Source organism: Actinomycetospora sp. CA-084318 (genome assembly GCF_050955885.1).
Lineage (GTDB): Bacteria > Actinomycetota > Actinomycetes > Mycobacteriales > Pseudonocardiaceae > Actinomycetospora.
In genome coordinates this window covers 1,686,581-1,743,419 of sequence record NZ_CP192098.1, presented here as the reverse complement: position 1 = coordinate 1,743,419, position 56,839 = coordinate 1,686,581, and the positions used below count along the sequence as shown (strand labels likewise).

General features: G+C 73.8%; 54 protein-coding genes and 1 riboswitch (2 of these 55 cut by a window edge). Of the genes, 26 read left to right on the top strand and 28 right to left on the bottom strand.

Annotated features, from left to right (window positions below):
• A protein-coding gene (locus ACQPYX_RS08540; protein WP_433802463.1) for an LLM class flavin-dependent oxidoreductase crosses the window boundary here: on the top strand, window positions 1-298 show its 3' portion. The gene continues 833 nt to the left of window position 1, outside the view; only the last 298 of its 1,131 coding nucleotides appear in the window; the start codon falls outside the window, past its left edge; its stop codon occupies window positions 296-298.
• A 151-nt stretch (window positions 299-449) separates the two neighbouring features.
• Here ACQPYX_RS08540 and ACQPYX_RS08535 read toward each other — a convergent pair whose 3' ends face one another.
• Window positions 450-2,009: an APC family permease gene (locus ACQPYX_RS08535; protein WP_433802462.1), complete on the bottom strand. Its 1,560-nt coding sequence runs from the start codon at window positions 2,007-2,009 to the stop codon at window positions 450-452.
• Between the two features lie 49 nt (window positions 2,010-2,058).
• Between ACQPYX_RS08535 and ACQPYX_RS08530 the strand changes: the two genes are divergently transcribed.
• The 6 genes from ACQPYX_RS08530 to ACQPYX_RS08505 all read left to right on the top strand — a co-directional run bounded on the left by ACQPYX_RS08530 (window position 2,059) and on the right by ACQPYX_RS08505 (window position 8,386).
• Window positions 2,059-2,454, top strand: coding sequence for a hypothetical protein (locus ACQPYX_RS08530; RefSeq protein WP_433802461.1), 396 nt, complete (start codon window positions 2,059-2,061; stop codon window positions 2,452-2,454).
• A 168-nt stretch (window positions 2,455-2,622) separates the two neighbouring features.
• Entirely contained in the window at window positions 2,623-3,327 is a 705-nt protein-coding gene (locus ACQPYX_RS08525; protein WP_433802460.1) for a GNAT family N-acetyltransferase, read from the top strand.
• Complete coding sequence (locus tag ACQPYX_RS08520; RefSeq protein ID WP_433802459.1) at window positions 3,324-4,427, top strand: LLM class flavin-dependent oxidoreductase; 1,104 nt, start codon at window positions 3,324-3,326, stop codon at window positions 4,425-4,427. The genes ACQPYX_RS08525 and ACQPYX_RS08520 overlap by 4 nt, the downstream gene beginning before the upstream one ends.
• Window positions 4,424-5,740, top strand: coding sequence for an LLM class flavin-dependent oxidoreductase (locus ACQPYX_RS08515; protein WP_433802458.1), 1,317 nt, complete (start codon window positions 4,424-4,426; stop codon window positions 5,738-5,740). The genes ACQPYX_RS08520 and ACQPYX_RS08515 overlap by 4 nt, the downstream gene beginning before the upstream one ends.
• A complete protein-coding gene (locus tag ACQPYX_RS08510; protein ID WP_433802457.1) occupies window positions 5,737-7,014 on the top strand; it encodes a pyridoxal-phosphate dependent enzyme in 1,278 nt (425 codons plus the stop codon). Before ACQPYX_RS08515 ends, ACQPYX_RS08510 begins: the two co-directional genes overlap by 4 nt.
• A gap of 151 nt (window positions 7,015-7,165) precedes the next feature.
• A complete protein-coding gene (locus ACQPYX_RS08505; protein WP_433802456.1) occupies window positions 7,166-8,386 on the top strand; it encodes a trans-sulfuration enzyme family protein in 1,221 nt (406 codons plus the stop codon).
• A gap of 3 nt (window positions 8,387-8,389) precedes the next feature.
• Here ACQPYX_RS08505 and ACQPYX_RS08500 read toward each other — a convergent pair whose 3' ends face one another.
• A complete protein-coding gene (locus ACQPYX_RS08500; protein WP_433802455.1) occupies window positions 8,390-9,394 on the bottom strand; it encodes an amidohydrolase family protein in 1,005 nt (334 codons plus the stop codon).
• Window positions 9,395-9,579: 185 nt separating this feature from the next.
• Here ACQPYX_RS08500 and ACQPYX_RS08495 point away from each other — a divergent pair, with 185 nt between their 5' ends.
• From ACQPYX_RS08495 to ACQPYX_RS08470, 6 genes are all read left to right on the top strand, one after another.
• Window positions 9,580-11,250, top strand: a complete 1,671-nt coding sequence (locus ACQPYX_RS08495) for a DUF6777 domain-containing protein (RefSeq protein WP_433802454.1) — start codon at window positions 9,580-9,582, stop codon at window positions 11,248-11,250.
• A 295-nt stretch (window positions 11,251-11,545) separates the two neighbouring features.
• On the top strand, window positions 11,546-12,619 hold the full coding sequence (locus ACQPYX_RS08490) for an LLM class flavin-dependent oxidoreductase (protein ID WP_433802453.1): 1,074 nt from the start codon (window positions 11,546-11,548) through the stop codon (window positions 12,617-12,619).
• A gap of 81 nt (window positions 12,620-12,700) precedes the next feature.
• Complete coding sequence (locus tag ACQPYX_RS08485; RefSeq protein WP_433802452.1) at window positions 12,701-13,192, top strand: hypothetical protein; 492 nt, start codon at window positions 12,701-12,703, stop codon at window positions 13,190-13,192.
• A gap of 495 nt (window positions 13,193-13,687) precedes the next feature.
• Window positions 13,688-14,170, top strand: coding sequence for an OsmC family protein (locus ACQPYX_RS08480; RefSeq protein WP_433802451.1), 483 nt, complete (start codon window positions 13,688-13,690; stop codon window positions 14,168-14,170).
• Between the two features lie 85 nt (window positions 14,171-14,255).
• Complete coding sequence (locus ACQPYX_RS08475) at window positions 14,256-15,770, top strand: FAD-dependent oxidoreductase (protein ID WP_433802450.1); 1,515 nt, start codon at window positions 14,256-14,258, stop codon at window positions 15,768-15,770.
• Window positions 15,767-16,111, top strand: a complete 345-nt coding sequence (locus tag ACQPYX_RS08470) for a 4Fe-4S dicluster domain-containing protein (protein WP_433802449.1) — start codon at window positions 15,767-15,769, stop codon at window positions 16,109-16,111. Before ACQPYX_RS08475 ends, ACQPYX_RS08470 begins: the two co-directional genes overlap by 4 nt.
• An 8-nt stretch (window positions 16,112-16,119) precedes the next feature.
• On the opposite strand, the gene ACQPYX_RS08465 is transcribed toward ACQPYX_RS08470, so the two are convergent.
• The 7 genes from ACQPYX_RS08465 to ACQPYX_RS08435 form a co-directional block, all read right to left on the bottom strand.
• On the bottom strand, window positions 16,120-16,557 hold the full coding sequence (locus tag ACQPYX_RS08465; RefSeq protein WP_433802448.1) for an SRPBCC family protein: 438 nt from the start codon (window positions 16,555-16,557) through the stop codon (window positions 16,120-16,122).
• 36 nt (window positions 16,558-16,593) lie between these two features.
• Window positions 16,594-17,526: a hypothetical protein gene (locus ACQPYX_RS08460; RefSeq protein ID WP_433802447.1), complete on the bottom strand. Its 933-nt coding sequence runs from the start codon at window positions 17,524-17,526 to the stop codon at window positions 16,594-16,596.
• Window positions 17,523-18,398, bottom strand: coding sequence for an ABC transporter permease (locus tag ACQPYX_RS08455; RefSeq protein WP_433802446.1), 876 nt, complete (start codon window positions 18,396-18,398; stop codon window positions 17,523-17,525). Before ACQPYX_RS08455 ends, ACQPYX_RS08460 begins: the two co-directional genes overlap by 4 nt.
• Window positions 18,388-19,179, bottom strand: a complete 792-nt coding sequence (locus ACQPYX_RS08450) for an ABC transporter ATP-binding protein (protein ID WP_433802445.1) — start codon at window positions 19,177-19,179, stop codon at window positions 18,388-18,390. The genes ACQPYX_RS08455 and ACQPYX_RS08450 overlap by 11 nt, the downstream gene beginning before the upstream one ends.
• Before the next feature lie 16 nt (window positions 19,180-19,195).
• Window positions 19,196-20,272 carry an ABC transporter substrate-binding protein gene (locus ACQPYX_RS08445; RefSeq protein ID WP_433802444.1) on the bottom strand — a complete coding sequence of 359 codons (1,077 nt, stop codon included), beginning with the start codon at window positions 20,270-20,272 and terminating at the stop codon, window positions 19,196-19,198.
• Between the two features lie 271 nt (window positions 20,273-20,543).
• The gene (locus ACQPYX_RS08440; protein WP_433802443.1) at window positions 20,544-20,744 is read right to left on the bottom strand and encodes a hypothetical protein; all 201 of its coding nucleotides are present in this window, start codon (window positions 20,742-20,744) and stop codon (window positions 20,544-20,546) included.
• Window positions 20,745-20,778: 34 nt separating this feature from the next.
• A complete protein-coding gene (locus ACQPYX_RS08435; RefSeq protein WP_433802442.1) occupies window positions 20,779-21,681 on the bottom strand; it encodes an ABC transporter substrate-binding protein in 903 nt (300 codons plus the stop codon).
• A gap of 318 nt (window positions 21,682-21,999) precedes the next feature.
• On the opposite strand from ACQPYX_RS08435, the gene ACQPYX_RS08430 reads away from it, so the two are divergent.
• On the top strand, window positions 22,000-22,905 hold the full coding sequence (locus ACQPYX_RS08430) for an amino acid ABC transporter permease (RefSeq protein WP_433802441.1): 906 nt from the start codon (window positions 22,000-22,002) through the stop codon (window positions 22,903-22,905).
• Window positions 22,902-23,636: an amino acid ABC transporter ATP-binding protein gene (locus ACQPYX_RS08425; protein WP_433802440.1), complete on the top strand. Its 735-nt coding sequence runs from the start codon at window positions 22,902-22,904 to the stop codon at window positions 23,634-23,636. Before ACQPYX_RS08430 ends, ACQPYX_RS08425 begins: the two co-directional genes overlap by 4 nt.
• Window positions 23,637-24,477: 841 nt before the next feature.
• Here ACQPYX_RS08425 and ACQPYX_RS08420 read toward each other — a convergent pair.
• The gene (locus tag ACQPYX_RS08420; RefSeq protein WP_433802439.1) at window positions 24,478-24,738 is read right to left on the bottom strand and encodes a helix-turn-helix transcriptional regulator; all 261 of its coding nucleotides are present in this window, start codon (window positions 24,736-24,738) and stop codon (window positions 24,478-24,480) included.
• A gap of 109 nt (window positions 24,739-24,847) precedes the next feature.
• On the opposite strand from ACQPYX_RS08420, the gene ACQPYX_RS08415 reads away from it, so the two are divergent.
• Genes ACQPYX_RS08415 through ACQPYX_RS08405 form a run of 3 tightly spaced genes read left to right on the top strand, consistent with a single transcriptional unit; the run spans window position 24,848 to window position 26,915 of the window.
• A complete protein-coding gene (locus ACQPYX_RS08415) occupies window positions 24,848-25,126 on the top strand; it encodes a DUF6343 family protein (RefSeq protein WP_433802438.1) in 279 nt (92 codons plus the stop codon).
• Between the two features lie 7 nt (window positions 25,127-25,133).
• On the top strand, window positions 25,134-25,559 hold the full coding sequence (locus ACQPYX_RS08410; protein ID WP_433802437.1) for a PPOX class F420-dependent oxidoreductase: 426 nt from the start codon (window positions 25,134-25,136) through the stop codon (window positions 25,557-25,559).
• Between the two features lie 39 nt (window positions 25,560-25,598).
• Complete coding sequence (locus ACQPYX_RS08405; RefSeq protein WP_433802436.1) at window positions 25,599-26,915, top strand: MFS transporter; 1,317 nt, start codon at window positions 25,599-25,601, stop codon at window positions 26,913-26,915.
• 3 nt (window positions 26,916-26,918) lie between these two features.
• Here ACQPYX_RS08405 and ACQPYX_RS08400 read toward each other — a convergent pair whose 3' ends face one another.
• The 3 genes from ACQPYX_RS08400 to ACQPYX_RS08390 all read right to left on the bottom strand — a co-directional run bounded on the left by ACQPYX_RS08400 (window position 26,919) and on the right by ACQPYX_RS08390 (window position 30,134).
• Window positions 26,919-28,094 (bottom strand): MFS transporter, encoded by a 1,176-nt coding sequence (locus ACQPYX_RS08400; protein ID WP_433802435.1) that lies wholly within the window; start codon window positions 28,092-28,094, stop codon window positions 26,919-26,921.
• A 77-nt stretch (window positions 28,095-28,171) separates the two neighbouring features.
• On the bottom strand, window positions 28,172-28,939 hold the full coding sequence (locus tag ACQPYX_RS08395; protein ID WP_433802434.1) for an SDR family oxidoreductase: 768 nt from the start codon (window positions 28,937-28,939) through the stop codon (window positions 28,172-28,174).
• 40 nt (window positions 28,940-28,979) lie between these two features.
• Window positions 28,980-30,134: an amidohydrolase family protein gene (locus tag ACQPYX_RS08390; RefSeq protein ID WP_433802433.1), complete on the bottom strand. Its 1,155-nt coding sequence runs from the start codon at window positions 30,132-30,134 to the stop codon at window positions 28,980-28,982.
• A 132-nt stretch (window positions 30,135-30,266) separates the two neighbouring features.
• Between ACQPYX_RS08390 and ACQPYX_RS08385 the strand changes: the two genes are divergently transcribed.
• Window positions 30,267-32,405 (top strand): MFS transporter, encoded by a 2,139-nt coding sequence (locus ACQPYX_RS08385; RefSeq protein WP_433802431.1) that lies wholly within the window; start codon window positions 30,267-30,269, stop codon window positions 32,403-32,405.
• A gap of 173 nt (window positions 32,406-32,578) precedes the next feature.
• Here the strand turns inward: ACQPYX_RS08385 and ACQPYX_RS08380 are convergent, their stop codons facing one another.
• On the bottom strand, window positions 32,579-33,811 hold the full coding sequence (locus ACQPYX_RS08380) for a YeeE/YedE family protein (RefSeq protein WP_433802430.1): 1,233 nt from the start codon (window positions 33,809-33,811) through the stop codon (window positions 32,579-32,581).
• Window positions 33,812-34,161: 350 nt separating this feature from the next.
• Here ACQPYX_RS08380 and ACQPYX_RS08375 point away from each other — a divergent pair, with 350 nt between their 5' ends.
• Together ACQPYX_RS08375 and ACQPYX_RS08370 are read left to right on the top strand one after the other, a co-directional pair.
• Window positions 34,162-34,839 (top strand): LuxR C-terminal-related transcriptional regulator, encoded by a 678-nt coding sequence (locus ACQPYX_RS08375; protein ID WP_433803694.1) that lies wholly within the window; start codon window positions 34,162-34,164, stop codon window positions 34,837-34,839.
• Between the two features lie 101 nt (window positions 34,840-34,940).
• Window positions 34,941-35,729 carry an enoyl-CoA hydratase-related protein gene (locus ACQPYX_RS08370; RefSeq protein WP_433802429.1) on the top strand — a complete coding sequence of 263 codons (789 nt, stop codon included), beginning with the start codon at window positions 34,941-34,943 and terminating at the stop codon, window positions 35,727-35,729.
• A gap of 129 nt (window positions 35,730-35,858) precedes the next feature.
• Here ACQPYX_RS08370 and ACQPYX_RS08365 read toward each other — a convergent pair whose 3' ends face one another.
• Entirely contained in the window at window positions 35,859-36,062 is a 204-nt protein-coding gene (locus tag ACQPYX_RS08365; RefSeq protein ID WP_433802427.1) for a hypothetical protein, read from the bottom strand.
• Between the two features lie 88 nt (window positions 36,063-36,150).
• Here ACQPYX_RS08365 and ACQPYX_RS08360 point away from each other — a divergent pair, with 88 nt between their 5' ends.
• Window positions 36,151-37,116: a zinc-binding dehydrogenase gene (locus ACQPYX_RS08360; RefSeq protein ID WP_433802426.1), complete on the top strand. Its 966-nt coding sequence runs from the start codon at window positions 36,151-36,153 to the stop codon at window positions 37,114-37,116.
• A gap of 200 nt (window positions 37,117-37,316) precedes the next feature.
• Window positions 37,317-38,129: a SigB/SigF/SigG family RNA polymerase sigma factor gene (locus tag ACQPYX_RS08355; protein ID WP_433802425.1), complete on the top strand. Its 813-nt coding sequence runs from the start codon at window positions 37,317-37,319 to the stop codon at window positions 38,127-38,129.
• Here the strand turns inward: ACQPYX_RS08355 and ACQPYX_RS08350 are convergent.
• The 3 genes from ACQPYX_RS08350 to lepA all read right to left on the bottom strand — a co-directional run bounded on the left by ACQPYX_RS08350 (window position 38,096) and on the right by lepA (window position 44,058).
• Window positions 38,096-40,030, bottom strand: a complete 1,935-nt coding sequence (locus ACQPYX_RS08350; RefSeq protein ID WP_433802424.1) for an FAD/NAD(P)-binding protein — start codon at window positions 40,028-40,030, stop codon at window positions 38,096-38,098. The genes ACQPYX_RS08355 and ACQPYX_RS08350 overlap by 34 nt on opposite strands.
• 160 nt (window positions 40,031-40,190) lie before the next feature.
• Window positions 40,191-42,029 (bottom strand): DEAD/DEAH box helicase, encoded by a 1,839-nt coding sequence (locus ACQPYX_RS08345; RefSeq protein ID WP_433802423.1) that lies wholly within the window; start codon window positions 42,027-42,029, stop codon window positions 40,191-40,193.
• Window positions 42,030-42,192: 163 nt separating this feature from the next.
• The gene (lepA, locus tag ACQPYX_RS08340; RefSeq protein WP_433803693.1) at window positions 42,193-44,058 is read right to left on the bottom strand and encodes a translation elongation factor 4; all 1,866 of its coding nucleotides are present in this window, start codon (window positions 44,056-44,058) and stop codon (window positions 42,193-42,195) included.
• A gap of 227 nt (window positions 44,059-44,285) precedes the next feature.
• On the opposite strand from lepA, the gene rpsT reads away from it, so the two are divergent.
• Window positions 44,286-44,579, top strand: coding sequence for a 30S ribosomal protein S20 (gene rpsT, locus ACQPYX_RS08335; RefSeq protein WP_433802422.1), 294 nt, complete (start codon window positions 44,286-44,288; stop codon window positions 44,577-44,579).
• Between the two features lie 224 nt (window positions 44,580-44,803).
• Here the strand turns inward: rpsT and holA are convergent, their stop codons facing one another.
• Entirely contained in the window at window positions 44,804-45,805 is a 1,002-nt protein-coding gene (gene holA, locus ACQPYX_RS08330; RefSeq protein ID WP_433802421.1) for a DNA polymerase III subunit delta, read from the bottom strand.
• Between the two features lie 131 nt (window positions 45,806-45,936).
• Window positions 45,937-46,052: riboswitch (SAM riboswitch) on the top strand.
• Window positions 46,053-46,064: 12 nt separating this feature from the next.
• On the opposite strand from holA, the gene thrC reads away from it, so the two are divergent.
• Entirely contained in the window at window positions 46,065-47,327 is a 1,263-nt protein-coding gene (gene thrC, locus ACQPYX_RS08325) for a threonine synthase (RefSeq protein ID WP_433802420.1), read from the top strand.
• Window positions 47,328-47,335: 8 nt separating this feature from the next.
• On the opposite strand, the gene ACQPYX_RS08320 is transcribed toward thrC, so the two are convergent.
• From ACQPYX_RS08320 to rsfS, 5 genes are read right to left on the bottom strand one after another with little or no spacing between them, the layout of a single operon-like run.
• Window positions 47,336-49,699: a ComEC/Rec2 family competence protein gene (locus tag ACQPYX_RS08320; RefSeq protein WP_433802419.1), complete on the bottom strand. Its 2,364-nt coding sequence runs from the start codon at window positions 49,697-49,699 to the stop codon at window positions 47,336-47,338.
• Entirely contained in the window at window positions 49,696-50,541 is an 846-nt protein-coding gene (locus tag ACQPYX_RS08315; protein WP_433802418.1) for a helix-hairpin-helix domain-containing protein, read from the bottom strand. Before ACQPYX_RS08315 ends, ACQPYX_RS08320 begins: the two co-directional genes overlap by 4 nt.
• A gap of 10 nt (window positions 50,542-50,551) precedes the next feature.
• Window positions 50,552-51,337 (bottom strand): diglucosylglycerate octanoyltransferase, encoded by a 786-nt coding sequence (gene octT / locus ACQPYX_RS08310; RefSeq protein WP_433802417.1) that lies wholly within the window; start codon window positions 51,335-51,337, stop codon window positions 50,552-50,554.
• Window positions 51,334-51,933 carry a histidine phosphatase family protein gene (locus tag ACQPYX_RS08305; RefSeq protein ID WP_433802416.1) on the bottom strand — a complete coding sequence of 200 codons (600 nt, stop codon included), beginning with the start codon at window positions 51,931-51,933 and terminating at the stop codon, window positions 51,334-51,336. The genes octT and ACQPYX_RS08305 overlap by 4 nt, the downstream gene beginning before the upstream one ends.
• 4 nt (window positions 51,934-51,937) lie before the next feature.
• Window positions 51,938-52,321, bottom strand: coding sequence for a ribosome silencing factor (rsfS, locus tag ACQPYX_RS08300; RefSeq protein WP_433802415.1), 384 nt, complete (start codon window positions 52,319-52,321; stop codon window positions 51,938-51,940).
• A gap of 59 nt (window positions 52,322-52,380) precedes the next feature.
• Here rsfS and ACQPYX_RS08295 point away from each other — a divergent pair, with 59 nt between their 5' ends.
• Window positions 52,381-53,589 (top strand): FIST signal transduction protein, encoded by a 1,209-nt coding sequence (locus ACQPYX_RS08295; RefSeq protein WP_433802414.1) that lies wholly within the window; start codon window positions 52,381-52,383, stop codon window positions 53,587-53,589.
• Window positions 53,590-53,633: 44 nt separating this feature from the next.
• Here the strand turns inward: ACQPYX_RS08295 and ACQPYX_RS08290 are convergent, their stop codons facing one another.
• The 4 genes from ACQPYX_RS08290 to ACQPYX_RS08275 all read right to left on the bottom strand — a co-directional run.
• The gene (locus ACQPYX_RS08290) at window positions 53,634-54,245 is read right to left on the bottom strand and encodes a YdeI/OmpD-associated family protein (RefSeq protein WP_433802413.1); all 612 of its coding nucleotides are present in this window, start codon (window positions 54,243-54,245) and stop codon (window positions 53,634-53,636) included.
• 74 nt (window positions 54,246-54,319) lie between these two features.
• On the bottom strand, window positions 54,320-54,937 hold the full coding sequence (gene nadD, locus ACQPYX_RS08285) for a nicotinate-nucleotide adenylyltransferase (RefSeq protein ID WP_433802412.1): 618 nt from the start codon (window positions 54,935-54,937) through the stop codon (window positions 54,320-54,322).
• A gap of 15 nt (window positions 54,938-54,952) precedes the next feature.
• On the bottom strand, window positions 54,953-56,407 hold the full coding sequence (locus ACQPYX_RS08280) for a VWA domain-containing protein (RefSeq protein ID WP_433802411.1): 1,455 nt from the start codon (window positions 56,405-56,407) through the stop codon (window positions 54,953-54,955).
• Window positions 56,407-56,839, bottom strand: the 3' end of a protein-coding gene (locus tag ACQPYX_RS08275) for an AAA family ATPase (protein WP_433802410.1). The gene runs 458 nt beyond the window's last position; 433 of the gene's 891 nt are visible here — the last part of the coding sequence; its start codon lies beyond the right edge, outside the window; its stop codon occupies window positions 56,407-56,409. Before ACQPYX_RS08275 ends, ACQPYX_RS08280 begins: the two co-directional genes overlap by 1 nt.

Sequence of the window (56,839 nt, the reverse complement as noted above, 5' to 3'; positions counted from 1 at the left end):
CCTGCTGGCGGTGGCCGAGCGGGGCGAGCGCTTCGACCGCGCGCTGTGGACCGTCACGGCGAAGGCGACCGGGGGCGGCGGCAACTCGACGGCGCTGGTCGGTACGCCGGAGACGGTCGCCGCAGCGCTGGTCGACTACTGGGATCTCGGCGTCGACATCCTCTCGGCGCGCGGGTACGACCTGCTCGCCGACGCCGAGGAGTTCGGCCGCGAGGTCATCCCGCTGGTCCGCGCCGAGGTCGCTCGCCGTGAGGCCGAGGGCCGTCCGCGCGGCGTGGACACGCTGACCGCAGCCTGATCCGCCGTCACGGTCTGCGACGACGGTCTCCGGACTACGCCGTGGGACCGGTGCCGACGGCACCGGTTCCTCGACCCTCACCGGCGGTCGACCGCGCGCGGGACGCCGTGGTTCCGGGTCGGTCTGCCCGGCGGCCGTGGCGTCGCGGTCCTCACGCGGTCGGCTGTTCCCGCACCCCCGACCGCACGGCCACCGGGAACACCAGGGCCGCCCACACCCCCACGACCACGCTGTCCCACGGCGCCGGGAGCACCCCCAGCCCGTCGAACGACCCGAGGCCGGACAGCAGGGTCAGCACCACCAGGTGCACCACGAGCCACGCGCCGCGGCGCAGTTCCTCCACCAGCGAGCCCGACCGGTCCCGCCGCCAGAGCACCACGAACAGCGCCACGCCGACGAGCGTCAGCGGCAGCGCCAGGCGCAGGTCGGTGAAGCCCGACCAGTAGACGAACAGCGTCGCGAGCACGAACGACACCGGCGTGATGACCCGCAGCCCCGGGACCCACCCGGAGAGCCGTTCGGGCTCCCGGCGCCGGAACACCTCCGCGGCCACGGCAGCGGCCAGGTAGAGCAGCAGATACAGCGTGCCCATCACCGAGACGATCGACTGCCAGCCGCGGAAGGGCAGCAGGTAGACCACGATCACCGCGAGGTTGAGCAGCAACGCCCGTCGCGGGATGCCCGACGACGGGTGCACCGCCATCAGCGCGCGGGGCAGCAGCCGGTTCTTCGCCAGCGCGTAGGTGTGGCGCGCGTCGACCGCCACCCCGACGAAGGCCGACCCGCCCGGCGAGACCACCGCGTCGCCGTAGAGCACGGCGGCGAGGAACCCGAGGTTCAGGGCGACGGCGAGCTGGCCGAACGGCGACTCGAAGTTCACCCCCTGCCAGCCGGCGCCGAGGGCGTCGTCGGGAACGGCCCCGAGGAAGGCGAGCTGCAGACCGAGGTAGAGCAGCAGCGCGAGGCCGATCGACCCGAGGACCGCGAGCGGGACGGTGCGCTGTGGGTTGCGGGCCTCGCCGGAGAAGTCGACGGGCGCCTGGAACCCGTTGAGCGAGTAGACGATCCCGCCGCCGGCCAGGGCGGAGAGCACCGCGCCCCAGCCGTAGGGGGCGAAGCCGCCGTGGTCGGTGAGCCGGGCGGAGTCGAACCCGGAGGCGAGCAGGAGCACGACGGTCAGCAGCGGGACGGCGACCTTCACGACCGTCACCGCCGTGTTGACCCGCCCGAACAGCTTCACGCCGAACCAGTTCAGGGCCGTCAGCACCACCGAGAGGATCACGGCGAACAGCACGCCCGCGCCGGTCAGCGCGTCGTCGGCGTAGAGCCAGGGCAGGTAGTAGCCGGCGTACTGGACGATCGCGGTGAGCTCGGCGGACGTCGCGCCGACCGAGAGCAGCACCGAGAACCCGATGACGGTGCCGGTGAGCCGCCCGCTCGCATAGAGCGGCCAGCGGACGGTGCCACCGCCCTCCGGGCGGGTCGCGCCGAGCTCCACCATCACCAGCGCGACCAGCGTGACGAGCACGCCCGCGATCAGCCACGCCACGAGGGCGGCGGGACCTGCGATCTGCGCGGCGTAGAGCGCGGCGAACAGCCAGCCCGAGCCGACGATGTTGGAGAACCCGATGGCGGAGAGCCCGCCCACGCCCAGGTGGCGGCGCAGGCGGCCCTCCTCCGCGGCGACCTCGTCGCCGACCGTCGTCGACACGGCCGACGGTTACCCCGTGGCGCGTCCGCCGATGTGATTGCCTGGAGCCATGAGGTGGACCTGGCCCCGGCTCGCGGCGATCGCCGCGGGGCTGTTCCTGGCGGCGGGTGCGGTCACCGTCGCGGTCCTCCCGACGACGCCGGGTGCGGCACCCGTGGCGCCCGCGCTCCCCGCGGCAGGAGCCCCGATCGTGCCCGCAGGGGTCGCACCGACGACGACACCCGTCCCCACCCCCGTCGCTGCCGAGGGCCCCGACCCGACCACCGCGCCGCAACGGTCCGCGGCCCCCGCGGACGACGGACCGCGCGAGGCGCCCCGACCCGCCGTCGGGAAGGGCCCGGCGAAGGACGACGACGGGCCGGGACCGCCCGGCCAGGAGAAGAAGGACAAGGGCACGGGGCCGAAGGACGACGGACCGGGGAAGGGCCGCGGGAAGGACCGCTGAGTATTCCCGCCGACGGGGCGGAGTTGCTCACCTGCACGAACCACGCCGTCGTGGTTACGGTGGCCGGGTGATCGTGCTCGTGTCGCGCCGCTGGCTCGACGGCGTCGGGTCCCCGCCCGGGCAGTAGGAGGTCTCCCCGTCGCATCCGTTCCGACAGGGAGGACCCCGGTGGACGCCCCCACCACGACCGCGCTCGACGATCCGCTGCGCGCCGCGCTCGACGGCCCGCAGGCCCACCTCGCGGTGCGCCGCGGCGACGCCGTGCGCTACCACCCCGACGTCGGGCCGTTCCTCGCGCCGCCGCGCTCGGCCGCGGAGTGGGACGACGCCGCGACGCTCGGCGACGTGCTGGTGATCCGCACGGCCGGGCCGCTCGACGTCCCGGACGGCTGGACGCCCGAGCGCGAGATCCCCGGCGTGCAGATGGTGCTCGACGACGCCGTGCCCACGCCGACCGCGCCCGACCCGCAGCTCGTGCTGCTCGACGACACCGACGTCGACGCGATGCTCGCCCTCGTCGGGCGCACCCGGCCGGGCCCGTTCGCCCGCCGCACGCATGAGCTCGGCACCTACCTGGGCATCCGGGACGACATGCTGGGGCTCGTCGCGATGGCCGGGGAGCGCATGCACGTGCCCGGCGCGTGCGAGATCAGCGCCGTGTGCACGGACCCCGCCGTCCGCGGCCAGGGGCTCGCGACCCGGCTCGTCCTCGCGGTCGCCGCCGGGATCCGGGCCCGCGGCGAGACGCCGTTCCTGCACGCCGCCGCCGACAACACCACCGCCATCCGGCTCTACGAGCAGCTCGGGTTCCGCCTCCGCGACCGCCCGTCGTTCGTCGCCGTCCGTGCTCCGTCGAATCCGGAGGACTCATGACCTTCCACCTCGCCGTCGCCCTGAACGACACCGGCTGGCACCCCGCCGCCCCGGCCGGCGACGTGCTCGACCCCGACTTCTGGGTGGCGCAGATCCAGGAGGCCGAGCGCGGCCTCGCCACCCTCGTCACCCTCGAGGACGGCTTCGCCCGCCGCGGCCTGGACCCGGTGCTGATCGCGCTGCGCGCCGGGCCGGCCACCTCGCACGTCGGGCTGGTGCCGACCGTGATCGCCACGCACACCGAGCCGTTCCACGTGTCGACGCAGATCGCGACGCTGGACTGGGTCACCGCCGGGCGCGCCGGCGAGCGGATCAAGGTGTCCGGCGACCCGGCCGAGGCTGCGCTGTTCGGCCGCCGCGACCCGGCGTCGGAGACCCGCGAGACGCTGTTCGACGAGGCGGCCGACCACGTCGAGGTGCAGCGCCGGCTCTGGGACTCGTGGGAGGACGACGCCGAGATCCGCGACGCCGCCACGAACCGCTTCGTCGACCGGGACAAGCTGCACTACATCGACTTCGTCGGCTCGCACTTCGCCGTCCGCGGCCCGTCGATCACGCCACGCCCGCCGCAGGGGCAGCCGATCGTCACCGCGCTCGCGCACGTCGACACCGCCTACCGGCTCGCCGCCCGCTGCGCCGACCTCGTGTTCACCACGCCGGACGGCGTCGGACGGGACGGGCCCACCGGCGACGCGGCGGCGACGCTGCGCGGGGTCCGCTCGGCGGAGGCGGAGATCGGGCGGACGGAACCGGCCCAGGTGCTCGGCGACCTGGTCGTCCTCCTCGACGACGACGCCACCGCGGCCAGCACCCGCTGGACCCGCCTCGACGGCGAGCGGACGCTGCGCTCGGACGCCGACGTCTTCGCCGGGACCGTCGACCAGCTGGCGACGAAGCTCGAGGGCTGGGCCGCCGCCGGCCTCGGCGGGGTGCGCCTGCGACCCGCCGTCACCGAGCACGACCTGCCCCGCATCACCCGCGACCTCGCGCCGGAGCTGGCCCGCCGCGGCCTGACCCGCACCGCCTACGAGGTGGACACCCTGCGCGGGCTGCTCGGCCTGGAGAAGCCCGCCGACCGCTACGCCGGAGCCGTCCGATGACCCAGAAGAAGCAGATCCACCTCGCCGCGCACTTCCCCGGTGTCAACAACACGACGGTCTGGAGCGACCCGGCGTCGGGCAGCCACATCGAGTTCCCGTCGTTCGAGCACTTCGCCCGGTCCGCCGAGCGCGGCCTGTTCGACTTCCTGTTCCTCGCCGAGGGCCTGCGGCTGCGCGAGCAGGGCGGGAAGATCTACGACCTGGACGTCATGGGGCGCCCGGACAACGTGTCGATCCTGCAGGCGATGGCCGCCGTGACCTCCCACATCGGGCTCGCCGGCACCGTGAACTCGACCTTCAACGAGCCGCTCGACGTCGCCCGCAAGCTCGCCTCGCTGGACTTCCTCTCCCGTGGGCGGGCCGCGTGGAACGTCGTCACGAGCTGGGACGAGTTCACCGGCGAGAACTTCCGGCGCGGCGGCTACCTGCCCAAGGAGAAGCGGTACCTGCGGGCGAAGGAGATGCTCGACGTCGCGAAGCAGCTGTGGGACACCGACGGTGGCGACTTCGACATCCACACCGACCAGTTCGACATCACCGGCCGCTTCCCGCTCCCCCGCAGCCCGCAGGGCCACCCCGTGATCATCCAGGCCGGGGACTCCGAGGAGGGCCGGGAGTTCGCCGCCGAGTCCGCGGACGCGATCTTCACCCGGCACGCCGAGAAGCAGGCCGGCATCGAGTTCTACGCCGACGTGAAGGCCCGGCTGGCGAAGTTCGGGCGGCGCGAGGAGGACCTGAAGATCCTGCCCGCCGCGACGTTCGTGCTCGGCGACACCGAGGAGGAGGCCGCCGAGAACGCCCGGCAGGTCCAGTACCAGCAGGTCTCCCCCGCGACGGCGATCGCGTTCGCCGAGCAGGTGTGGAACCGCGACCTCTCCGAGGTCGACCCCGACGGACCGGTCCCGAGCTTCGACCCGGTCACCGAGAACGACGTCGACTCCGGCCAGCACTTCTCCAAGGGCCGCGCGAGCGTGCGGCAGTACCGCGACCCGGTGGCCACCGCGCAGGAGTGGCGCGAGCTCGGCGAGGCGAAGGGCTGGTCGCTGCGCGAGGTGGTGATCGCGAAGAACGGGCGGCACACCTTCGTCGGGACGCCGGGCCGCGTCGCCGAGACGATCGACGACTTCGTGCAGTCGAACGCCTCCGACGGCTTCGTCCTCGTCCCGCACATCACGCCCGGTGGGATGGACCCGTTCGTCGACCAGGTGGTGCCGCTGCTGCAGGAGCGCGGCTCGTTCCGCACCTCCTACGAGGGGACGACGCTGCGCGAGAACCTGGGGCTGTCGCCGGTGCGGGCGCTGTCGCAGTCGTGAAGCTGCTCGATCTCGTCGGCGGCACGCCCCTGGTGACCCTGGGTTCCGGGGTGCACGCGAAGCTCGAGTACCTCAACCCGGGCGGCTCGGTGAAGGACCGCGCGGCGCTGTCGATGGTGCTCGACGCCGAGGCGTCGGGAGCGCTGCGCCCCGGCGGGACGATCGTCGAGGGCACGTCGGGCAACACCGGGCTCGGGCTCGCCCAGGTCGCGGCCGCCCGCGGCTACCGCATGGTGTGCGTGCTGCCGGACAAGACCGCCGTCGAGAAGCTCGACGCCCTGCGGGCCTACGGCGCGAAGGTGGTGCTGACGCCGTCGGCGCTGCCGAAGGAGCACCCGAACCACGTCGTCGCCTACGCCGCGCGGATCGCCCGGGAGACCGACGGCGGGTGGTGGGCCGACCAGTACGGCAACCCGGCCAACCCCGCGGTCCACGTCCGGACGACGGGCCCGGAGATCTGGGAGGCCACCGAGGGCCGCGTGACGCACTTCGTCGCGACGATCGGCACCGGCGGCACGATCTCCGGGACCGGTCGGTTCCTCAAGGAGGCCTCGGACGGGCGCGTGCAGGTGATCGGCGCCGACCCCGTGACCTCGTCCTACAACGGCGGCGACGGCTCGCCGTTCGCCATCGAGGCGGCCGGGCACTACGTGCACCCGCAGACCGTCTCCGACCCGTGGCCGGACTCGTACCACCAGGACGTCGTCGACCGCGTGGTCGCCGTGCCGGACCGGGACTCGATCCATGCCTGCCGGACGCTCGCGCGGACCGAGGGACTGCTGGTCGGCGGCTCGTCCGGAACCGCCTACGCGGTGGCGTCCACGGTGACCGGCGACTGCGTCGTCGTGCTCCTCCCCGACTCCGGGCGCGCGTACCTCTCGAAGTACCACTCCGACACGTGGTGCCGTCGGCAGGGCTTCCTCGACGGCGAGCTCTCGGCGTTCACGTCCGACGTGGTCTCCGTGCCGGTCGGGACGCCGGTGGCGGAGGCGCGGCGGGTGCTCGCGGAGTCGGGTCAGCCGGCACTGCCGGTCGTGCTCGCGGGACGATCCGACCGGTTCCCGCCGGCTACGGGCGAGGTGCTGGCGCTGGTCACCGCGGCTGAGCTGTCGGGTTCCGGGACGGTGGGGCCCGCTGCGTCTCCGCCGATGGGGCTCGGCGTCGGCGAGTCGGTGGCCGATGCCCTGGAGCGCTTTCCCGACGGCGGATGTGCGCACCTCGTGCGGGACGGTCGCCTGGCGGGCGTGGTCACTCGGGAGTCGCTCGTCCGCTGACGGCGTTCATGATCACCAGAACGAGGAGGATTCGGAGCCACTGCGTCCGGATCGTCCTCGTTCCGGTGATCTTGAACTGACGAGGTCGCGGATCCGAGGCGTGAGCGTCCGGATCCGCTACATCTCCGGACAGGCCGTACCTTGGCCTGCCGTGACCGAGCGACCCGACAAGCACCACCCGTCGTCGTGCCGGCTGGAGACCCAGGCGGTGCACGGCGGCAACGCCGTCGACCCGGGCACTCGGGCGATCCGCACGCCGCTGGTGCTGGCGAACTCGTACGCGTTGCCGGAGGACCCATCGTCGCTGTCGTGGTCCGGGTTCGACACGCCGCTGTACACGCGCAACTCCGGGGTCAACCAGATCGCGCTGCAGCGCAAGCTCGCGGCGCTGGAGCACGCCGAGGACGCGGTCGTCCTCGCGTCGGGCGTCGCGGCGCTGCACGCGGTGTTCTTCAGCCTGCTGCGCACCGGCGACCACGCGGTGATCTCCGACGTGACCTACGAGGCCACGTTCCGGCTGTTCCGCGACATCCTGCCCGCGCGGTACGGCGTGGAGGCGACGTTCGTCGACACCTCCGACCCCGAGGCGGTCCGCGCCGCGATCCGGCCGACGACGAGGCTGGTGCACACCGAGGTCGTCGCGAACCCGACGACGCGGGTGTGCGACATCCCGGCCGTGGCCGCGATCGCGCACGAGGCCGGCGCGCTGCTGTCGGTCGACTCGACGTTCACGCCGCCGCCGCTGTACCGGCCGCTCGAGCACGGCGCGGACCTCGTCGTGCACTCGCTGACGAAGTTCGTCAACGGCCACGGCGACGCGATGGGCGGCGCCGTCCTCGGCGCGACGGAGCTGCTCGACCCGATCCGGGCGGACGTCATGATCGACGTCGGCGGGGTCATCTCGCCGTTCAACGCCTGGCTGATCGCGCGCGGGGCGATCACCCTGCCGCTGCGGCTGCGCCAGCACCTGGCGTCGGCCCAGCGGGTGGCCGAGTTCCTGACGATGAGGCCCGAGGTCGCCTACGTGGCCTACCCCGGCCTGCCGTCGCACCCGCAGCACGACCTCGCACGGCGGCTGTTCGACGGCGAGCCGCCCGGCGCGGTCATGGCGTTCGCACTGGACGGCGACGCCGACGCGCAGAACCGGTTCGTCGCCGACCTGCGCGTGATCACGTCGGCGGTGTCGGTGGGGCACGACGAGTCGCTGATCGTGCACGTCGGGCCGGACGGTCCCCGGGCCGCGCACTGGCCCGAGGAGTTCCGGCGCTACGGGCACCTGCGGCTGTCGATCGGCCTCGAGGACCCCGACGACCTGATCGCCGATGTGCGCGGAGCGCTCGTGAGTACTCATCCGTGCCGGGACACGGATTAGTACTCACAGGGCGGAGCCACCTCCGGGGCGGAGGCGCTCCCAGTTGCCGTGCCCGATCGCGTCCTTCTCGGCCTCGGTGAGGTCGGCCTCCTCGAGGAAGCGACGTGCGGCGCCGCCGGAGTTGTCGATGAACGGGTGGTCGACCGCCGTCATGACCCGCTCGACCCCGACCAGCTCGATCGTCCAGCGCAGCATCCGCGGCACCGTCAGCCCGCTGCCGGTGTAGGAGACGTTCTCGCGGAAGTAGTCGGCGACCGGACGGCGCAGGTCGGTGCCGAACCGGCCGGACACCGCACTGATGCGGTCGAGGTAGAACAGCACCACCTCGCCCCAGTGCCCGACGATCAGCTGCAGCTGCGGGTGCCGGTCGAACGCGCCAGCGAGGATGAGGCGCAGCACCTGCATGCCGGTCTCGTAGTGCCAACCGATCGCGGGCCCGGCGAGCGCTGCGTCCGTCGCGGGGTCGAAGCCGCTGTAGTAGACGTCGCGGACCTCGTCGACCGGCTGGTGCGGGTGGACGTAGATCGGGGCGCCGAGCTCGGCGGCGGCCGCCCAGATCGGCTCGTTGCGCGGGTCGTCCAGCCGCACCGGCCCGGTCCGGCCGTGGATCATGGCGCCCGCGAGACCGAGCTCGGAGACGGCGCGGCGCAGCTCGACGGCCGCGGCCTCCGGGTCCGGGGTGGGCAGCGTCGCGAACCCGTCGAAGCGGTCGGGGTGCGCCGCGACGGCGGCCGCGATCGCGTCGTTGGCCCCGCGCGCCAACGGCACCGCCCGCTCGGCCTCCAGGTTCTGCACGCCCGGGGCGGTGAGCGAGAGGACCTGGACGTCGATCCCCTGGTCGTCCATCGCCGCCAGCCGGCCCTCGCCGACGTCGAGCAGGGCCTCCCCGGCCATCGTCATCATCGACGCCACGTCGTCCCGGTCCCGGTCCGTGCCGGGGGCCGTCCGCCACGCCTGCGCGACCTCCGGCGTGGCCAGGTGCTCCTCGAGAGCGATGAGCTTGCGCATGCTCACCATCGTGCTCCCGAGCGCGTGCGGTCGCTGCGTGGGTAGGGCTGTCCCCCTCCCGACGTCGGGTCGTACCCCGGTGGTCCGGGGGTCCGCACGATCGTTGCGCCGCGCCGATCGCGACAGGCTTCTCCCATCACCGAGACGGGGTCACCGCGGCCCCGGGACACACCAGGAGCCCCGCGATGACGACCTACTCCGACCCCCGCGCCGTCCACCACCACGCCGCCCAGCAGCACCGGGGCCCGCAGCAGTTCGGCCCGCAGGGCTTCCCCGGACAGCAGTTCCGGGGCCCCGTCCCGCCGCCGCCCGCCGCGCCGCTGCCCCGCAGGCGCCCGGTCGCCGGGAAGATCGTCGCCGGGCTCGTCGCGGCCGGACTGGTGGTCGGCGGTGCCGGCGCCTGGTTCGCCCTCTCCGGGGCCTCCTCCCCCGCCGTCCAGGCGACGAGCTTCGCCGGGGCGAACCCGACCACCGACCCCTTCGGCACCGACCACGCCGAGGTCGCCACCGTCGCCGCCACCGGCGAGCAGAGCGGCGACACCGCCGGCCTCTACGCCGCCACCACCCCGCCCGCCTGCGACGACGCCGCCTTCCTCGCCCAGCTGCAGGCCGACCCGGCCAAGCTCGCCGCCTGGGGCGGTGTGTTCGGCCTGCAGGCCGCCGACGTCCCCGCGTTCGTGAACTCGCTGTCGCCGGTCGTGCTCCGCGCCGCCACCAGCGTCACCGACCACCCGTTCCGGGAGGGCGCCTTCGTCGAGGAGCCCGTCGTCCTGTCCGCCGGCACGGCGGTGCTGGTCAACTCCTACGGCGAGCCGACCGTCAAGTGCTTCAACGGCAACCCGCTCACCCCCGGCGCCGCCGCCTCCGGGGCGATCACCGTGGTCCCGACCCAGCGGGTCATCACCCAGTACCGCTTCACCAGCATCGACAACAGCCGCGTCGTCGTCATCGCCGGCAAGCCGGACCCGAAGCCCCAGCCCGGTCCGAACAAGCCCGGTGGCGGCACCACGACCACCCCGGCGAAGCCCGACCCGGTGCTCGTCGCGAGGGCCGCGGAGGCGAAGAAGGCCGCCGAGCAGGCCCGCAAGGACGCCACCGACTCCCGCGAGCGCGCCGACAGCCTGGCGATCAACGCCAAGGTGTTCCGCTCCGAGGCCGACCGCCTCGCCGGCCTGCGCACCGCCGCCGAGCAGCGGGCCACCGCCGCGAACACCGCGGCCGTGGCCGCGCAGAACGACCTCGCCGCCGCCCTGCGCGCCTTCCCGCCGAACCCGGCCCGGGTCGCCCAGGCACAGGCCCGGCTCGCCGCCGCGAAGTCCGAGCAGGTCGGCGCCGCCACGGCGCTGATCAAGGCCGGCAACGACGCCCTCACGGCCGACCAGGAGGCCGACACCGCCGAGAGCCAGCTCAAGAACGCCGAGTCGAAGGCCCGCAACGACGAGAACGTCGCCAAGGCCGCCGAGGAGGCCGCGAAGAAGGCGGAGGAGGAGGCCGAGGCCTCGGCGACGAAGCCCGCCACGAAGCCCGCCGACGAGCCGGAGGACCCGAAGGCCCCCGAGGCCCCGGAGGCCCCGAAGGCCCCCGGCGCCGACGAGAAGGCCCAGACCGTCGCCGGCACCGGCACCACCACGAGCACCGCGACCTGCCCGGTCGGCACCACCGCCACCGTCTCGCCGGTGACCGACCCCGCCGCGCAGTGCACCGCGGAGCCCACGAAGCCGGAGCCCGCCACCACGTCCTCGACCGGCTCGACCGGTTCGACCGGCAGCTCCGAGAGCACCGAGGGCGGTTCCCCGGAGTCGAGCTCGTCGGAGAGCGCCTCCGAGACCTCGTCGCAGGAGAGCACCGACAACTGATCACCGACACCGGAGCCCGGCCCCACCCCAGGTGGAGCCGGGCTCTCGTCGTGTTCGACGAGCACCCTCGGTGGTCCCGGGCCCGGCCCGAGCACCGAGGGTGCTCGCTGATCTCCGGCCGCGGGGCGCACCTCTCGGGTTGCAGGACCCCGGCCGGTTCCGCACGATCGCAGACATGCTCCGGGGCTGGTTCCTGACGTGGCGTCGCCACGTGGACCTCATGCGCCTCGACGCGACGACCTGTCGGTAGACCCGCCGACCGTCGTCGCCCCATCACCTGCGCGGAGCGCACACCATGACCATCGTCCCGCACTGGTTCCTGCCGACCTCCGGGGACGCGCGCGGCATCGTCGCGCGTCGCCACGCCGACCGCGGCGACATCGGCGACGCCTCGCGCGGCGCCGACATCGACTACCTCGCCCAGGTCGCGCGGGCCGCCGAGCACCTGGGCTTCGTCGGGGTGCTCACGCCCACCGGGTCGTTCTGCGAGGACGCCTGGATCACGACGGCGGCCCTGCTCCGGGAGACCCGGCGGTTGCGCTACCTCGTCGCCTTCCGGCCCGGCGTCATCTCCCCCACCCTCGCGGCGCAGCAGGCGTCGACCTACCAGCGCATCTCCGACGGCCGGCTGATGCTCAACATCGTCACCGGCGGCGACGCCGTCGAGCAGCAGCGCTTCGGCGACTGGGCCGACCACGACGCCCGCTACGCCCGCACCGACGAGTTCCTGACGGTGCTGCGGGGTGCCTGGGGCGCGGAGCCGTTCGACGTCGACGGTGAGCACTACCGCGTCGTCGGGGCCTCCACCTACGCCCCACCGGACCCGACGCCGCCGATCTACTTCGGCGGGTCCTCGGACGCCGCCCTGCCGGTCGCGGCCCGGCACGCGGACGTGTACCTGACGTGGGGCGAGCCGCCGACGGGCGTCGCCGAGAAGATCGGTCGGGTCCGCAAGCTGGCCGACGAGCTCGGACGGCCGATCCGGTTCGGCATCCGCCTGCACGTGATCACCCGCGACACCGCCGAGGAGGCGTGGGCGCAGGCGCAGCGCATGCTCGACGCCCTCGACCCCGCGGCGATCGAGCGCGCGCAGGCCGCGCTGCGCACCAGCCAGTCGGTCGGGCAGCAGCGGATGCTCGCCCTGCACGGCGGGTCCACCGACTCGTTGGAGATCAGCCCGAACCTGTGGGCCGGGGTCGGGCTGGTCCGCGGCGGGGCGGGGACGGCGCTGGTGGGGAGCCACGAGCAGGTCGCCGAACGCATCGCGGAGTACCACGAGCTGGGGATCGACGAGTTCGTCATGTCCGGCTACCCGCACCTCGAGGAGGCCTATCAGTTCGGCGAGGGCGTGCTCCCGTTGCTGCGCTGACCGAATGTTTCCCCTTCGAGACCTCCACTCCCTCCGAGATCCGGTAGTGAGGATCGTGACACGGAAGAGGGAGGACAGACCGTGGACTCTCTTCTTGTCGCGATCGTCCTGTTCGCGCTCCTCGCAGGCATCGGCTGCTTGTTCGCTCTCATCACCATGCGGATCGGCGATCGATCCCTCGGTTCCGCACGAGTCGACAGGCAACGTGCTCTCGAAGAGACTCTCGCTGCCGAGTGGCTCCGTGTTGGACACCTCATCCGGTCACGACCGGAACTCGCCGTCATCGAGGTCGGACGGACATACCAGCGCGCCCGGCGCGGCTCGAAGGCCTTCGTGCGGTGGATGGACTCCGGAAGTCAGCAGGACACCTGGTTCTGGCACGACTCCTGGCCTGAGGGCGCGTTACTGGTGGTCAGCCCTTCGGTCGGGTGGGGGCCGCACAACCGGAATCCGGAAGTTCTCTACCTGGAGAAGGAGCGGGTGATCCGGAGCGTCGATCGCAGAGCCCCCGCAGCGGCAGCGGCGGTGGAGCGCCGTCGACGTGAGCAGCACCGGGCGGGCGAGGCCGCGTGAGGCCTGCACGCCAGCACGGCGGGCCACATGAGCCGCTACCAGGTGGTGCCTCGCTGACGTACCGGCATGAGCACGTCCAGGGTCAACCGACTGCTGCACTTCCGGCACACGAGTCCGAGACCGCTCGACGACGCGGGAGCGGTCGGCCTTCTCGCGCGGCGACCTGGAGCCTTCGATCGTTGGCGAACGTGTGACATCGGCCGAGGTCCCGGACCGCTATTCGGTGTGACAGACCTGTGTACGGCCTCGACATCGGTTGCGCCCCACTGGTTGACTGAGCGCATGGGTCGGGATCTCGTGCGTCGTCTGCACGTCGACCTGTGCCGTGTGCCGGCGATGGGCTGTCGCCCCGCCGCCGCGCTCGTCTGAGCACGTCACACCCCGGCGGTCGAACCCGCCGTCCCCGCCGCGCGTACGTCCTCCCCGACGCGCGCCGCCAGCACCCCGGTCCGCGTGGGCCGGGATACGTCCGAACCCTCCAGGAGAGACACCAGCATGGCCATCAAGCCCAAGGAGACCGTCGTCCCGTTCGCCGTCCACGGCGAGGGCACCGGCGTCTACCAGACCCTCACCGCCGGCGGCGAGGGCGGCCACGTCTTCCACACCGACGCCTACCCCGCGTTCGGCGGCCAGGACTCCGCCCCGAGCCCGCTGTTCTACGCACTCGGCGCCCTGACCTCGTGCAACCAGGTGACCGGCAGCCTCGTCGCGAAGGACCTGGGCATCACGGTGACGAACTGGACCTTCGACATCGTCGGTGACCTCGACACGGCCGTGCTCGTCGGCGGCGCCGAGGGCAACGCGAACTTCGACCGCGTCGAGGTGCGCGCGACGATCGAGACCGACGCCACGGAGGAGCAGTTCGCCCAGCTCGTGTCCGAGACCGAGCGCCGCTGCCCCGTCACGCAGCTGTTCAAGCGCAGCGGTCTCGAGTTCGAGAACACCTGGACGCGCGTCGAGGCGACCGCGAACGTCTGATCCCGACCCCCACGAACGGGCCGCTCGTCAGGATCGACCGTGACGAGCGGCCCGTTCGCGCCTCGTCGTCGTGAAGGAGATGCCCGTGCTCGAACTCGACGCCGACGTCCTGGTCGCCGGGGGCGGTCCCGCCGGCACGTGGGCGGCGCTGCGGGCCGCCGACGCCGGGGCCGACGTGGTGCTGGTCGACAAGGGCTGGTGCGGGGCAAGCGGCGCGACGGCCGCGTCGGGCACGAGCATCTGGTACGTCGACCCCGACCCGGAGGCCCGCGAGACCGCGATGGCCGCCCGCGAGGGTCTGGGCGGGTACCTGTCGGACCGCGGCTGGATGGCCCGCGTCCTCGACGAGACCCACGCGGGCGTCGACGAGCTCGCCGACCGCGGCCGCTACCCCTTCCCCCGCGACGACGAGGGCCGCGAGATCCGCCGGGGCGTGCAGGGGCCGGAGTACATGCGGCGGATGCGCGCACTGGTCCGCCGCGCCGGGGTCCGCATCCTCGACCACTCCCCCCTCACCGGCCTGCTCACCAGCGCCGACGGCCACGTCGCGGGGGCCGCGGGCACCCGTCGTCAGGAACACGAGGACTACCGCGTACGGGCGGGTGCGGTGGTGCTCGCGACCGGCGGCTGCGCCTTCGGCAGTGGCGCGCTGGGCTGCGACGTCGACACCGGCGACGGCGCGCTCGCGGCGGTCGAGGTCGGCGCGCACCTCTCGGGCATGGAGTTCTCCAACGCCTACGCGATCGCTCCGGTGCACAGCTCGGTGACCAAGACCGCCTACTACAGCTACGCGAGCTTCTACCGCGCCGACGGCACGGTCCTCGAGGGCGCGGGCAGCACCCGCGGCCGGTCGGTGATCGCCCGGACGCTGCTCGACGAGCCGGTCCTCTGCCGCCTCGACCACGCCGGCCCCGCCGAGCAGGCCGCCATGCGACGCGGCCAATCCAACTTCTTCCTGCCCTTCGACCGGGCCGGTCTCGACCCCTTCCGCGACCTGTTCGAGATCACGCTCATCGCCGAGGGCACGGTCCGCGGCACCGGCGGCATCGCGCTCACCTCGCCCGACTGCGCCACCGGCGTCCCCGGTCTCTACGCCGCGGGCGACGTCACCAGCCGCGAGGACATCTGCGGCGGCTTCACCGGCGGCGGCAGCCACAACGCCGCCTGGGCGTTGTCGTCGGGCAGCTGGGCCGGGCGGGCAGCGGCCGCCCACGCCCTCGCCCGCTCCAGGCCCGTCCCGACGACGAGCCATGCTGCGGTCGGGCCCGGACGCACACCGGCGCGCGACGTCGTGGCCGCGGTACAGGCGGAGGTCCTGCCCTATGACAGGAACCTGATCCGCCACGGCGACCGGTTGCGCCCCGCCCTGGAGCGGCTCGACGACGTCTGGGCGACGGTCCGCGAGGGTCTCGACGGCGGGTCGTGGCGCGTGCGCGAGGCCGCCGCGATGACGGCGGTCGCCCGGTGGATGTACACCGCCGCCCTGGCCCGGGACGAGTCGCGCGGGATGCACAAGCGGGAGGACCGCCCGGGCACCGATCCCGGCTGGCAGCGCCGGATCCCGGTCGGCGGCCTCGACGAGGTGTGGGTGGCCGCGTGATCGAGCTGCTGTCCACCACGCGCTGCATCGGGTGCGACCGGTGCGTCGACGTCTGCCCCACCGACGTCTTCGACCGGGTCCCCGGCGCCGTCCCGGTCGTCGCGCGCCAGGGCGACTGCCAGACCTGCTTCCTGTGCGAGGCCTGGTGCCCGGTCGACGCGCTCTGGGTCGCGGCCGAGCGCACGCCGCTGCCGACCCCGCCGGCCGAGGACGAGGTGCCCCTCGGGAGCTACCGCGCCGCCCTGGGGTGGGGTCACGGCCGCACCCCGGGCGCGCGCGTGGCGATCGGACCGCCGCTCATCCACGAGCCCGGCGACCCACCCGGGCCGCCGCTCGTGTGACCCCGCCGTCAGGCGAGCTTGTCGCGCAGCTCCTTGATCCCGGTGGCGAACACGCCGTCGGCGAACGTCCGGTTCAGCTCCTCCTCCTGGGCGGCGTCGGCGTCGTACTCCGCCCACCACTCGACGAAGGTCTCGCCGGTGTCGGTGATCGGGCAGACCCGCACCGTCGACAGGTAACGCCGGACCCCGAACGGGTTCGCGCCGTCGAAGGTGTAGGTGAAGGTGCGGATCGTGTCGTCGAGGGTGACCAGACGCTCGTCGAACGGGTCCCCGCCGGCCGCCATCGTCAGCCGGCGCACCGCCCCGACCTGACCGTCGACGCCCTCGACGAGCTCGCTGCGGCTCAGGGCCGGGTGCCACGACGGCAGGTCGTTGAACGCGCGCAGCTGCGCCCAGACCTTCTCGACGGGGGCGGCGACGACTCCACTGGCGTACGGGCGCGGCACGAGGACTCCTCCTGGTTGGGTGACCGGAGGATCACGCTATAGCTCCGGGGCGCCCGAGGGGATGGTCTCGGTCCGCAGTTCGTGGGAGCCGTCGGACCGGGTCACCTCGTAGTACAGGCGGTACGCGCCCCCGGGCAGCGGCAGCACGTGGACGTAGCGGAGTCCTCGGCCCGGGGCGTCCGGGGATTCCGCCGCGGGGCCGGAGCCCTCGGCCCGGAAGCACCCGAACCGGCCGTCCGCGACGGGGACCGCGACCCCGGTCCGTTCCTCCCAGTTCTCATTCGCCGTGGCGCGGCCGTCGTAGAGGGCGACGAGGTGATCGCCGAGGTCGACGACCGTGCTGATCCGCACCCCGCGCGCGTCCCACTCCCCCGGCCGCGGCGCGAGCGCGGTGCCCTGCCAGGTCCAGGTCAGGCCGTCGGGGCTCGTGGCGTACCGGGTGGTCATCCGGTCGGTGGCGTCCGGGTCGTCGAGCGGGTGGACCGAGGCCCACAGGTGCCACTGCCCGCCGTGCGACTGCACCACGGGGTCCTTGACGGCGAGCTCCTCGGAGCCGGGCAGCACCGTCACCGACGGCGCGTCCGCGAGCCCCTCGGGGGTGTCGGCCTCGAGCAGTTCGACCCACCAGTGCTTCGTCCCCGCCGTCGCGCAGCTGACGTACAGCCGCCAGCGTCCTGCGGGCGTCACGACGAGCGCGGGACGCTCCAGTGACTCCGCCCCGAACCGCTCCTTCTCGACGACCGCGAGCACCTCGAAGCTCACGCCGTCGTCCGAGCGGGCCACGACGACGGCGTAGCCGCGGCCCTCGCCCTCCGGGCGGCGCAGCCGGTAGGCGAGGTACACCGCGCCGTCGTGGCGCAGCGCGCTCGGCGCACCGGCCCACGTTCCGGGGCCGTCGTCGGGCGGGGGCACGACGACGGCGGCCGCGGCGCCGTCGGGCAGCGGAACGCCGGTCGGGTGGAGCCTCACGGGCCCGTCGCGAGGCCGCGGGCCCGCAGGACGCGCAGCTCCGCCGGGCGGAAGAAGATCAGCTCGACCCCGATGCCGACGATCAGGATCAGCAGGATCGCCGCCATCACCGACGGCATGTCCGAGAGCGACTGGCCCTGGTTGAGGTAGGCGCCGAGCCCGAAGCCGAGGCTCGGCGACGTCGCGATGATCTCGGCCGCCATGAGCGAGCGCCAGGCGAACGCCCAGCCCTGCTTGAGACCGCCCAGGAACCCGGGCAGGGCTGCGGGCAGCATGATCAGCCGCGCGGACTGCGACCGGGAGGCCCCCATCGCGAACCCGACCCGCGGCAGCAGCGGCGGCACCTGGTCGATGCCGGACACCAGACCGTTCGCGATCGAGGGCACCGCACCCATGAGGACGACGAAGTAGATGGTCTGGTCGTTCAGGCCGAACCACAGGACCGCGGCCGGCACCCACGCCACCGACGGCAGGCTCTGCAGGCCGGTGAGGATCGGGCCGATCGCCGAGCGGACCAGCGGCACGGTGGCCACGACCAGGCCGATCGGGGTCGCGATCACCACGGCGAGCAGGAAGCCGAGCACCGCGCGACTGATCGACGTCCAGATGATCGACAGCGCCTGACCGTCGGCGAACTGAGCGCCGATCTGGCCGAACACCGCGCCGGGGGCGGGCAGCTTGAACTCCGGCCAGATCGCGGACGCCCACAGGATCTGCCAGACGACGACGAACAGCACCACCGCGACGATCGGCGGGACGACCCCGGTGAGGAAGCGCTTCCACCGGGGCGTCCGCTGCTCGGTGGGCGTGTCGAGGGCGTCCAGCCCCCGCCCGACGTCGACCGAGTCGTCGGCGGTCGTCTCAGCGGGCATGCGCGGAGATCACCTCGCGCAGCTCGCCGGTGATGTCGCCGTGCAGCTCCTCGGCGTCGTCGGATCCGGCGGTGGCCCACTCGCGGACCACGCGGCCGGGCCGCGAGGACAGCAGGACCACACGCTCGGCCAGCCGCACCGACTCGCGCACGTCGTGGGTCACGAACAGCACGGTGGTGCCGGTCGCCTCCCAGACGCGCAGCAGCTCGGCCTGCAGGACGTCGCGGGTGATCGCGTCGAGCGCGCCGAACGGCTCGTCCATGAGCAGGACGCCCGGCTCCCCGACCACGCCGGTGCCGGTGGCCGCCGCGAGGGCGCGGGCGAGGGCGACGCGCTGGCGCATGCCGCCGGAGAGCTCGTGCGGCCGCTTGTCCGCCTGGCCCTCCAGCCGCACGAGGGCGAGCAGCTCCTGCGCGCGCTCCCGTCGCTGCGCCCGCCCGACCCCGGCCAGCCGCAGCGGCAGCTCGACGTTGCGGCCCGCGTCCAGCCACGGCAGCAGGGCTGCCTCCTGGAACATCACGGCGGGCCGGTCCGCAGTGGTCTCGACCGTGCCGCTGGTCGGCCGGTCGAGCCCCGCCGCGAGGTTGAGCAGCGTCGACTTGCCGCAGCCCGAGGCCCCGAGGAGGCACACGAACTCCCCCGGCGCGACCGACAGGTCGACACCGTCCAGGGCGACGACGGCGTCCTGGCCGGTCCCGAAGACCTTGGAGACGCCGCGGACGTCCAGGGCGGGCGGGCCGGTGCGCGGTTCCGGTGCGGGGCGCTCGAGCGTGGCGGTCATGGTGGTCCCTCCGGACTTACTTGGTGTCGAGCCCGGCCGGGTCGACGGTCGGTCGGCCGGCGGCCTGCAGTGCCTCGTTGAGCGGGCCGAGGGCGAAGAGCCCCTGGACGTCGGTGGCCGACTGCGCGGTCCCGGCGGTCACGGCGTTCTGCGCGAGGGTCGGGAACGTCGACGCGAGCGGGTCGGGGTTCAGCGACACGTCACTCCACGCGCGGTCGAGCACGTTCTGCGCGAGCGGCTTGCTGCCCGCGGCCCCGAGTCCCGCGTTGGCGGCCGCCTTCGCCGCGTTCGGGTCGGTCCGCGCCAGGTCCTCGGCGGCGACGAGGCCCTTGAGGAACGCGGCGACGGTGGTCGGGTGCTGCTGCACGTAGTCGGTGCGGGCGATGACGACCGTCGTCGGGAACTGCCCGTTCGGCCACAGCGTCTTCTCGTCGAGCAACGGCGTGGCGCCGCCCTCGAGCACGAAGCGGGATGCGAACGGCTCGGGCAGCCACCCGCCGTCGAGCTGGCCGGTCCGGTAGGCGTCGAGCGCGCGGGCGTTGTCGATGTTGACGACCTCGACGGCGCCGGGACCCGTGCCGGTGGGCAGGTTGTTGTCCTTCAGCCACTTCTTCAGCGCGATGTCCTGCGTGTTCGCGAGCTGCGGGGTGGCGATCTTCTTCCCGAGCAGCTGCTGCGGGCTCGTGATGCCGGGACGCACGACGAGCTGCGCGCCGCCGCTGGTCGCACCGGCGATGATCCGCACGCCCTCGGGGTTCTGCTTGTAGGCGTTGATCGCGGGGCCCGAGCCGATGAAGCCGACGTCGATCGAGTTGCCGAACAGCGCGCTCGTCTCCTCCGGCCCGGCGTTGAACGTCTGCGTCGACAGCTTCGTCGCGCCGAGCTGCTGGGCGAACAGGCCGTTCTGCACGCCGATCAGGGCGGGCGCGTGGGTGATGTTCGGGAAGTACCCGAGACGCAGCTCGGGGGCGGGGCCGGCGTCCGCGGCGGGGGCGCTCGACGACTCCTGGGCCCGGGTGCAGCCGCTGAGGACGAGCAGCGCGGCGGCGAGGGCGACGACGGCGGGCAGCAGCCGTCGATGGTGACGGATCACGGGTGGGGTTCTCCTGGGGTGGCCTCGCGACGGGCGAGGTCGGCGGGCGGGCGGACCGGCGCGCTCGACCCACGTTCGACCCGCCGTCGGGAGACCGACGGCCGGACCGAGCGGGGTGCGTCAGGAGAAGAGACAGGCGCAGCTGTAGACGCGGCCGTAGTCCACGTGGCGGCGGGCCACGAGACGCACGTCGGCAGCTGCGGTCACGAGAGGCAAGCCTGCCATGACCCGTCCGTGGGGGCCACCGACGTGACGTCCGTGACTCACCGGCTCAGTCCGCGAACGCGGTGCGGTGGCGCTGCAGTTCGGTCCGCAGCAGGGCGAGCGAACCGGCCACCTCGGCGGCGATCCGCTCGGCCTCGATCTCCCAGCGTCCGGCGCCGGCGTCGACCGCCGACACCTCGCGCTGGACGACGGCGTCGAGATGGGTCAGGAACGAGGCGACGGCGGCGCCACGAGGGGTGAAGGGCACAGGTGTCTCCTGGTGCTCGAGCTGGAGGAAGAGGTCAGGCCGGTTCGGGCGGGTCGACCTGGGAGGTGCGCAGTGCGGACGGCGACGTGCCCCACTTGGCGAGGATCCGGGCGTAGGTGCCGTCGGCCATGAGCCGGGTGACGGCGGCCTGCATCGCCGGGATCAGCGGGGAGTCCTTCGCCAGGGCGAACCCGACGTCGAGCCGGCGGTACTCGTTGACGAACCGCAGCCGGGGCTGCTGGCCGACGAGATAGCGCAGGCCGTTGATCGTGCTCATCGTGACGTCGGCCCGCCGCTGGGCGAGCGCGAGACCCGACGTCGCGGCGTCGGGGTAGCTGCGGACCTCGACGGCCGGGCGACCCGCCTGCTGACATCGCGGCTGGGCCTTCGCGAGGCTGGACTCGAAGGTCGAGCCGGTGAGCACCGAGACGGTGCGTCCGCAGAGCTGCACGAGGTCGGTGATCGGCGGCTGCGGATCGTCGGCGCGGACGGCGAAGGCCTGCCCGTCGTTGATGTAGGTGACGAAGCTGACCCGCTTCTTGCGGGCCTCGGTGACCGCGAAGTTGCCGGTGCCGACGTCGAACTTCCCGCTGGTCAGGCCGGGCACGATGCCGTCGAAGGTGGACTCGGTGCGCTGCACGCGCAGGCCGAGCGTGCGGGCGACGGCCTCGGTCATGTCGATGTCCTGCCCCGTCGTCGTCATCCCGTCGGCGAGGTGGAACGCGGTCGGGGGCGCGTTCACGCTGGCGCCGACCGAGAGGACGCCCTCCTGCGCGATCGCGGCGGGCAGGAGTCCGCGCGCCGCCGGGTCGACGGTGACCGCGGAGGTGACGTCCTCGCGGGGGACGCCGGCGTCGGCGTCGTCGAGCGGGGACGCGCAGCCCGCGAGCAGCCCGCCGACCAGGGCGAGTGCGGCGAGCAGCACGGCACGGGGCATGGGAGGTCCTGTCGGGAGAGCCGCAGGAGGACCCGACGCAGATCTGCGACGAGGGGTGGGTCCGCTGCGACGGCGGCTGGGCGGAGGCTCAGCGACAGGCGGCGGACCAGCAGCGGCACAGGTCGACGTGCTCACGCGAGACGAGCGTGACGCCGGGTGCCATGCGATGACGGAACCACCCGCACCGGGCGCGGTCAAGCTCGGTGTGACCGTGCGCGCCGGACTCGACGCCGGGTGTGTCGCCGACGTACGGTCCTTCCCGTCTGCGTTGAGGGACGCCGGCATCTCCCGTGATCCTCTCGTGTCCGGAGTGACCCGATGACGTCCCTCGTCGCACCCGAAGCCCCACCCGCCTCCCCGCCGCGGACCGTCGGCTCCCGCCACGTCGGGCGCTGGGTCTGGGCCGCCGTCGTCCTCGTGCTCGTCGTGTGGGCACTGCGCTCGGTCGCGCTGAACCCGGCGTTCGGCTGGGGCACCGTCGCGCAGTACGTCCTCACCCCGTCGGTGCTGCGTGGGTTGGCGACGACGCTGCTGCTCACGTTCGCGACGACCGTCGTCGGCTTCCTGCTGGGGATCGGGCTCGCCGCGATGCGGCTGTCCGGCAACCCGGTGCTGTCCTCGGTCAGCTGGGCCTACGTGTGGCTGTTCCGCTCGACGCCGCTGCTCGTGCAACTGCTGTTCTGGTACAACGTCGGCGCCCTGTACCCGCAGCTCTCGCTGGGGATCCCGTTCGGCCCGACGTTCTTCTCGGTCGAGTCGGTTGACCTGATCAGCGTGCTGGTCGCGGCCCTGCTCGGGCTGATCCTGCACGAGGCCGCGTACGCCGCGGAGATCGTGCGCGGCGGCATCCTCTCGGTCGACGCCGGGCAGTCCGAGGCGGCCGTCTCGCTCGGCATGACCCGCGCCCGCGTCCTGCGCCGGATCGTGCTGCCGCAGGCGATGCGCTCAATCATCCCGGCCACCGGGAACATGGTGATCGGGACGCTGAAGGGCACCTCGATCGTCTCCGTGATCGCGGTGACCGACCTGCTGTACTCGGTGCAGACGATCTACAACCGCACCTACGAGATCATCCCGCTCCTGCTGGTGGCGACGGTCTGGTACGTGGTCCTGACGTCGATCCTGTCGGTCGGCCAGTACTACGTGGAGCGGTACTACGCGCGCGGCGCGGAGCGGACGCTGCCGCCCACGCCCCTGCAGCGACTGCGGAGGTGGAACTCGTGAGCCTGCTGGAGATCCGCGGCCTGACGAAGGCGTTCGCCGGGACGACCGTGCTCGACGGCGTGGACCTGTCGGTCGAGGCAGGATCGGTGACGGTGCTCGTCGGTCCCAGCGGGTCGGGCAAGTCGACCCTGCTGCGCTGCATCAACCACCTCGAGACCCCCGACGCCGGCACGATCTCGGTCGACGGGTCGCTCGTCGCCTACCGGCGCGACGGCGACGTACTGCGCGAGTTGCCCGAACGCACGATCGCCGCGCAGCGTCGGCGCATCGGGATGGTGTTCCAGCAGTTCCAGCTGTTCGGGCACATGACGGCGCTCGGCAACATCGTCGAGGCACCGATCGGGGTGCTCGGGGTACCGCGGCGCGAGGCGGTGGAGCGGGGGCGGGCGCTGCTCGCGCGCGTGGGTCTCGAGGGCCGCGAGGACGCCTACCCGCGGCAGCTCTCGGGCGGCCAGCAGCAGCGGGTGGCGATCGCCCGGGCGCTCGCCATGGAACCGACGCTGATGCTCTTCGACGAGCCGACCTCCGCCCTCGACCCCGCCCTCGTCGGTGAGGTGCTCGAGGTGCTGCGCGACCTCGCCGCGCGCGGCACGACGATGGTCGTGGTCACGCACGAGATCGCCTTCGCCCGCGAGGTGGCCGACACCGTGGTGGTGCTCCGCGACGGCCGGATCGAGCGCTCCGGTCCGCCGTCCGAGGTTCTCGACGACCGGTCGGTGCGGGTGGCGTAGGCGGGCGCCGCCTTGCGCGACGCACACGGTCAGGCCGGGGCGACCCGCTCCAGCACCGCGTTGCGCGACGCACACGGTCAGGCCGGGGCGACCCGCTGCGGCACCGCGTTGCGCGACGCACACGGTCAGGCCGGGGCGACCCGCTGCGGCACCGCGTTGCGCGACGCACACGGTCAGGCCGAGGCAATTCGCTGTGGCGCCACGTTGCGCGACGCACACGTCAGCCGGGGCGGCTTGCCTCAGCACCACGTTGCGCGACGCGCACGGTCAGGCCGAGGCAACCCGCTGTGGCGCCACGTTGCGCGACGCATCGGTCGAGTGCTGTGGCAGGACCCCGCGCTGTCGGGCGACGGCCGCATCCTGTCGCGGTGTCCCGCGGCGGCGCCCTGTCCTTAGTCGCAGTGAATCCGCGCGACGGGGCGCGCCGCCGGGCGCCGGGGCCCGCGACAAAGTGCGCGCGTGCCAATCGCGGGGCCGAGCGTGTGCGCCGCGCAATGCGGATCGGGCCACGTGCCACGCCCGCCAGCCGTGTGCGCCGCGCAACGCGGCGCCAGCCACGTGTCACGCCCGCCGACCGTGTGCGTGGCGCAACGCGGCGCCGGCCAGGGGTCACGCCCGCCAGCCGTGTGCGTCCCGCAACGCGGCGCCGGCCACGAGTCACGCCCGCCGACCGTGTGCGCCGCGCAACGCGGCGCCGGCCACGGGTCACGCCCGCCGACCGTGTGCGCCGCGCAACGCGGCGCCTGCCACGGGTCACGCCCGCCAGCCGTGTGCGCGAGCAACGCGGCGCCGGCCACGGGTCGCGCCCGCCGACCGTGTGCGTGGCGCAACCGGGCATTCGTCATGACGTCGTGACCAGCTCCAACGCCGACCCGTACGCCTGCACAGCGGCGACCCGCGCGTGCAGCACCCGCTCGCCGGTGTCGGTGAGGCGGAAGCGGCGACGGTCGCCGACGACCCGCCGCAGCAGGCGGTTGCGCTCCAGGCGGTGCAGCGAGGTCCACAGCTGGCGCACGGACGGGCGGGGCGTCCGGCGCGCGGTGCGCGCGAGGTGATCGAGGATCTCCTCGCCGGTCCGGGGCGACGCCTCGAGGGCAGCCATGACAAGCGTGTCGCAGCGCTCGCGGTCGATCCTGCTCATGACCCGGAGGACTGCCCGATGCCCGGCGACGACACGCGTGCGCGACCCGCCCCACCGGCAATCCGGGCCGATGGCACGACAGCAGCGCACGCGTGCGGAGTACGAACGCGGCCTTCCGGACCACCACGACCCCCTCGGCGGCATCGGTGGCGCCGCCCCGGCGTACTCGGCGCTCACCCTGCGCGCCGTCCTCGCCGCCTTCGGCCTGCTCTCCTGCGTCGCGGGCGTCGTCGTGATGGCCTGGCTCGGCCTGACGTGGGCAGCCGTCGCCTTCGTCGTCGTCGGGGTGGTCTGCCTGGTGGACCTGGGCTGGGTGATCCACCGCAAGCGCCGCGGCGAGCCGGGATGATCGGGGCATGGCCGACCAGCGCGCCCACCATGCCCTTCTCGCCGCCAGCCGCCTCGGGGTCCTCGCCACGCTGAAGCGCGACGGGCTCCCCCAGCTCTCGCCCGTCCAGCCCTTCTACGACCCCGACGCCGGCACCCTGCAGGTCTCGATGACCGAGGGCCGGGCGAAGACGGCCAACCTGCGCCGCGACCCGCGAGCGGCGGTGGAGGTGACCGCCGCCGATGGCCGGTCGTGGGCCACCGCGGAGGGGCCGGTCACGCTCGTCGGGCCGGGCACCGACCCGCACGGACCCGAGGTCGAGGCGCTCGTCGCCTACTACCGCGCCGCCGCGGGCGAGCACCCGGACTGGGACGAGTACCGGGCCACGATGGTCGCGGACCGTCGGGTGCTCATGACGATGACGGTCGCGAAGGTCTACGGCGACAGCATCTGACCGTGCGCGCACCTCACGAGGGCTTCACCCTGATCCTTCGTGAGCATCAGCACCGACCCGGCCACACCCGCCGTCGGGAAGCCGTCCCGGCGGGCCGTGCTGGCGAGCAGCATCGGCAACTACGTCGAGCAGTACGACTTCGGCGTCTACGGCTACCTCGCGCCGATCCTCGCCCCGCTGTTCTTCCCCGACGAGAACCCGGTGGCCGGGCTGCTCGCGACCTACGGGATCTACGCGATCTCGTTCGTCATGCGGCCGGTGGGCGGAGCGCTCTTCGGCGTCGTCGGCGACCGCCTCGGCCGGCGGGCGATGCTCTCGCTCACGGTGCTGCTGATCGGCGTGTTCACCGGACTGATCGGGGCGCTCCCGACCTACGCGAGCGCGGGGATCGCGGCCCCGATCCTCCTGCTCGTCCTGCGGATGCTGCAGGGCCTGGCGGCGGGCGGCGAGTACTCCGGCGCGGTGGGGTTCATGGTCGAGCACGCCCCGGCCCACCGGCGGGGGTTCTTCGCGAGCTTCGCGTCGCTCGGGGTCTACCTCGGGCTGATGTCGGGCGCGGCGATGGCGACGCTGCTGACGGCGACCCTCTCCGACGAACAGCTCGCCACCTGGGGCTGGCGCATCCCGTTCCTCGTCGCGATCCCGCTCTGCGCACTCGGCCTGGTGCTCCGGCTCGCCGTCGAGGAGAGCCCGGAGTTCGAGCGGTTCCGGCGCGAGCAGGGTGCGGTCGAGGCGACGCCGCTCCGGACGACGCTGCGGACGCAGTGGCGGGCGATCCTGCTCTACATCGGGATGACGGTCGGCGGGTCGGTGTCCTCCTACAGCGTCATCACCTACCTGCCGCAGCACCTCATCAACGACGTCGGGCTCGACTCCGACGCGGCCTTCGCGACGAGCCTGATCGCCACCGGTGCCCTGCTGGTGACGCTGCCGTTCACCGGGCTGCTGGTCGACGTGGTCGGGCGGAAGCCGGTGCACCTGACGGCCGCGGTGATCTACGTGGTGCTCCCCGCCATCGCCTACACGATCGCCGACGACGGGACGTTCGCGAGCGCGCTGACCGCGCAGCTGCTGTTCATGATCCCGGTGTCGCTGAACTCGGCCGTGGTGACCGTGCTGATCCCGGAGCTCTTCCCGACGAGGGTCCGGGCCACCGCGAGCGGCATCGGCTTCAACGTCTCGTACGGCCTGTTCGGCGGCACCGCGCCGCTGGTCGGCACCGCGCTCGTCGCGGCGACGGGCACGGTCCTGTCCGTCGCCGCCTACGCGAGCGTCGCCGCGCTGATCAGCCTGCTGGTGTGCGTGTTCTGCTTCCGCGAGACCCGCGACACCGATCTCGCCGCCGACAAGGTCTGACACTCACGGCGACGGAGCGGGCGCCCGGCGTCCGCCGAGGGCGAGGGCCGCTCTCCCGGCCACGACGAGGCAGATCCCGACGGCGGCCAGCAGCGCCGCCGTCGGGGACACCCGGTCGATCAGCACGCCCGTCAGCGGTTGGGCCAGTGCGGCACCGAGCATGATCGCGGAGCCGTGCAGGCCGGTCGCGACCCCGCGGGCGGCGTCCGGCGCGAGTCGCCCCACCGCCTCCGCGGAGGACGACAGCGCCGGGGCACAGAACGCCCCGGCCGGGACCACGAGCAGTGTCACCAGCCACCACGGCCCGCCGAACGCCACCGGGACCGTGCCGACGGCGAGGGCGGCGAGCAGCGTCGGGAGCGCCGGCGGCCGGGCGGCCACGCCGTAGACGAAGCCGCCGACCAACGACGCCAGGCACCACATCGTGTTGGCCAGCGCGAACCAGCCGGTCTCCCCGCGGGCGGTGAGTGCGGCGACGACGGCGAGCTCGGTCGCCGTCAGCAGCAGGACCGCCGCCACTGCTCCGGCCAACGCGGTGATCATGGGTCCGCCCAGCCAGTGGCGCATCGAGGGGGCGTCCGTGCGCTCGTCGTCGGCGCGGGTCGGCGGGTCGAGCCACCACAACCCGGCCGTGGCCAGCACGAAGCCGGCGCCGACCGACCACAGCGCGGCCGTCGACGACAGCGCCAGCACCGCCCCGGTGCCGACCGCCGGGCCCACGATGAACGACACCTCCGCCGACATCGCGTCCAGCGCGAACGCCGGTCGTCGTCGGGACCCGGGCACCACCGCCCCGAGCGACTGCCGCACGACGGGGAACGCGGGGAGCGCGAGGACGCCCGCGACGAAGGCGGCGCCCGCGAGGGGCCCGACGTCGAGCATCGGCGCGACGCCCCAGAAGACGGCCTCGGACACCCCGCACAGCACGAGCACCGGGCGCAGCCCGAACCGGTCGATGAGCCGCCCGAGCAGCGGCGCGCCCAGCACCGTCCCGAACGTGACCGCGCCGCCGACCAGGCCCGCCGCCGCGAACCCCCGGTCGAGCCCGACGGCCACGTGCAGCGTGAGCACGACACCGGTCGCGGTCAGCGGCAGCCTGGCCGCGAAGCCGACGGCGTAGAGCGCCCGCAGGCCCGGCTGGGCGAGCACCTCCCGGTACGCCGTCACCGCACCCGTCACGCCCTCCAGGGTGCCTGCGGCCCGTGAGTAGTAATCCGTGCCCTGGCACGGATTACTACTCACAGGCCGAAGGCACCTTAGTGCGCCGCCCAGATGCCCCCGTCGACCGGCAGGATCGCGCCCGTGACGTAGGCCGAGGCCCGCGAGGCCAGGAACACCGCCGCGCCCGCCATGTCGTCGGGCCGCCCGATGCGGCTCAGCACCGAGCGGGCCGCGATCTCGTCGCCGCGCTCCGCGAGCGTCTGGGCCATCATCTTCGACTCGAACGGTCCCGGGGCGATCGCGTTGACGCGGATGTTCCGCGCCCCGAGCTCGGCGGCGAGGACCCGGGTCAGCTGGTGGACGCCGGCCTTGGAGGCCGAGTACGGGTACGTCGGGAGGTCGGTGACCCGCAGGCCGTCGATGCTGCCGACGTTGATCACCGAGGCGGTCCACTCCGCGGAGCCGGAGGCCTCGAGGAGCGGGAGGAAGGCCCTCGTCAGGAAGAACGGAGCCTTGAGGTTGAGGTCGAGGACCTTGTCCCACGCCTCGGCCGGGAACTCCTCGAGCGGCGCGCCCCAGGTGGCGCCGGCGTTGTTGACCAGCACGTGCACAGCGGACTCCCGCTCCCCCACGAGCGCCGCGAGGTGCTTGCACTGCCCCTCGGTCGAGACGTCGGCGGGGATCGACACGACCTCGCCGTGCGGGGAGAGCTCGCGCACCGCGTCGTCCCCGGCAGCGGCCTTGCGGGAGCTGATGTAGACGCGCGCCCCGGCGTCGAGCAGGCCGCGGGCGATCATCATCCCGATGCCGCGGGTCCCTCCGGTGACCACGGCGACCTTGCCGGTCAGGTCGAACAGCTGCACTGGTTCTCCTCCGTCGGATCGACCCCGATGCCGGCCCGCATCATCCCCGTCGATCACCGGGATGCACGAGACGGAGCCGGGCGAGCGCCGTGACGTCGGCGAGTGGATCCCCGTCGACGACGATCAGGTCCGCCGCGAGGCCGGGCCGGAGCCGGCCGGTCACCTCGCCGAGGCCGAGCGCGTCGGCCGAGCGGCAGGTCGTGGCCGCGAGCACCTGCGCCGGTGTCCACCCGACCTCGACGTACCAGGTCATGGCCTCGTGCAGGTCGTCGAACCGGCCCTGACCCGCTCCTGCGTCGTTCCCGAGGAGCACCGGGATCCCGTGCGCGTCGGCCCACCGCTGCCGCGCGCGTGCCTCCTCGCGGTCGGGCCAGTCCGGCCATCCGCGGAACTTCGTCGGCACCGTCACCGCCCCGCTCGCCGCGACCAGCTCCGCCACCGCGTCGTCGGGATCGCGGCCGCCGCCGGGGGCGTACCAACCGGCGTGCTCGATGGTGTCCGCACCGGCCCGGGCGGCCATCGCGATCGAGGACGTGCCGTGCGCGTGCACCGCCACCGGCAGCCCGACCTCCCGCGCGGCCGCCACCACGCGCTGCAGCGTCGGCAGGTCGAACTGCGTGTCCGCGATGCCCGGGCCCGCGGGCGTCATCATCCCGCCGCTCGCCATCACCTTCACGACGTCGAGCCCTGCCGCGGCCCGGGCCGCGACCGCGGCCTCCACGTCGTCGGGCCCGACCACGCCGCCGAGGAACCAGCAGTGCCCACCCGGCGGGGTCAGCGGCGCACCTGCCGTCAGGACCCGCGGACCGGGCACCGCCCCGGAGGCGACGTCGTCGCGCAGGGCGGCGACGAGGCCGTCGCGGTCGCCGAGGTCGCGGACCGTGGTGATCCCCGCCGCGAGCACCGCCGCCGCGTTGGCCCGGATCGTGGCCCGCAGCGCGTCGTGGTCGGCGTCGCGCAGGGCCGGGACCGGGTCGCCGGTGACGTCGAAGGACAGGTGCACGTGGGCGTTGACCAGACCCGGCAGCACGGTCGCCCCGGGGAACGCCCGGTGGGCGACGTCCGGGTGGGCCGCCACCAACTCCGCCGTCGGCCCCACCGAGACGACCACGCCCCCGTCGACCAGCACCGCGGCGTGGTCCAGCGGTGGACGCTCCGCGTCGACGATCACGCGGCGACCGCTGAGGAGCTCCACGTCGGATCACCCTGCCGTCTCCGATCGCACGGATCGTCCGGGTCGGACGCAGGTCACAGATGCTCTCCGCGCTCAATAGGTGCACAATGCAACGGTTGTCGTTGCTCGCCCTAACGATCAGGGGTACGTCCCATGACCTCGACCGCCCTCGAGCCGGTGCCCGTGTCCCGGGCCAACCCGGACCACCCCGGGTACAAGTGGCTCGCCCTGTCGAACACCACGCTCGGCGTGCTGATGGCGACGATGAACTCGTCGATCGTCCTCATCTCGCTGCCCGCGATCTTCCGGGGCATCGGCATCAACCCGCTCGAGCCCGGCAACATCAGCTACCTGCTGTGGATGATCATGGGCTACATGCTGGTCACCGCGGTGCTGGTGGTCACGCTGGGCCGGTTCGGCGACATGTACGGGCGCGCGAAGATCTACAACGCGGGCTTCGCGGTGTTCACCGTCGCCTCGATCGCCCTGGCGCTCGACCCCTTCTCCGGCGGCGCCGGCGCGCTGTGGCTGATCCTCATCCGCGTCCTGCAGGGCGTCGGTGGCGCGATGCTCATGGCGAACTCGACGGCGATCCTCACCGACGCCTTCCCTGCCGAGCGGCGTGGCTTCGCGATCGGCACCAACTCGGTCGCCGCGATCGGCGGCTCGTTCATCGGCCTCCTGGTCGGCGGCCTGCTCTCCGAGGTCGACTGGCGCCTGGTGTTCTGGGTGAGCGTCCCCTTCGGCGTCGTGGGCACGATCTGGGCCTACAAGACCCTGCGCGACCCGGTGGGTCGTCGGGAACACAAGATCGACTGGTGGGGCAACCTGACGTTCGGCGTCGGGCTCATCCTGCTGCTCGTCGGTGTCATCTACGCGATCCAGCCCTACGGCGGACACGCCGAGGGGTGGACCAACCCGTTCGTCCTCGGCTGCCTCATCGGCGGCGTCGTCGTGCTGGCCATCTTCTGCGTGGTCGAGACCAAGGTCGACCAGCCGATGTTCCACCTGGAGCTGTTCCGGATCCGGGCGTTCACCACGGGCCTGGTCGCGACCCTGATGAGCGCGCTCTCCCGCGGTGGTCTGCAGTTCATGCTGATCATCTGGCTGCAGGGGATCTGGCTCCCGCTGCACGGCTACGACTACGAGCAGACCCCGCTCTGGTCGGCGATCTACATGCTGCCGCTGACCATCGGCTTCCTGATCTCCGCGCCGATCTCGGGCGTGCTCTCCGACCGGTTCGGCGCGCGGCTGTTCGCCACCGGCGGCCTCGTCATCGTGGCCCTGACGTTCGTCGGCCTCCTCCTGCTGCCGACGGACTTCAACTACTGGTGGTTCGCGGTCATCCTGTTCGTCAACGGCGTCGGGTCGGGGCTGTTCATCTCGCCGAACATGACCGGGATCATGAACTCGCTGCCCGCCGACCAGCGCGGCGCCGGCAGCGGCATGATGTCGACGCTGCAGAACTCCGGCATGGCGCTCTCGATCGGCATCTTCTTCTCGATGCTGATCGCCGGCCTGGCCTCGTCGATGCCCGCGGCCCTGTTCGGCGGCCTGACCGCGCAGAACGTGCCGCTCCCGGTGGCGCAGCAGGTCGCGGCACTGCCGCCGGTCGGCACCCTGTTCGCCGCGTTCCTCGGCTACAACCCGATGGCCGAGATCCTCGGGCCGCAGGTGCTCGGCGCACTGCCGCCGGGGAACGCCGCGACGCTCGTGGGCAAGCAGTTCTTCCCCAACCTCGTCACCGGCGCCTTCCACGACGGCCTCGTCGTCGTGTTCGCCGTCGCCATCGCGGTCTCGCTGGTCGGTGCGATCGCCTCGCTCTTCCGGGGCGGCAAGTACGTCCACGGGCAGGATGCGGTGGAGCCCGCCGAGGGCGACCCGGCCGGTCCGGCGCTCCCGGCCCCGACGGTGTCGCACTCCGCGCCCGCCGCGATCGACGCGCCGAGCACCTCCGGTGCCGGCAATGCGTCACTGCATGCGTCCAATGCCAGGATCGCCACACCGTCGGCCGCCCTCCTGACGGGTCGCGTCACCACCACCGACGGCCGCCCCGTCGGCGCGACGCTCACGGCCACCGACGCGAGCGGCCACCAGATCGGGCGGGCCCGCACCGACTCGGAGGGGGCGTTCACCCTGCGCGCCCGCCCCGGGACGGCCCTGCTCATCTGCTCCGCCCCCGGACACGCCCCGCGCGCCGAGACGTTGACGATCGGCGTCGGCGGCACCCGGCACGACGTGGTGCTCGAGGCGTCCGCCCGCGGCGCCCGGACGCCGGTGGCCGGCTCGTAGGCACCGAGCGGTCAGCCGTGGCCCACCACTGACGTCGGACGTCGGCGATGGGCCACCGCTGTCTCCGGGCCGCGGACACCGGGGTCGCCATGCTCTCGGTGATCAACGGTCCCTCAGCGGGCCGCCGAGGGGCCGACGAGCCCGCTGAGGGACCGGTGATCACCGGGGCGGTCTCAGCACACCGCGTCGGACGGCTTCGGGTTGGCCAGGCCGAACAGGGGCCGCAGGGCGAGCCCGGCCACCGTCCCGAGCAGCGCGGTCAGGCCCCACAGCCAGCCGTGCAGGGAGAACGAGGCGATCCCCGAGAAGTAGGCGCCGATGTTGCAGCCGCCGGCGATCCGCGCGCCGTACCCCATCAGCACACCGCCGAGCAGCGCCGCGACGACGGTCCGCGCCGGAATGCGGCGGTGCAGCGTGAAGACCCCGCCGAGGGCGGACGCGACGAGCGCGCCGACCATGATGCCGAGGTCCATCACCGACGTCCGGTCGGCGAGGACCGGGCGGGCCAGCGCGGCGGCGTTGCCCGGGGTGCTCCAGTAGGTCCACGACGCCGGGTCCGCCCCGAACACGGCGGCCAGCTTCGACCCCCACAGCGCGAAGGCCGACGTGATCCCCCAGGGCGAGCCGGTGACCACGAGCGTGGCCGCGTTGAGGACGGCGAGCGCGATCGCACCGGCCCACAGCGGCCACGACCCGCGGACGGCACGTCGCCACCCCGCGGCCGACGGGGGTGCGTCCAGCGGCGGCGGATTGCGGCGGCGCCCCACGACCACGGTGATCCCGACGACGACGGCCATGGCCGCGAGCGACGCCGCGAGGGCTCCGGGGTAGCCGAGCACGGCGGCGAGGTCGACCACGGGACCGCGGGGCACCGTCGTCGTCCAGAAGTCCCAGCTCAGCACCGCGAGGACCGACCCGACGACGAAGCCCGCGAGCGTGTAGACGATGGCGAGCTGGCCGGAGCCGACGGAGAAGAGCGTCCCGGACGCGCACGATCCGCCGATCTGCATCCCGATCCCGAACAGGAACGCGCCGACGAACAGGGCGAGGCCGATCGGGCCGAGCTGCGGCGACGGGTCCCCGCCGATCGCCAGCCCGTTCGGCAGGATCACCGCGAACAGCACCGCGGCCACCGCGAGCATCAGCATGTGGGCGCGCAGTGCGGCGCCCTGGCCCACGGCGGCGAGCTGGCGCCAGGCCGAGGTGAAGCCGAAGCGGGAGTGGAACAGGACGACCCCGAGCGCGAGGCCGAGGGCGGTGGCGCCCGCGAGGAGCGGGCCTCCGGCGATCCCGACCGCGACGAGCAGCGCGGCGGCGAGGAGCAGGCCGACGGCCACGACGCGGCGGTTCGCCGGGGGCGCGGGCGGCGCGGGCGGCGGGAGGACGGGCGGAGCGGTGGTGGTCATCGTCAGGGTCCAACGACGGACGGGGCGGCCCTGCATCCATCGAGCTGTAGCGTGATCTGGGTCACATTAGACACTGCTCCGTGTGGTGCAGCGGGCGGGCGGCGAACGGTGCGACTCCTCACGGCCACCGACCCGGTACGACTGATCGGGTGGACGCCGGGACGACACGGGTGTCATTCGTTCCTACGGCGCGTACACGGCGCCCTCCCGGGGGCCCGCGCCACCTCGACCGGGGCGCTCAAGCCTGATCGAGGGTCGACCGATGGAGTGGTGTGTTCCCGCTCATCGACCACCAGTCCTTCGTCCGTCCGGAGGCTGCCGCTCCCTCGGGTGACACCCGACCGGCGATGATCCCGGCCGCACGAACCCCCTCCTCGGAGCGGGCGGTGCCGGGCTCGCTCTTCGCGCCGACCCAGCAGCGCTCCCCCGAGGCGGCCCGGCTCTCGGTGCTCGTCGTCGACGGCGACGAGCGTCGCCGCGACGCGCTCACCCGCTCCCTCGTGGAGGCCGGCGCCGGCACCGTCCTCGAGTCGTCCTCCGCCGAGGACGCCCGCCACCGCGCCCGCTCGGGGCCGCCCTGCGAGCTCGCCGTCGTCGACCTGGGGCTCGTCGAGGGCGACGCCCTCGCCCTCATCGCCGAGTTGCGGGCCGACGGGTGGCGTGCGGTCGCGGTCGGCCCGGACGACCACACCGCCGCGCAGGCCGCGTTCGGGGTCGGGGCGCTCGCGTACCTGACGTCGGACTCCGGGGTCTGCCGCGTCGTCGAGCCCGACGCCACGGTGCCCTCGCCGACCGGCACGGGCACCCGGATCGCCGCCGTCGACGGTGCCCCGCGCGAGCTCTCGCAGCGCGAGGTGCAGGTCCTCCAGCAGGTCGCGGACGGCCACTCCAACTCCGAGATCGGTTCGGAGCTCGGCCTCTCGGCGCTGACCGTGAAGTCCCACCTCTCGCGGATCGGGCGCAAGCTCGGCACCGGCGACCGCGCCCAGATGGTCGCGCTCGCGATGCGGGCGGGCGTGGTGCGCTGACACTCGCCCTCGTGGCAGGAAAGCGTCGTTGCTGTCGTCGGACGACAGCAACGACGCTTTCCTGCCACACGCGGTGAGGGGTGCCGCTAGCGTGCGGGTCCGTGACCGAACTCGTGCACCTCGACGTCGCCGCCGGCCGCGCGACGATCACGCTGGACTCGCCGTCGAACCGCAACGCCCTCTCCGCCCAGCTGCGCCGCGAGCTGCGTGAGCACCTGGAGACGGCCCTGGCCGACGACGCCGTCCGGGTGGTGGTCCTGACCCACACCGGCACGGTGTTCTGCTCCGGGATGGACCTGCGCGAGTCCCGCGGGGCCGGGTCGGGCGACCAGGGCGTGCACGAGTTCCCGGCCATCCTGCAGATGCTGTGGACCTCCGCGAAGCCCGTCGTGGCGCGCCTGGCCGGCCCCGCACGGGCCGGCGGGGTGGGCCTCGTCGCCGCCTGCGACATCGCCCTCGCGGCCCGCGCGGGCGGGGACTCCAAGGGCGCCACCTTCGCCTTCAGCGAGGTGCGGATCGGGGTGGTCGCGGCCGTCATCTCCGTCCCGGTGCTGCCTCGGCTCCTCCCCCGCGCCGCGCACGAGCTGATGCTCACCGGCGAGGTCTTCGACGCCGACCGGGCGGCCGCCGTCGGCCTCCTGAACGCCGCGGTCGACGCCGACGCGCTGGACGCCGAGGTGGACCGCTACGTCGGCATGCTCGCGCTCGGCGCCCCGGGCGCGCTGGCCGCGACCAAGGAGATGCTGCGCCGCACGCCGGAGCAGGACATGGCCGCCGACTTCGACGCGATGCTCGCGCTCTCCGCGCAGTTCTTCGCCTCCGAGGAGGGCCAGGAGGGCATGGCGGCTTTCGCCGAGAAGCGGAAGCCGAGGTGGGCTGCGCCCTCGTGAGTACTCATCCGTGCCAGGGCACGGATGAGTACTCACGAGGCGGAGCCACCTAGCGCACGTTGAGCACCAGCACCAGCACGACGAGGCCGATCAGGGTGCCCGTGACCCACAGTCGGGCGTAGCGGCGGCTCACCGGTCGACGGGCCCGCTGCGGCGCTCGAGCGCCGCGAGGCGCCACGCCACGGTCCGCTCGACGAGGGTGTCCACCAGCGCGGCCAGCGCCCAGCACACCGGGCCGACGACGCCGATCACGATGATCACCTGGAGCGTGAAGTCGAGCTGGGTGAGCCAGAGCTCGACCCCGTCCCACCAGGTCGCGACGGCGTGCAGCACGGGCGCCACGGTACCGGGCCCCTCCGGTCGGTCGCCGCGCCGCTCCGTCGCCCGGGCACGCGGGGGCCCTGCCCGATAGGTTCGGCGCATGTTCGCCGTCTACGCGTCCGAGCCCAACGCCGACGACCCGCTCGCCTCCCTCGTCGTGGGTGAGCGTCCCGACCCGGAGGTCCCCGAGGGCTGGGTCCGGGTCAAGGTCGAGGCCGCGAGTCTCAACATGCACGACCTCTGGACGCTGCGCGGCGTCGGCATCAAGCCCGAGCAGTTCCCCATGATCCTGGGCTGCGACGGCGCCGGGACGCTCGACGACGGCACCCCCGTCGTCCTGCACTCGCTCATGGGTGACCCGGACTGGAAGGGCGACGAGACCCTCGACCCGCAGCGCAAGATGCTCACCGAGTGGGCGCAGGGCAGCTTCGCCGACTACGTCGTCGTCCCGAAGCGCAACGCGCTGCCCCGCCCCGAGGGCATGTCCGCGGTGTCGGGCGCGGTGATGGGCACCGCGTGGCTGACCGCCTACCGCATGCTGTTCACCAAGTCCGGCCTGCGCGGCGGACAGACGATGCTCGTCCAGGGCGCGTCCGGCGGCGTGTCCACCGCCCTGATCGCCCTCGGCCGGGCCGCGGGCATGCAGGTGTGGGTCACCGGCCGCTCCGACGAGAAGCGCGAGCTCGCGCTGCGCCTGGGCGCCCACCAGGTGTTCGAGTCCAACGGCAAGCTGCCCGGCAAGGTGCAGGCCGTCTTCGAGACCGTCGGCGAGGCCACCTGGAAGCACTCGGTGCGCTCGCTGGTGCCCGGCGGCACGATCGTCTGCTCCGGCGCCACCTCGGGCAACCAGCCGCCCGCCGAGCTCGCGCAGATGTTCTTCCTGCAGAAGAACCTGGTCGGCTCCACGATGGGCACCCTCGACGAGCTGCGCGACCTGCTCGACTTCGTGGCCACCACCGGCATCACGCCGGAGGTCGGCCAGGAGCTCCCGATGACCGAGGCCGAGACCGGCTTCCGCTCCATGTTCGACGGCGAGACCGCCGGCAAGATCGTCTTCACCCGCTAGACCCGTTCCCGACGACGGCTCCTCTCGGGCCGTCGTCGGGAATGTTTGATCTTCCCGGGCTCCGGGAATGCCGATGGCCCAGGGTTGAGCAACCAGTTCTGGTTCGGGCCTGCCCCTCTCGTGGTGGCCCGCTGCTCCCCCGTCGTGGTTCACACCGCAGCCAGACGGACCGCATCCATGCGCGTCTGTGAGGTCTGCCCGTGTCCGAGCGCACCAGTGCCTACGACCAGTACGCCCCGCAGCTGGAGGAACTCGCCTCGCTGCCGCAGGGCGACCCCCGCCGCGACCGGCTCACCGCCGAACTCACCGACGCGTTCCGCCCCGTCGCCCGCAACATCGCGCGGCGCTTCTCGCGGCGCGGCGAGTCCGTCGACGACCTCGAGCAGGTCGCCGCGATCGGCCTGCTCCACGCCCTCCGTCGCTTCGACCCCGACCAGGGGCGCGACTTCCTGTCCTACGCGGTGCCGACGATGATGGGCGAGGTCCGGCGCCACTTCCGCGACGCGGCCTGGGCGATCCGTACGCCGCGCGGGGTCAAGGACCGCTACCTCCAGGTCGGGACCGCGTCGACGACCCTGGGCCAGCAGCTCGGACGGGCCCCCACGGCCACCGAGCTCGCCGAGCACCTCGGGATCGACCGCGAGGAGGTCATCGAGGCGATCTCCGCGCACCACTCCTACCGGCCGGACTCGCTCGACTCGACCCTCACGCAGGGCACCGACACGACGGTCGCCGACGTCCTCGGGCACGACGACCCCGACCTCGCCCACGTCGAGTCGCGCGCCCTCGTGCGGGACCTCGTCGGCACGCTGCCCGAGCGCGAGCGGACGATCCTGGTGCTGCGGTTCGTGCACGAGAAGACGCAGTCCGAGATCGCCGAGAAGCTCTCGATCTCCCAGATGCACGTGTCGCGGCTGCTCTCCCAAACCCTGGAGCGGCTCCGCGAGCGCGCCCGGGTGCGGGAGGCCACCGCGGGCGGTCAGTCGTCGTCGGTGATCGCGAGGAGCGCCTGAGCGACCGCGTCGTTCGCGCGGAAGCTCAGGCTGTTCGTGTTCGGCCGGGTGAACGCGCCGGGCAGCCGCACCGTGGTGTGCGGCCCGATCGCGAACAGCCGCGGGTGCGGCTCCTGCTCGGGGCCGGTCAGCACCCGATGGTCGGCGGGGTCCACGGGGACGAGACCCGTGGAGTGCTCGACGACGCCGGAGTAGTCGTCGCCGCGGGAGCAGGCGTTCCAGCTCAGCGTCTCCTCGTCGACGAACCCCGCGCGCATCAACGAGCGCAGCATCGGGTCGGAGCTGCGGCGCACGCTCGGTGAGGCGAGCCGGGCGTCGACGAACGTGGTGGCCCGGGTCGGCGGGGCGTCCAGGGCGGCGCCGGTGGCCACGAACGACGGCGTGTGCTCGTCGATCTCCACCGACAGCCCCGACCCCAGGAACGTCACGAAGCCCGCCCGGTTGAGCGCGAGCAGCTGTCGCAGCCGCGGCCCGGGAGGTCCGCTCGCGAGCGACGAGAACAGGTTCTGCCACCAGCCGAGGTCCCGGGCCCGCGACTTCGCGGTGAGCGCGCCGCGGCTGGTGAGCTCCACCGACTGCATGTAGGCGCTCAGGATCGCGGTGAAGGCGCCGAGCTCCTCGGTGTGCGTCGGGTCGACGTGACGCGCCAGGTCGTCGGCGATGTAGGTCCGCAGGAACTTCTGCAGCGTGTCGGGGTCGGTCCGCAGCCCCTCGAGCGGCCGGTCGAGCTGCTCGAAGTCGAGCCGGTCGGCCTCGTCCGGCACGTGGCGCTCGACGAGCCGCTCCCGCTCCGCCGAGTACCAGTCCACGTCGGCGTAGGCCGCGGCGAAGGTGTCCCAGTCGCCGGCCACCCGGTCCGGGTGGCCGTGGAAGAGCTCGTGGTACCAGCCCCAGCCGGCCTCCTTGGCGATCAGCGGCCAGGCGTCCTCGCGCAGGCTCACGCCGCCCTGCCGGGCCGCGAGCTCGTCGACCTGGTCCGGTCCGAAGAACCGCGGCAGCGGCGGGCGCGGCCCGATCAGCGTGTACTCGGTCTTCGCGTGGTACGGCACGCCCCGACCGGAGCCCACGTGCAGCGACACCTCGCGGCCCGACGGGACGTAGACCAGCCGACCGCGGCCGGACCCGTCGTCGGGACCGTCCGGGTCCTCCTCGAAGCGGCCGCCGCGGCCCTCGAAGAGCAGGACCATGAGGTCGATGAACGCGAGGCCCATGCCGCGCGCGAGGACGGTCTCCCCCGGCGGGATCGTGTCGAGCTCCGAGTCCGAGGTCTGCTCGGGCGCGAAGTAACGCAGCCCGAGCCGCTGCGAGCAGCGCAGCAGGGCGGCCTCGTCGTCGGTGGGGGCGGCGTCGAGGTGGCCGGAGGCGAGGACGACCGCGTCGGCGTGCAGCACCTCGCCGTCGGCGAGCCGGACCCGATGCAGGTCGCCGTCGACGAGACCGTCCGCCCGCTGCTGGTGGACGTGGACGTGGACTCCCGCGGGGGCGGCCGCGACCACGCGGTCCAGCACGTCCGCGAGGTAGTAGCTCTGCAGCTGACGGGTGGGGAACGTGACGCCGGTCAGCGAGCGGATCTCCTCGCCGACGCGGCCCTGGGGCTCGGCGTGCGCCGCCCGGACCTCCTCGGCCCACTCGATGAGGCTCGGACCGGGGACGATCGGGCCGGTGCAGGTGACCGAGTCGTCGGTCCACATCGTCACGTCGGCGGCCATGGAGTTCATCCAGAGCAGCTCGGACTGGGCCGTGCGCCAGATGCGGCCGGAGCCCGCGGGGTACGGGTCGACGAGGTGGACGTCGAGCGGGTGCTCGGAGTCGACGCCCGCTCCGGACGCGCCCGCGACGAGCCGTTCCAGCACCCCGGTCCCGCGTGGTCCGCCACCGACGATCACGACCGAACGCGTCATGTCATCCGACGGTAGGCGCGGGACCGGGTCGCGGCCACCCGATGTGGCACGGTCCGGCCGGCTGATGTCAGCCGTGGCCCACCACGGTCGTCCGGCATCCTCCACACGACGACGAAGGGCCCCGCCGCGCTGCGACGGGGCCCTCCGGGGTCGGTGCGGATCAGCGCGTCGGGCGGTCCCGACGCGGGCCGCGCTTCTCCGGACGCGGCGCGGACGACGACCCGCCGGCCTCCGAGGCACGGCGCAGGCCCATCGGGCGGCCGGCCACGCGGGCCCGCTGGAGCTTCTTGACGACGGGGCCGGGCACGTCGGCGGGCAGCTCGACCAGCGTGTGGTCGGTGCGGATGTCGATGTGCCCGATGTGCGCGGAGTCGAGCCCGGCCTCGTTGGCGATGGCCCCGACGATCGCGCCGGGCTTCACGCGCTGGTTGTGCCCGACCTCGATGCGGTACGTGTCGGTCGCCGACCCGACGTTCCAGGACGAGACCGTGGTCGGACGCTTGCCCTGGCCGCGGCCCGGCTTGTCGTCCCGCCCGGGCCGGTCGTCCCGGCCGCGCCGCTCGCCCCGCACCGGGGCCGCGGGCAGCTCGTCGACCAGGAGCGGCTTGCCGCCCTGCACCATCTTGGCCAGCGCCGCGGCCAGCTCGACGGGGTCGACGTCGTGCTCGGCGACGTACTCGTCGATGACGCGACGGAACACCGCGATCGGGTCACCGCCGTCGTCGTGACCCGAGAGCGTGGCCGTGATCTTCTCCGCGAACCGCGCGCGCCGCCGGGCGTTGACCTCGTCGGTGCCGGGCACCGACATCTCCTCCGCCTTCTGGCGGGTGGTGTTCTCGATGGCCCGCATCAGCCGGATCTGGCCGCGCGTGACGAACGAGATCGCCTCGCCGGAGCGGCCCGCGCGCCCGGTGCGACCGATGCGGTGCACGTAGGACTCGGGGTCGGTCGGCAGGTCGTGGTTCACGACGAGGCTGATGCGCTCGACGTCGAGGCCGCGGGCGGCGACGTCGGTGGCGACCAGCACGTCGATCTTGCCCGAGCGCAGGTCGGCGATCGTCTTCTCGCGCTGGGCCTGCGACAGGTCGCCGGAGATCGCGACCGACGAGAACCCACGGCGGTTCAGCGCCTCGGTGACGTCGGTGGTGTTCTGCCGGGTGCGCACGAAGACCAGGGCGGCGTCGAAGTCCTCGACCTGCAGGATGCGGGCGAGGGCGTCGGCCTTCTGCCGCTCGGGGACGACGACGTAGCGCTGGCGGGTGTTCGCCGCCGTCGTCGTCTTGCCCTTGATCGACACCTCGGCGGGCGCGTTCAGGTGCTTGCGGCTGACCTCGCGGATCGCCGTCGGCATGGTGGCGGAGAACAGCGCCACCTGACGGTCGGCCGGGAGCAGGCCGAAGATGTTCTCGACCTCCTCGAGGAAGCCCATGTTGAGCATCTCGTCGGCCTCGTCGAGCACGAAGTACCCGACGTCGGTGAGGTCGAGGGTGCCCTTCTCGAGGTGGTCGGCCACGCGACCGGGCGTCCCGACGACGATCTGCGCGCCCCGGCGCAGCGCCGAGAGCTGCGGACCGTAGGGGGCACCGCCGTAGAGCTGCACCACGTGGACGTGCGGCAGCGCCGCGGCGAACGACTCGATGGCCTCGGCCACCTGGATCGCCAGCTCACGGGTCGGCGTGAGGATCAGCGCCTGCGGGGCGCGCACGCTCGCGTCGAGGCGGGAGAGCAGCGGCAGCGCGAACGCCGCCGTCTTGCCGGTGCCGGTCTGCGCCAGCCCGAGGACGTCGCGGCCGGCGAGCAGCAGCGGGATCGTCTCGGCCTGGATCGGCGTCGGCGTGTGGAAGCCGGACTCGACCAGGGTGGAGACCACCCGGTCGTCGAGGCCGAGCGGGACGAAGCCGTTGGCGGGCTCGTCGGTCCGGTCGTCCCCGTCGAGGGAGTCCTCGAGGAACGGGTCGAGCGGGAGGTCGGAAGCGGACAGGACAGCAGCGTCGGTCACAGAACTCTTTCGAGGGAGGGGTTCGTCGGACGGTGAGAGCTGTCCGCGGACCCGACACACACGCGGTCCATCCCAGGCCGACAGCTCGGCACCTGCATCTCGATCGTACGCGAGCCGACCATGCCCGACGTCGGGAAGGGGCTCCCCGACGCCGAGCGATGGCTCACTTCTTGCCGGCCTTGGCCTTGTCCACGGCGTTCTGGTCGGTGGAGAGCGCGGCCACGAAGGCCTCCTGCGGGACGTCGACCCGGCCGATCGTCTTCATCCGCTTCTTGCCCTCCTTCTGCTTCTCCAGCAGCTTGCGCTTGCGCGTGATGTCGCCGCCGTAGCACTTGGAGAGGACGTCCTTGCGGATCGCGCGGATCGTCTCCCGGGCGATGATCCGGGAGCCGATCGCCGCCTGGATCGGCACCTCGAACTGCTGGCGCGGGATCAGCTCGCGCAGCTTGCCGGCCATCGAGTTGCCGTAGGCGTAGGCGGCGTCCTTGTGCACGACCGCGGAGAACGCGTCGACCGGCTCGCCCTGCAGCAGGATGTCGACCTTGACCAGGTCGGCGGGCTGCTCCCCGGCCGGCTCGTAGTTCAGCGAGGCGTAGCCGCGGGTCTTGGACTTCAGCACGTCGAAGAAGTCGAAGATGATCTCGGCGAGCGGCATCGAGTAGCGCAGCTCGACACGGCTGTCGGACAGGTAGTCCATGCCCTCGAGCTGCCCGCGCCGCGACTGGCAGAGCTCCATGATCGCGCCCACGAAGTCGGCCGGGGCGAGCACCGAGACCTTCGTGACCGGCTCGAAGACCGCCTTGACCTTGCCCTCGGGCCACTCGGCGGGGTTGGTCACCTCGACCTCGCCGCCGTCGTCGAGCTCGACCCGGTAGACGGTGTTCGGCGCGGTGGAGATGAGGTCGAGGCCGTACTCGCGCTCGAGGCGGTCGCGCGTGATCTCGAGGTGGAGCAGGCCGAGGAAGCCGCAGCGGAAGCCGAAGCCCAGCGCCGCCGACGTCTCCGGCTCGTAGGACAGCGCGGCGTCGTTGAGACGCAGCTTGTCCAGCGCGTCGCGCAGCAGCGGGTAGTCGCTGCCGTCGATCGGGTAGAGCCCGGAGAAGACCATGGGCTGCGGGTCCTGGTAGCCGCCGAGCGACTCCGTGGCGCCCTTGCGTTCGGTGGTCACCGTGTCGCCGACGCGCGACTGGCGCACGTCCTTCACGCCGGTCATCAGGTAGCCCACCTCGCCGACCCCGAGGCCCTGCGAGGGCTTCTGGTCCGGCGAGATGATCCCGACCTCGAGCAGCTCGTGCACCGCGTTCGTGCTCATCATGCGGATGCGCTCGCGCGGGGTGATCTTGCCGTCGACGACGCGGATGTAGGTGACGACGCCACGGTAGGTGTCGTAGACCGAGTCGAAGATCATCGCGCGGGCCGGGGCGTCGGCGTCGCCGACCGGGGCCGGGACCCGCCGCACGACCTCGTCGAGCACCGCCGCGACGCCGTCACCGGTCTTCGCGCTGATGCGCAGCACGTCGTCGGGCTCGCAGCCGATGAGGTGCGCGATCTCGGCGGCGTACTTCTCGGGCTCCGCGGCCGGCAGGTCGATCTTGTTGAGGACCGGGATGATCTCCAGGTCGTGGTCGAGCGCGAGGTAGAGGTTCGCGAGCGTCTGCGCCTCGATGCCCTGCGCGGCGTCGACCAGCAGGATCGCGCCCTCGCAGGCGGCGAGCGAGCGGCTCACCTCGTAGGTGAAGTCGACGTGCCCGGGGGTGTCGATGAGGTGCAGCACGTGGTCGCGCAGCTCGCCGTCGGGGCCGGCCGCACACCACGGCAGGCGCACGTTCTGCGCCTTGATGGTGATGCCGCGCTCGCGCTCGATGTCCATGCGGTCGAGGTACTGCGCGCGGTACGCCCGGTCGCCCAGGACGCCCGTGAGCTGCAGCATCCGGTCGGCCAGCGTGGACTTCCCGTGGTCGATGTGCGCGATGATGCAGAAGTTGCGGATCCGGTCCGGGGGCGTGAACGTCTCGTCGGCGTAGCCCACGGTGCCCGGTCGGCCAGGGGTCTTGGTCGACTGCTGGGTGGTGGTCTCGGTCAACGAGGTCTCGCCTTCCTGTCATCGGACGGTCGTGCTCCATCGTCCCACGACACCCCGACGGTCATCGTCGGCGAGGGCCGTTGGTAACCTGGAACCCACTGCGCCGTGCGGGCTGGACGCCTGTTGCGCGCCCGCACGAAGACACCCCAGCGATCAAGAGGTTCGAAAGCCCCGTGGCGAATATCAAGCAGCAGGTCAAGCGTAACCGCAAGAACGAGGAAGCCCGCCAGCGCAACAAGGCGGTCAAGTCCGAGATCAAGACGGCGATCCGTCGCTACCGCGAGACCGTCGAGTCCGGCGACGCCACCGCCGCCGACGAGCGTCGCCGCCACGCCGCGCGCCTGCTCGACAAGGCCGTGAGCAAGGGCGTCATCCACAAGAACCAGGCCGCGAACAAGAAGTCGCGCATGGCGCACCGCGCCTCGACCCACACGGTCGACGCGAAGGCCGGCAAGACCCCGGCGTAGTCCTTCCCGACGACGGGCGTCCCCTGGCTGGGGGCGCCCGTTTCGTCGTTCTGGGGCGGGCGTCGTCGCGAGGTACACGCCATGCCGGTGTGCGGGGCCGTATCCCTGTCTCACGGCACCTTCGCGGCGCATGGCGGGCCGGAGCCGCTGCGTGTCGTCGCGAGATGCACGACAGGCAGCCCGGCGTGGCCCCGGGCCTGCCCCTCGTCACCTTCGCGGCGGCCTCAGCGTCGGCGTGCCTGCCCGGCGAGGCCCGCCAGCTCCGAGGTGGCCCGCTCGAGGGCGTACGACGCGTCGGCCGCGACGCCCTTGACGTCCGCGTTCACGTCGGCCACCAGCGCCATGGCCCGCGTGAGCCCCGGGCCGTCCCAGCCGCGCGCCTGCCCCATGGCCTTCTTCACCTTGAACGGCGGCATCTTCAGCCGGCTCGCCAGGGCGCCCGGGTCGCCCCGGCCCGCGGCCGACACCCGGGCGATGGTGCGCACCGCGTCGGCCAGGGCGTCGGCGACCAGGACGTGCGGCACCCCCGTGTCGAGCGCGTAGCGCAGCGCCTCCAGGGCCCCCGCGCGGTCGCCCGACACCGCCTTCTCCGCCACCGCGAACCCCGTGACGTCGGCCCGGCCCCGGTGGAACCGGCGCACGGAGTCGGCGTCGACCTGGCCGCCCGAGTCGCTGACCAGCTGCGACGCGGCCGCCGCGAGCTCGCGCAGGTCGGCCCCGACCGCCTCCAGCAGCAGGTTCAGGGCCTCCCCCGTGATACCGCCGCCCGCCTGCCGGATCTCGTTCCGGACGAAGTCGGCTCGCCGGTCGGTCTCCCACGGCTTGAACTTGGCGGCCTCGCTGACGGCCGCGCCCGTCTTCTTCAGCCCGTCGACGAGCGCCTTGCCCTTCGCGCCACCGGGGTGCACGACGACGAGGGCGACCCCGTCCGTCGGCGCCTTCGCGTACTCGACCAGCACCGTGGTGACCTCGGCGTTCGCGTCCTGCGCCGCCTCGAGCACCACCACCCGCGACTCGGCGAACAGCGACGGGCTGACCAGCTCCGCGAGCACGCCCGCGGTGATCTCGTTCGCCTTGAGGGTGCGGACCTCGACGTCGGGGTCCGCACGGCGGGCCGCGGCGGTGGCCGTGGCCACGGCGCGCTCCACCAGCAGGCCCTCGTCCCCGACGACGAGGCGCACCGGCACGAGCTCGTCGGCGGGCTTGCTCCGCGCGCGGGGTGGCACGTCCTCATCCTCGCACCGACCCCCGACAGGGTGGCGTGGGCAACGTGTGGAGCAGTGGCCCCGCGTGCTCCGGGTGCCGTAACGTGCCCGGTGCGCGACCGCAGGGCGCTGGCCCGCGGACAACCGAATACGGCTCATCCAGAGGGGTAGAGGGAACGGCCCGACGACACCCCGGCAACCGGCGGCGCCTCCGCGTGCGCAAGACCGGTGCCAATTCCGACCCGCGGACCCGCGGGGAAGATGAGGAGAACACTCTTCCATGACCTTGACTGCGCCCGACCAGACGGCGACCGGCTACGACCTCGGCCCGGCGGCCGCCCTCTCGTGTCGCGCCTGCGGCCACCGCACCCCGCTCGCCCCGGAGTTCGCCTGTCCGCAGTGCTTCGGGCCCCTCGAGATCGCGTACGACTTCCCGTCGATCACCCGCGAGGAGATCGAGCGGGGCCCGAAGTCGATCTGGCGGTACCAGAAGCTCCTGCCGGTGCCCAGCACCGTGCAGGACCACCCGAACATGGACCCGGGCTTCACCCGCCTGATCCGCGCCGACCGCCTGGGCGCCGAGCTCGGCATCCGGAACCTGTGGGTCAAGGACGACACCGGCAATCCGACGCACTCCTTCAAGGACCGCGTCGTGGCCGTGGCGCTCGCCGCCGCCCGCGAGCTGGGCTTCACCGTGCTGGCCTGCCCGTCCACCGGGAACCTGGCCAACGCCACCGCCGCCGCGGCCGCCCGCGCCGGGTGGGAGTCGGTCGTGCTCATCCCCTCCTCGCTGGAGCGGGCCAAGGTCCTCATGACCGCGGTGTACGACACCAACCTCCTCGCCGTGGAGGGCAACTACGACGACGTCAACCGCCTCGCCACCGAGCTCGCGTTCGAGCAGGAGGACTGGGCCTTCGTCAACGTCAACGTCCGGCCGTACTACGCCGAGGGCTCCAAGAGCCTGGGCTACGAGATCTCCGAGCAGCTCGGGTGGCGCATCCCCGCGCAGACCGTGATCCCGGTGGCCTCCGGGTCGCAGCTCACGAAGATCGACAAGGCGTACGGCGAGCTGGTCTCGCTCGGGCTCGTCGACGGCGCCGACTGGCGGATCTTCGGCGCCCAGGCCGCCGGCTGCTCCCCCGTCTCGACCGCCTTCCGCGAGGGCACCGACGTGGTGAAGCCGCAGCGGCCCGACACGATCGCGCGCTCGCTGGCGATCGGGAACCCGGCCGACGGGCCCTACGTCCTCGACACCGTGCGCCGGACCGGCGGCGCCGTCACCGACGTGACCGACGACGAGGTCCGCGACGGCATCCGCCTGCTCGCCCGCACCGAGGGCATCTTCGCGGAGACCGCCGGCGGCGTGACCGTCGCCAACGCGAAGAAGCTCGTGGAGTCGGGGCAGCTCGACCCGGACGCCGACACCGTCCTGCTCATCACCGGCGACGGCCTGAAGACCCTCGACGCCATCGAGCACCAGGTCGGGCCGAAGGCCACGGTCCCGGCCACGTCGAAGGCCGTGCGCGAGGCCCTGGGTCTCTAGACCGGCTGCTACCGCCGCCGCGGGTCCGGCAGGGGGTCGCCCCGCGCGACCACCGCCGGACCTCGCGCGCCGGGCACGAGGGCGAGGTCCCCGCTCTCGTCGGTCCGGCGCACGAGCGCGCCCGTGCCGGCGAGCAGTCCCGTGATCGACGGGTTCGGGTGCCCGTAGGAGTTCCCCCGCCCGACGCTCACCAGCGCCAACCGCGAACCGGGCGCCACGAGGAACGCCGGCAGCGACGACCGCGACCCGTGGTGGGGCACCTTCAGCACCTCGGCGTGCAGGTCCGTCCCGGCGGCGAGCAGCGCATCCTGCGACGCCCGTTCCGCGTCGCCCGGCAGCAGCACCCGCCCCAGCGGGGTGCTCGCCCGCAGCACGAGGGACGTGTCGTTCACCTGCGACCCGTCCTCGCCGTCGACGTGCACGCCCGGATGCACCGGCCCGAGCACCTCCAGCGTCAGCCCCGGCCACCGCAGCACCACACCCTTCTCCATCCCGACGACGGGTGCTCCCGCCGCCCGCGCCCGTGCGCTCACCTGCGCGAGCGTCCCCACCGGCTCCCGGACCGGACCGACGGCCACCCCGCCCGTCGACCGGCCCCGCAGCGCCCCCGCGAGCCCGCCGACGTGGTCGACGTGCAGGTGCGAGAGCACGACCAGCGCGAGCGAGCGCACCCCGAGGCGCGCGAGGCAACGGTCCACCGGCCCCGCGTCGGCGCCGGCGTCGACCAGGACGGCCCGCCCCGGCTCCCCCGTCGCGAGGACGAGTGCGTCCCCCTGACCGACGTCGCACGCCACCACCGCCCATCCCGGCGGCGGCCACCCCACGGGCACGACCCGGGTGGGCACGAACACGAGCAGCAACCCGATCGCCGCGGCCAGGGCCACCAGGCGGACGCGCCGCCACCGCAGCGCGACGGCGCCGAGCACCACCAGGCCCGCGAGCACCAGGCCGCCGAGCACCCCGCCGGGCCAGCTGACCGTCGCCCCGTCGACACCCGCGCACCGACGGGCGACCCACACGAGCCACGACACCTCGGGCCCCGCCAGCCACACCGCCGCGTGCGCACCCCACGTCCACCACGGCGCCACGACCGCCGCGATGACGCCGAGGACGGTCGCGGGCGCGACCACGGGGGCCGCGAGCAGGTTGGCGAGGACGGCCACGAGGCTGACCTCGCCCGACAGGCCCGCCACCACGGGTGCGGTGACGACGTGGGCCGCGACCGGCACCGCGAGTGCCTCGGCCACGCCCGTCGGAATCCGGCGGGTCCGCATGGCCGCGACCAGAGGCGGGGCGAGCAGGACGAGCGCCCCCGTGGCGAGGACCGACAGGGCGAACCCCGCGTCGGTCGCCAGCGCCGGGTCGACGAGCAGCAGCCCCACCACCGTGGCCGCCAGCGCCGGGAGCACCGATCGCCGCCGACCCAGCGCGAGCGCGAGCAGCACCACGCCGCCCATCGCTCCAGCCCGCAGCACGCTCGGCGAGGGCCGGGCGAGCACCACGAACCCGACCAGCGCGAGCCCGGCGAGCACCGCCGCGGTCCGTGGTCCGGCCCGGGCGAGCCGCACCAGGAGCAGGACCGCCCCGAGGACGAACGCCACGTTCGAGCCGCTGACCGCGGTCAGGTGGGTCAGGCCCGCCGTCCGGAAGTCGTCGACCAGGTCCGCTGCGAGGCCCGAGGTGTCGCCCACGACGAGCCCCGGCAGCAGGCCCGCCGGGTCCTCGCCGAGCACCGCACGGGCGGCGTCGCGTAGCCCGGCACGCAGGTCGCCGGCCGCCACCTGCACCGTCGGCGGCGCCGCGACGTCCCGCGGCGGGCCACGGGTGCGCAGGACCGCGACCGTGAGGTCGCCGCGCGAGGACGACGCGAGCGACCCGCTGGTGGTCAGCCGCTGCCCCGGGAGGAGCCCGGCCCAGCCCTCGGCGGGCGCGAGCACGACCACGTGCCCCTCCCCCACCCAGCGGCCGCCGCCGGTCTGCGCGGCGACCAGGTCCGCCCGGACCACGACCCGCGGACCGCCGAGGCCGGACGACCGCAGGGGCGCCGGATCGTCGGTGAGGACCACCTCGAGCGTCGCCGCCGAGCTCCCGGCCGCCGCCGCGCGCACCGGGTGGGCGGCGACCTGCCAGGCCGCCGACGACGAGACCCCGCCGACCGCCGCCGCACACGCGCCCGCCGCGATCAGCCCCGCGGCCCAGCGCCGGTCCCGGCGCACGACCCCGACGGCCGCCGCCACCAGCGCCGCGACCGTGACGAGGGCGCCCGGGCCCCACCCGACGCCGAGCGCCACCAGCGCCGCACCCCAGGCCGCGAGCGCCGCGGGCACGAGGCGTGCGTCGAGCCGGGGCCGCTCCCCGTCCGGCGCGCTCACACCCGCACCAGGTCGCGCAGCGTGCCGAAGCGGGCCTCGCCGATGCCCGGGATCTCGCGGAGCTGCTCGACCGCCGTGAACCGCCCGTTCTGGGTCCGCCAGTCGAGGATCTTCTTCGCGGTCACGGGACCGACCCCCGGCAGCCCGTCGAGCTGCTCGAGCGTCGCCGCGTTCAGGTCGAGCCTGCCGTCCCCCGCCGGGGCCGCCGTGGCACCGGGAGCCGGAGCGGCCGCAGCCGGGGCGGCCGGCCCCGCCGGTCCACCCACGACGATCTGCTGCCCGTCCACCACCCGGGCGGCGAGGTTCAGCGGCGTGAGGTCGACCTTCGGCAGCGCGCCACCGGCCGCGTCGACCGCCTCCCCGACCCGGGCGCCGTCCCGCAGCGTCACCAGACCGGGCCGCCGCACCTTGCCCGCCACGTGCACCACGACCGGCGCACCCGGCTCCGACGCGGGACCGGCGGGGGCGGCGGAGGAGGTCGAGGGCGACGTCGCCACCACGGGCAGTCCCGGCACCGGCTCGGCCACCGGCCGCCCGCCCCACACCCCGAGCCCCGTGACGACCGCCGCCACCACGACCACCGCCGCCAACGCGAGCGCGCCCCACCGGCCCGGGTCCCAGCGCGCCGCGGTCCAGGACGCGGGCAGCCACCGCGCCGCCCCGCGCGCCGGCGGGTCCCACGCGCTCGGCCGGACCGGCGCGTACGCCGGCTGCTCCGGGACGGCCTCGTCGTACACGAGCGACGCCCCGGGCGTCGCCGGCGGCGCCGTGGGCCAGCCCTGCCGCACCGACCCCTCGTCGGGAAGGGCGGCCTGCAGCCGGAGCCGGGGGTCCTGGGTCACCCGGCCGACGCTAGGACCGGTCGGCCGCGTTCTCCCAGGTCAGCGCCCCGCCCTGTGGATCACCGGGGTCCGGGATGCCACTGTGGACAGCTCGCTGCTCCGTCCGGAGCAGCTCGGCCACCGCCTCCCCGACCATCCGGTGCGCCGGCCAGCCCCAGTGGATGCCGTCGGGGTTGCCGTGTCCGCCGAGCACGTGCTCGACGACCAGCGGGGCCACCTCCAGCACCCGCACCCCCGACCGCACCGCCCACGCCCGCATCGCCGCGACGTGCGCGGTCCGTCCCGTGTGCACCCCGCCGTACAGCGGTGACCGGTGGACCGACGGCAGCAGCAGCACCATCGGCGCGTGCGGGCGCAGGGTGGTCACCGCGACCCGGATCTGCTCCAGGCACCGCACCGTCTCGCCGGGCGGCAGCGCCGTCGGACGGCCACCGGTCAGGCGGACGAGCCGCGCGTGCCGGTCCCGGTAGGCCCGCCGGACCCGCGCGGCCAACGACGGCGGCCGCAGCACCGGGATCAGCTCCCGCACGGCCGTCGGCAGCGGGGAGGGCAGGGAGTCCATCCCGCCGACCCCGAGCGCCACCGCGTCGGCCGTGCGCACCGACGCCCACACCCGCGGGTCGGTCCGCACCGCCGTCCAGGCGTGCCGCGCCGTCCAGCCGAGCCCGGCGTGCAGGTCGACCGACGTCCCCAGGCAGGAGCCCGCGACCTGCGGCCACAGCCGCGGCTCGTCGACCGGGTGGGCGGTGCGGGGCCCGTGGAAGCTCAGCGAGTCCCCGAGCACCAGCAGGCTCACGCCTCCGCGCCCCACCGGACGAGACGCCAGCGGTCCACCCGGTGCTCGAGGACCGCGGTCCGGCAGTTGCCCAACGGCGCGAGCGCACCCCAGTGGTCGGTCGGCAGCCCGAGGAACCCGCAGGTCAGCGCGAGGATGACACCGCCGTGCGCGACGAGCAGGGCGGTGCCGTCGAGGTCGGCGTCGAGCAGCTCCTGCACCACCGGCAGCGCCCGCACGTACGCGTCGTGGCGCGACTCGCCGTCCGGCGGGCGGTAGTGCGGGTCCAGCCGCCAGGCGTCGAGCCCCCCGGGCCAGCCGGCGTCCACCTCGTCGTCGACGAGGCCCTGCCAGCGGCCGACGTCGGTCTCGCGCAGCCGCGGCTCCTTGCGCGGCTCGACGTCGAGGCCGTCGGACGCGGCCGCCGCGGTCTGCCAGGCGCGGGCCTGGTCGGAGGCGAGCACGACGACCGGTGCCAACGTCCGGACGCCGGGTGCGGTCGCGTCGGCCTGCGCCTGCCCGGTCCCGTCGAGCGGGGGGTCGAGCCGCCCCTGCATGCGGCGCTCGGCGTTCCAGGCGGTGCGTCCGTGCCGGAGCAGGACGATGCGGTCCAGCACCCGGCTACTCCGCGCTGCGCGGCAGCGAGACCTCGGCCGGCAGGTCGATGTGGGGGCAGTCCTTCCACAGCCGCTCGAGGCCGTAGAAGTCGCGCTCGTCGGAGTGCAGCACGTGCACCACGACGTCGCCGAAGTCCAGCAGCACCCAGCGGGCCTCCTGCGTGCCCTCGCGCCGGACCGGCTTCACGTCCTCGCCGCGCAGCTTCTCCTCGACGTTGTCGACGACCGCCTGCACCTGGCGCTCGTTCGGCGCCGAGGCGATGACGAAGCAGTCGGTGAGCGGGAGCCGTTCGGAGACGTCGATCGCGACGACGTCCTGGGCGAGCTTGTCGGCGGCGGCCAGGGCCGCGACCTCGGCCAGGCGGAGCGCGTGATCGGTGGCGGCCATCGCGGTGAGCTTACCGTCGCTCCGGTTTCGTTGTCGGTGGTGCCGTTCATACTCCCGTCATGCACGACGCCGCGAGCACGCAGACCTCGGCGTTCGGGGACGGCCTCGCCCAGGGCCCGGACCTCGAGGCCGCCGCCGAGACCGCCGTGGCCGCCGCCACCGCGCCGCTGCAGGGGCGGCGCCCCGACCTGATGTCGGTCTTCGTCTCGCACCCCGACCCCGACGTCGCGGCCGCGGTGGGGCGCCAGGCCATGCAGATCGCCGGGGCCACCACCACGCTCGGCTGCCGCGCCTCGGGCGTGATCGGCGACGGCCGCGGGGTGGAGGACGCCCCCGCGGTCGCCGTGTGGGCGGCGTCGCTGCCCGGGGTGCGGGTCACGCCGTTCCACCTGCAGGCCGCCCGGCACGAGAGCGGCATCTCGGTCGGCGGCATGCCGGTGCCCGCGGAGGACGACGCGGTGGCCGTGCTGCTCGCCGATCCGTTCACGTTCCCGGCGCAGGGCTTCGTCGAGCAGTCCGGCCAGGCGCTGCCCGGGCTGCCGCTGGTCGGCGGGCTCGCCACCGCCCCGGTCGGCAGCTCGGCGCTCGGCCCCGCGCGGCCCGGCCCGGGCGGCGCGCGGCTGTTCCTCGACGGCGAGGTCCACGAGCGCGGCGCCGTGGGGGTGCTGCTCGGCGGGGACGTCGCAGTGCGCACCCTGGTCAGCCAGGGCTGCCGCCCGATCGGCCCGACGATGACCGTGACGGGCGCCGAGGGCTCCCAGCTCACCTCCCTGGCCGGGCAGCCGGCCTACCGCAAGCTCGAGGAGATCCTGCGCGACCTCGGCGAGGAGGACTCGGCGCTGGCCATGCGCGGCCTGCACCTCGGCATCGCCATGGACGAGTACGCCGACGAGCACGGCCGCGGGGACTTCCTGGTGCGCGGCGTCGTCGGCGCCGACGAGGAGGCGGGCACGGTCGCGGTCGGGGACGTCGTCGAGGTCGGGCGCACCGTGCGGTTCCACGTGCGTGACGCGTCGACCGCCGGGGAGGACCTCGACGCCCTCATGGCCCTCACCGCCGACGACGCCCCCGCCGGGGGCGCGCTGCTGTTCTCCTGCACCGGGCGGGGCCGGGTCATGTTCGGGGAGGACACCTCGCACGACGTCCGGGCGATCCGCCGTGGCCTCGCGCCCCGCGTGGCCGGGTTCTTCGCCGACGGCGAGATCGGTCCGGTCGCCGCGAAGAACCACCTGCACGGCTTCACCGCGTCGGTGCTCGCCTTCGGGTAGGTGCGCTGCGCGCCCGTGAGTACGTGTCCGGGTCCCGGCACGGATCACTGCTCACGGGGCCTGCGGCCACCTTGCGGATAGATGGTCTCGCCGCGTTCGAGCATCGCCACGTACTCGGCGATCCGCCGGGCGCGGGTCCGGGTGGTCTTCAGCTGCCCGAGCCGGTGGGTGAGCGCGTACCGGTTCTGGCTGGTCAGCGTCTCGAACATGGCCGACGCCGCCGGGGAGGCCGCGATCGCGGCGGCCAGGTCGTCGGGGACAGTCGCCGTCGCGGGGCCCGCGTACGCCGCGTCCCACCGGCCGTCGCCCTTCGCCCGCTCCACCTCGGCGAGCCCGGCCTCGTGCATCCGGCCCTCCTCGGTGAGCCGGGCGACGTAGCCGACGTTGCGGGCCGACCACGGTGAGCGCGCCCGCCGCGGGGTGAACCGCTGGAACGTCGTCCACTCGTCGCGACGCCGGGCCTGCCCGTCGATCCAGCCGAAGCACAGCGCCTCGTCGAGCGCGGTCGCGTAGGTCAGGACCGTCGGCGGTTCGGGGAGGGCGAGCGCCGCCTTCTTGGCGAGCACCAGCCACACCCCGGTGGGGTCGGCGTGGTTGGCCTCGAGCCAGAGCCGCCACGACCCGGCGTCGGGGAGCAGGAGTTCCGGCTGGTCCACGCGGTCATTCTGACGGAGCCGGGTTTTCTGGCACTGGGTGCAAGCAGTGACGCATTGCTGGCACCCGGAGGGTGCTAACCCAGGTGCTCCAGCCGCGACGGGGAGCCGCCGTTGCGGTAGAGGCCGCGCTTGGCGATGTACTGCACCACGCCGTCGGGCACCAGGTACCAGACCGGTTCGCCCTTCTCGACGCGCGCCCGGCAGTCGGTCGACGAGATCGCCATGGCGGGCACCTCGATCAACGACACCGCACCCTTCGGCAGGTGGTCGGACACCAGCTCGAACCCCGGCCGGGTGACGCCGACGAAGTGCGCGATCTCGAACATCTCGTCGGCGCGGTGCCAGGAGAGGATCTGCTCGAGGGCGTCGGCGCCGGTGATGAAGTACAGCTCGTCGTCGGGGAAGACCTCGGCGAGGTCGCGCAGGGTGTCGACGGTGTAGGTGGGCCCGTCGCGGTCGACGTCGACCCGGCTGACCGTGAAGCGCGGGTTCGAGGCGGTCGCCACGACCGTCATCAGGTACCGGTCCTCGGCTGCGGTGACCTCGGTCTTCGACTTCTGCCACGGCTGCCCGGTGGGCACGAACACGACCTCGTCGAGGTCGAAGCGCAGGGCCGCCTCGCTGGCCGCGACCAGGTGCCCGTGATGGATCGGGTCGAACGTGCCGCCCATGACGCCGACGCGCATCCCCATCGAACTGGCCTCTCGCTAGACCGGGAGCAGTCCGCCGACCACGCCGGCGAGCTGGGCCGCCGTGCGGCACTCGTGCATCGGCATGACCCGGCCGTACTCGATCGCCGCCGAGTCGCCGGTCCCCCACTGCCGCTGCGGCTCGGGATTCAACCAGTGCGCGTGCCGGGCCCTCGCGACGACGGCCCGCAGGACCCCGAGCGCCGGGTCCTGGTGGTTGGTGCGGGCATCACCGAGCACGAGCAGCGAGCTGCGGTCGGTCACGGCGTCCGGCCAGCGGTCGGCGAAGCGCTCGAACGCCCGGCCGTAGTCGGAGTGCCCGCTCCACGCGACGAGGCCGCGCCGGGAGTGCACCTCGGTGAGGATGCCCGCGAGGTCGGCGCCCGGGGTGAACAGGTCGGTCACCTCGACGCAGCCGTCCACGAAGCAGAAGATCCGGATGCGGGAGAACTGCTCGCGCAGCGCCTGGACCAGCATCATCGTGAAGTGGCTGAACCCGGCGACGGAGCCGGAGACGTCGCAGAGCAGCACCAGCTCGGGGCGCCCCGGCCGCGGGCGGCGGTGGACCAGGTTCACCGGCACGCCGCCGGTCGACATCGAGCGGCGCAGGGTGCGGCGCATGTCGATCGGGCCGCGGTGCGCCCGACGACGACGGGCCGCGAGCCGCGTGGCCAGGTGGCGGCCGAGCGGGGCGACCCGTCGTCGCAGGTCGGCGAGCGTGTCCGCGCCGGCGGACAGGAAGTCGGTCTGCTCGGCCTGGCGCCGCACCCCGGTCCGGGCGGCCGCCTCCCGGCCACGGATCTCGCTGCCGCGCCGCGTCGTCTCGCCCTGCACCATCCGGCGGAACTCGGCGATCCGCGCGCGGGTCTCGCGGCGCGCGACCTCCTCCGCGAACGGGCTGTCGGCGGCGTCCGCCTGCCGGCGGGTGCGCAGCTCGGCGAGCACCCGCGCGAGCAGCGTCTCGGGCTTGACGCTGTTGAGCGCCTGGTAGGAGGAGAACCCCGACGGCGGACCCTGCGAGCCGTCGCGGCCCTGGCCGCCGCTGCCCCCCGAGCCCTGGCCCCGGCCCGCCCCGAGGGTGCCCAGACCGTCGACCACGGCGCGGGCGAGCTCGGAGAGCGCGGCGGTGTCGCCGTCGACCAGGAGCTCGGCGAGCAGGTCGCGCAGCGCGTCGATGTCGACCGAGCCGTCCTCGGCGTAGGGCAGCGCGACCTCGCCGAGCGCCGCGCCCTGCCCCAGCGGCCACCACAGTTCGAACAGCGCGTCGAAGGTCTGCCGCTGGCCGCTGCGGCGCAGCAGCGCCGCGGCGAGCCCCTCCCGGAGCTGCTCGCGGCGCAGCAGGTCGATCTCGGCCATCACCGCGGCGGCGTCGACGGTCTCGCCCGGCCCGACGTCGACGTGGTGGTGGCGCAGGGCCTGCACGAAGTCGACGAGGTGGGCCGGGAGGCCGCGTTCGGGGGTCGTCGCCGTCATCAGTTCAACCGCAGTTCCGAGGAGGCCTTGACCAGGTCCGCGCGGTGCTTGAGGACGACGCCGAGGCTCTGGCGCACGGCCTCGTCGTCGAGGGTGTCCAGGCCGAGGGCCACGAGGGTGCGCGCCCAGTCGATCGTCTCCGACACCGACGGCGCCTTGCGCAGCTCCAGCCCGCGCAGCACCCCGATGATGCGCACCAGCTCCTCGGCGAGCGCCTCCCCGAGCTGCGGGACACGGGAGGCGACGATCCGCCGCTCGAGCTCGGCGTCGGGGAAGTCGAGGTGCAGGAACAGGCAGCGTCGCTTCAGCGCCTCGGACAGCTCGCGGGTCGCGTTCGAGGTGAGCAGCGTGAACGGCTTCTGGGTGGCGGTGATGGTGCCGAGCTCGGGGACGGTGACCTGGAAGTCGCCGAGCACCTCGAGCAGCAGGCCC

Bases quoted from the DNA above. Each gene is read 5' to 3' on its own strand.
- ACQPYX_RS08530 (WP_433802461.1), top strand. From the start codon at position 2,059: ATGAGGTGGACCTGGCCCCGGCTCGCGGCGATCGCCGCGGGGCTGTTC.
- ACQPYX_RS08520 (WP_433802459.1), top strand. From the start codon at position 3,324: ATGACCTTCCACCTCGCCGTCGCCCTGAACGACACCGGCTGGCACCCC.
- ACQPYX_RS08515 (WP_433802458.1), top strand. From the start codon at position 4,424: ATGACCCAGAAGAAGCAGATCCACCTCGCCGCGCACTTCCCCGGTGTC.
- ACQPYX_RS08500 (WP_433802455.1), bottom strand. From the start codon at position 9,394: ATGCGCAAGCTCATCGCTCTCGAGGAGCACCTGGCCACGCCGGAGGTC.
- ACQPYX_RS08495 (WP_433802454.1), top strand. From the start codon at position 9,580: ATGACGACCTACTCCGACCCCCGCGCCGTCCACCACCACGCCGCCCAG.
- ACQPYX_RS08490 (WP_433802453.1), top strand. From the start codon at position 11,546: ATGACCATCGTCCCGCACTGGTTCCTGCCGACCTCCGGGGACGCGCGC.
- ACQPYX_RS08480 (WP_433802451.1), top strand. From the start codon at position 13,688: ATGGCCATCAAGCCCAAGGAGACCGTCGTCCCGTTCGCCGTCCACGGC.
- ACQPYX_RS08455 (WP_433802446.1), bottom strand. From the start codon at position 18,398: ATGCCCGCTGAGACGACCGCCGACGACTCGGTCGACGTCGGGCGGGGG.
- ACQPYX_RS08450 (WP_433802445.1), bottom strand. From the start codon at position 19,179: ATGACCGCCACGCTCGAGCGCCCCGCACCGGAACCGCGCACCGGCCCG.
- ACQPYX_RS08435 (WP_433802442.1), bottom strand. From the start codon at position 21,681: ATGCCCCGTGCCGTGCTGCTCGCCGCACTCGCCCTGGTCGGCGGGCTG.
- ACQPYX_RS08430 (WP_433802441.1), top strand. From the start codon at position 22,000: ATGACGTCCCTCGTCGCACCCGAAGCCCCACCCGCCTCCCCGCCGCGG.
- ACQPYX_RS08420 (WP_433802439.1), bottom strand. From the start codon at position 24,738: ATGGCTGCCCTCGAGGCGTCGCCCCGGACCGGCGAGGAGATCCTCGAT.
- ACQPYX_RS08415 (WP_433802438.1), top strand. From the start codon at position 24,848: ATGGCACGACAGCAGCGCACGCGTGCGGAGTACGAACGCGGCCTTCCG.
- ACQPYX_RS08410 (WP_433802437.1), top strand. From the start codon at position 25,134: ATGGCCGACCAGCGCGCCCACCATGCCCTTCTCGCCGCCAGCCGCCTC.
- ACQPYX_RS08385 (WP_433802431.1), top strand. From the start codon at position 30,267: ATGACCTCGACCGCCCTCGAGCCGGTGCCCGTGTCCCGGGCCAACCCG.
- ACQPYX_RS08380 (WP_433802430.1), bottom strand. From the start codon at position 33,811: ATGACCACCACCGCTCCGCCCGTCCTCCCGCCGCCCGCGCCGCCCGCG.
- ACQPYX_RS08360 (WP_433802426.1), top strand. From the start codon at position 36,151: ATGTTCGCCGTCTACGCGTCCGAGCCCAACGCCGACGACCCGCTCGCC.
- ACQPYX_RS08350 (WP_433802424.1), bottom strand. From the start codon at position 40,030: ATGACGCGTTCGGTCGTGATCGTCGGTGGCGGACCACGCGGGACCGGG.
- thrC (WP_433802420.1), top strand. From the start codon at position 46,065: ATGACCTTGACTGCGCCCGACCAGACGGCGACCGGCTACGACCTCGGC.
- rsfS (WP_433802415.1), bottom strand. From the start codon at position 52,321: ATGGCCGCCACCGATCACGCGCTCCGCCTGGCCGAGGTCGCGGCCCTG.
- ACQPYX_RS08295 (WP_433802414.1), top strand. From the start codon at position 52,381: ATGCACGACGCCGCGAGCACGCAGACCTCGGCGTTCGGGGACGGCCTC.
- nadD (WP_433802412.1), bottom strand. From the start codon at position 54,937: ATGGGGATGCGCGTCGGCGTCATGGGCGGCACGTTCGACCCGATCCAT.
- ACQPYX_RS08280 (WP_433802411.1), bottom strand. From the start codon at position 56,407: ATGACGGCGACGACCCCCGAACGCGGCCTCCCGGCCCACCTCGTCGAC.